The 54553-nt window shown below is 71.7% G+C and carries 54 protein-coding genes and 1 pseudogene (1 of these 55 only partly in view); 25 read left to right on the top strand and 30 right to left on the bottom strand.

Annotated features, from left to right (window positions below; genetic code table 11):
* The 3 genes from ACZ7NC_RS13765 to ACZ7NC_RS13755 form a co-directional block, all read right to left on the bottom strand.
* A protein-coding gene (locus tag ACZ7NC_RS13765; protein WP_471487861.1) for a hypothetical protein crosses the window boundary here: on the bottom strand, positions 1-426 show its 5' end (the start). It extends 774 nt beyond the left edge of the window; only the first 426 of its 1200 coding nucleotides appear in the window; the start codon lies at positions 424-426; the stop codon falls past the left edge of the window.
* A gap of 96 nt (positions 427-522) precedes the next feature.
* A complete protein-coding gene (locus tag ACZ7NC_RS13760) occupies positions 523-1701 on the bottom strand; it encodes an acyl-CoA dehydrogenase family protein (protein WP_471487859.1) in 1179 nt (392 codons plus the stop codon).
* 146 nt (positions 1702-1847) lie between these two features.
* Complete coding sequence (locus tag ACZ7NC_RS13755; protein WP_471487857.1) at positions 1848-2222, bottom strand: four-helix bundle copper-binding protein; 375 nt, start codon at positions 2220-2222, stop codon at positions 1848-1850.
* A 143-nt stretch (positions 2223-2365) separates the two neighbouring features.
* Here ACZ7NC_RS13755 and ACZ7NC_RS13750 point away from each other — a divergent pair, with 143 nt between their 5' ends.
* The 3 genes from ACZ7NC_RS13750 (at position 2366) to qcrB (ending at position 4826) form a co-directional block, all read left to right on the top strand.
* Positions 2366-2722: a DUF6479 family protein gene (locus ACZ7NC_RS13750; protein WP_471487855.1), complete on the top strand. Its 357-nt coding sequence runs from the start codon at positions 2366-2368 to the stop codon at positions 2720-2722.
* A gap of 104 nt (positions 2723-2826) precedes the next feature.
* The gene (locus ACZ7NC_RS13745; RefSeq protein ID WP_471487854.1) at positions 2827-3177 is read left to right on the top strand and encodes a DUF8129 domain-containing protein; all 351 of its coding nucleotides are present in this window, start codon (positions 2827-2829) and stop codon (positions 3175-3177) included.
* Between the two features lie 41 nt (positions 3178-3218).
* Complete coding sequence (gene qcrB, locus ACZ7NC_RS13740) at positions 3219-4826, top strand: cytochrome bc1 complex cytochrome b subunit (RefSeq protein WP_471487852.1); 1608 nt, start codon at positions 3219-3221, stop codon at positions 4824-4826.
* Here the strand turns inward: qcrB and ctaF are convergent.
* The 3 genes from ctaF to ACZ7NC_RS13725 all read right to left on the bottom strand — a co-directional run bounded on the left by ctaF (position 4760) and on the right by ACZ7NC_RS13725 (position 7286).
* Positions 4760-5212 carry an aa3-type cytochrome oxidase subunit IV gene (gene ctaF, locus ACZ7NC_RS13735; RefSeq protein ID WP_471487850.1) on the bottom strand — a complete coding sequence of 151 codons (453 nt, stop codon included), beginning with the start codon at positions 5210-5212 and terminating at the stop codon, positions 4760-4762. The two genes, qcrB and ctaF, sit on opposite strands and share 67 nt — an antisense overlap.
* Positions 5209-6879, bottom strand: coding sequence for an aa3-type cytochrome oxidase subunit I (ctaD, locus tag ACZ7NC_RS13730; protein WP_471487848.1), 1671 nt, complete (start codon positions 6877-6879; stop codon positions 5209-5211). The genes ctaF and ctaD overlap by 4 nt, the downstream gene beginning before the upstream one ends.
* Positions 6880-6944: 65 nt before the next feature.
* Positions 6945-7286, bottom strand: a complete 342-nt coding sequence (locus ACZ7NC_RS13725; RefSeq protein ID WP_471487846.1) for a hypothetical protein — start codon at positions 7284-7286, stop codon at positions 6945-6947.
* A gap of 121 nt (positions 7287-7407) precedes the next feature.
* Between ACZ7NC_RS13725 and ppk2 the strand changes: the two genes are divergently transcribed.
* A complete protein-coding gene (gene ppk2, locus ACZ7NC_RS13720) occupies positions 7408-8211 on the top strand; it encodes a polyphosphate kinase 2 (RefSeq protein WP_471487844.1) in 804 nt (267 codons plus the stop codon).
* A 3-nt stretch (positions 8212-8214) separates the two neighbouring features.
* Here ppk2 and ACZ7NC_RS13715 read toward each other — a convergent pair whose 3' ends face one another.
* The 4 genes from ACZ7NC_RS13715 to ACZ7NC_RS13700 all read right to left on the bottom strand — a co-directional run bounded on the left by ACZ7NC_RS13715 (position 8215) and on the right by ACZ7NC_RS13700 (position 13679).
* Positions 8215-9096 (bottom strand): universal stress protein, encoded by an 882-nt coding sequence (locus tag ACZ7NC_RS13715; RefSeq protein WP_471487843.1) that lies wholly within the window; start codon positions 9094-9096, stop codon positions 8215-8217.
* A gap of 125 nt (positions 9097-9221) precedes the next feature.
* Positions 9222-11621: a glycoside hydrolase family 65 protein gene (locus ACZ7NC_RS13710; RefSeq protein WP_471487841.1), complete on the bottom strand. Its 2400-nt coding sequence runs from the start codon at positions 11619-11621 to the stop codon at positions 9222-9224.
* Positions 11618-12436 (bottom strand): HAD family hydrolase, encoded by an 819-nt coding sequence (locus ACZ7NC_RS13705; RefSeq protein ID WP_471487839.1) that lies wholly within the window; start codon positions 12434-12436, stop codon positions 11618-11620. The genes ACZ7NC_RS13710 and ACZ7NC_RS13705 overlap by 4 nt, the downstream gene beginning before the upstream one ends.
* Positions 12437-12824: 388 nt before the next feature.
* Positions 12825-13679 carry a LysR family transcriptional regulator gene (locus tag ACZ7NC_RS13700; protein WP_471487885.1) on the bottom strand — a complete coding sequence of 285 codons (855 nt, stop codon included), beginning with the start codon at positions 13677-13679 and terminating at the stop codon, positions 12825-12827.
* Positions 13680-13762: 83 nt separating this feature from the next.
* Between ACZ7NC_RS13700 and ACZ7NC_RS13695 the strand changes: the two genes are divergently transcribed.
* From ACZ7NC_RS13695 to ACZ7NC_RS13685, 3 genes are all read left to right on the top strand, one after another.
* On the top strand, positions 13763-14680 hold the full coding sequence (locus ACZ7NC_RS13695) for an EamA family transporter (RefSeq protein WP_471487837.1): 918 nt from the start codon (positions 13763-13765) through the stop codon (positions 14678-14680).
* A gap of 422 nt (positions 14681-15102) precedes the next feature.
* On the top strand, positions 15103-15525 hold the full coding sequence (locus ACZ7NC_RS13690; protein WP_471487836.1) for a CBS domain-containing protein: 423 nt from the start codon (positions 15103-15105) through the stop codon (positions 15523-15525).
* A 35-nt stretch (positions 15526-15560) separates the two neighbouring features.
* Positions 15561-15782 (top strand): DUF6480 family protein, encoded by a 222-nt coding sequence (locus ACZ7NC_RS13685; RefSeq protein WP_471487834.1) that lies wholly within the window; start codon positions 15561-15563, stop codon positions 15780-15782.
* 89 nt (positions 15783-15871) lie between these two features.
* Here ACZ7NC_RS13685 and ACZ7NC_RS13680 read toward each other — a convergent pair whose 3' ends face one another.
* Positions 15872-17302, bottom strand: coding sequence for an FAD-dependent oxidoreductase (locus ACZ7NC_RS13680; protein WP_471487832.1), 1431 nt, complete (start codon positions 17300-17302; stop codon positions 15872-15874).
* Positions 17303-17357: 55 nt separating this feature from the next.
* Positions 17358-18578: a polysaccharide pyruvyl transferase family protein gene (locus ACZ7NC_RS13675; RefSeq protein ID WP_471487831.1), complete on the bottom strand. Its 1221-nt coding sequence runs from the start codon at positions 18576-18578 to the stop codon at positions 17358-17360.
* Between the two features lie 318 nt (positions 18579-18896).
* Here ACZ7NC_RS13675 and dhaK point away from each other — a divergent pair, with 318 nt between their 5' ends.
* Genes dhaK through ACZ7NC_RS13660 form a run of 3 tightly spaced genes read left to right on the top strand, consistent with a single transcriptional unit; the run spans position 18897 to position 20938 of the window.
* Complete coding sequence (gene dhaK / locus ACZ7NC_RS13670) at positions 18897-19889, top strand: dihydroxyacetone kinase subunit DhaK (RefSeq protein ID WP_471487829.1); 993 nt, start codon at positions 18897-18899, stop codon at positions 19887-19889.
* Between the two features lie 46 nt (positions 19890-19935).
* Positions 19936-20535, top strand: a complete 600-nt coding sequence (dhaL, locus tag ACZ7NC_RS13665) for a dihydroxyacetone kinase subunit DhaL (RefSeq protein ID WP_471487828.1) — start codon at positions 19936-19938, stop codon at positions 20533-20535.
* Positions 20528-20938: a PTS-dependent dihydroxyacetone kinase phosphotransferase subunit DhaM gene (locus ACZ7NC_RS13660; RefSeq protein WP_471487827.1), complete on the top strand. Its 411-nt coding sequence runs from the start codon at positions 20528-20530 to the stop codon at positions 20936-20938. The genes dhaL and ACZ7NC_RS13660 overlap by 8 nt, the downstream gene beginning before the upstream one ends.
* Positions 20939-21004: 66 nt before the next feature.
* Here the strand turns inward: ACZ7NC_RS13660 and ACZ7NC_RS13655 are convergent, their stop codons facing one another.
* On the bottom strand, positions 21005-22207 hold the full coding sequence (locus tag ACZ7NC_RS13655; protein WP_471487825.1) for an erythromycin esterase family protein: 1203 nt from the start codon (positions 22205-22207) through the stop codon (positions 21005-21007).
* 58 nt (positions 22208-22265) lie between these two features.
* Here ACZ7NC_RS13655 and ACZ7NC_RS13650 point away from each other — a divergent pair, with 58 nt between their 5' ends.
* Positions 22266-23030 (top strand): TioE family transcriptional regulator, encoded by a 765-nt coding sequence (locus ACZ7NC_RS13650; RefSeq protein ID WP_471487823.1) that lies wholly within the window; start codon positions 22266-22268, stop codon positions 23028-23030.
* A 343-nt stretch (positions 23031-23373) separates the two neighbouring features.
* On the opposite strand, the gene ACZ7NC_RS13645 is transcribed toward ACZ7NC_RS13650, so the two are convergent.
* Positions 23374-24069: a glycoside hydrolase family 75 protein gene (locus tag ACZ7NC_RS13645; protein ID WP_471487821.1), complete on the bottom strand. Its 696-nt coding sequence runs from the start codon at positions 24067-24069 to the stop codon at positions 23374-23376.
* 445 nt (positions 24070-24514) lie between these two features.
* Between ACZ7NC_RS13645 and ACZ7NC_RS13640 the strand changes: the two genes are divergently transcribed.
* On the top strand, positions 24515-25504 hold the full coding sequence (locus ACZ7NC_RS13640; protein WP_471487819.1) for a fibronectin type III domain-containing protein: 990 nt from the start codon (positions 24515-24517) through the stop codon (positions 25502-25504).
* A 168-nt stretch (positions 25505-25672) separates the two neighbouring features.
* Positions 25673-26209, top strand: a complete 537-nt coding sequence (locus tag ACZ7NC_RS13635; protein ID WP_471487817.1) for a hypothetical protein — start codon at positions 25673-25675, stop codon at positions 26207-26209.
* A 44-nt stretch (positions 26210-26253) separates the two neighbouring features.
* Here ACZ7NC_RS13635 and ACZ7NC_RS13630 read toward each other — a convergent pair whose 3' ends face one another.
* Together ACZ7NC_RS13630 and ACZ7NC_RS13625 are read right to left on the bottom strand one after the other, a co-directional pair.
* Complete coding sequence (locus tag ACZ7NC_RS13630; protein ID WP_471487815.1) at positions 26254-26805, bottom strand: PadR family transcriptional regulator; 552 nt, start codon at positions 26803-26805, stop codon at positions 26254-26256.
* Between the two features lie 31 nt (positions 26806-26836).
* Positions 26837-28852: an FAD-dependent oxidoreductase gene (locus ACZ7NC_RS13625; RefSeq protein WP_471487813.1), complete on the bottom strand. Its 2016-nt coding sequence runs from the start codon at positions 28850-28852 to the stop codon at positions 26837-26839.
* A gap of 193 nt (positions 28853-29045) precedes the next feature.
* Here ACZ7NC_RS13625 and ACZ7NC_RS13620 point away from each other — a divergent pair, with 193 nt between their 5' ends.
* Complete coding sequence (locus tag ACZ7NC_RS13620) at positions 29046-30203, top strand: M20 family metallopeptidase (RefSeq protein WP_471487811.1); 1158 nt, start codon at positions 29046-29048, stop codon at positions 30201-30203.
* Positions 30204-30248: 45 nt separating this feature from the next.
* On the opposite strand, the gene ACZ7NC_RS13615 is transcribed toward ACZ7NC_RS13620, so the two are convergent.
* Both ACZ7NC_RS13615 and ACZ7NC_RS13610 read right to left on the bottom strand, forming a co-directional pair.
* Complete coding sequence (locus ACZ7NC_RS13615; protein ID WP_471487809.1) at positions 30249-30626, bottom strand: hypothetical protein; 378 nt, start codon at positions 30624-30626, stop codon at positions 30249-30251.
* 121 nt (positions 30627-30747) lie between these two features.
* Positions 30748-31620: a hypothetical protein gene (locus ACZ7NC_RS13610; RefSeq protein WP_471487807.1), complete on the bottom strand. Its 873-nt coding sequence runs from the start codon at positions 31618-31620 to the stop codon at positions 30748-30750.
* A gap of 270 nt (positions 31621-31890) precedes the next feature.
* Here ACZ7NC_RS13610 and ACZ7NC_RS13605 point away from each other — a divergent pair, with 270 nt between their 5' ends.
* Entirely contained in the window at positions 31891-33969 is a 2079-nt protein-coding gene (locus ACZ7NC_RS13605; RefSeq protein ID WP_471487805.1) for a SpoIIE family protein phosphatase, read from the top strand.
* A 249-nt stretch (positions 33970-34218) separates the two neighbouring features.
* Here ACZ7NC_RS13605 and ACZ7NC_RS13600 read toward each other — a convergent pair whose 3' ends face one another.
* On the bottom strand, positions 34219-35040 hold the full coding sequence (locus tag ACZ7NC_RS13600) for a putative protein N(5)-glutamine methyltransferase (protein ID WP_471487803.1): 822 nt from the start codon (positions 35038-35040) through the stop codon (positions 34219-34221).
* Positions 35041-35385: 345 nt separating this feature from the next.
* Here ACZ7NC_RS13600 and ACZ7NC_RS13595 point away from each other — a divergent pair, with 345 nt between their 5' ends.
* The 3 genes from ACZ7NC_RS13595 to ACZ7NC_RS13585 all read left to right on the top strand — a co-directional run bounded on the left by ACZ7NC_RS13595 (position 35386) and on the right by ACZ7NC_RS13585 (position 37420).
* Positions 35386-35991 (top strand): sulfite oxidase-like oxidoreductase, encoded by a 606-nt coding sequence (locus ACZ7NC_RS13595; protein ID WP_471487801.1) that lies wholly within the window; start codon positions 35386-35388, stop codon positions 35989-35991.
* Between the two features lies 1 nt (position 35992).
* Positions 35993-36757, top strand: a complete 765-nt coding sequence (locus tag ACZ7NC_RS13590; protein WP_471487883.1) for a ferredoxin reductase — start codon at positions 35993-35995, stop codon at positions 36755-36757.
* A gap of 78 nt (positions 36758-36835) precedes the next feature.
* On the top strand, positions 36836-37420 hold the full coding sequence (locus tag ACZ7NC_RS13585) for an Rv1733c family protein (RefSeq protein ID WP_471487799.1): 585 nt from the start codon (positions 36836-36838) through the stop codon (positions 37418-37420).
* Positions 37421-37517: 97 nt separating this feature from the next.
* Here ACZ7NC_RS13585 and ACZ7NC_RS13580 read toward each other — a convergent pair whose 3' ends face one another.
* A complete protein-coding gene (locus tag ACZ7NC_RS13580) occupies positions 37518-37670 on the bottom strand; it encodes a hypothetical protein (RefSeq protein ID WP_471487797.1) in 153 nt (50 codons plus the stop codon).
* A 102-nt stretch (positions 37671-37772) separates the two neighbouring features.
* Here ACZ7NC_RS13580 and ACZ7NC_RS13575 point away from each other — a divergent pair, with 102 nt between their 5' ends.
* From ACZ7NC_RS13575 to ACZ7NC_RS13560, 4 genes are all read left to right on the top strand, one after another.
* Positions 37773-38741 carry an acetylxylan esterase gene (locus ACZ7NC_RS13575; RefSeq protein ID WP_471487795.1) on the top strand — a complete coding sequence of 323 codons (969 nt, stop codon included), beginning with the start codon at positions 37773-37775 and terminating at the stop codon, positions 38739-38741.
* Positions 38742-38751: 10 nt separating this feature from the next.
* Positions 38752-39156, top strand: a complete 405-nt coding sequence (locus tag ACZ7NC_RS13570) for a nuclear transport factor 2 family protein (protein ID WP_471487793.1) — start codon at positions 38752-38754, stop codon at positions 39154-39156.
* Between the two features lie 130 nt (positions 39157-39286).
* Positions 39287-40453 (top strand): serine hydrolase domain-containing protein, encoded by a 1167-nt coding sequence (locus ACZ7NC_RS13565; protein ID WP_471487791.1) that lies wholly within the window; start codon positions 39287-39289, stop codon positions 40451-40453.
* Between the two features lie 130 nt (positions 40454-40583).
* Entirely contained in the window at positions 40584-41327 is a 744-nt protein-coding gene (locus ACZ7NC_RS13560) for a GntR family transcriptional regulator (protein ID WP_471487789.1), read from the top strand.
* Positions 41328-41342: 15 nt separating this feature from the next.
* On the opposite strand, the gene ACZ7NC_RS13555 is transcribed toward ACZ7NC_RS13560, so the two are convergent.
* A complete protein-coding gene (locus ACZ7NC_RS13555) occupies positions 41343-42086 on the bottom strand; it encodes a class I SAM-dependent methyltransferase (protein ID WP_471487787.1) in 744 nt (247 codons plus the stop codon).
* 5 nt (positions 42087-42091) lie between these two features.
* Positions 42092-42649: a PadR family transcriptional regulator gene (locus ACZ7NC_RS13550; protein WP_471487785.1), complete on the bottom strand. Its 558-nt coding sequence runs from the start codon at positions 42647-42649 to the stop codon at positions 42092-42094.
* A gap of 70 nt (positions 42650-42719) precedes the next feature.
* On the opposite strand from ACZ7NC_RS13550, the gene ACZ7NC_RS13545 reads away from it, so the two are divergent.
* Positions 42720-43118 carry a nuclear transport factor 2 family protein gene (locus ACZ7NC_RS13545; RefSeq protein ID WP_471487783.1) on the top strand — a complete coding sequence of 133 codons (399 nt, stop codon included), beginning with the start codon at positions 42720-42722 and terminating at the stop codon, positions 43116-43118.
* A gap of 42 nt (positions 43119-43160) precedes the next feature.
* Here ACZ7NC_RS13545 and ACZ7NC_RS13540 read toward each other — a convergent pair whose 3' ends face one another.
* The 3 genes from ACZ7NC_RS13540 to ACZ7NC_RS13530 are packed head-to-tail and all read right to left on the bottom strand — an operon-like array spanning position 43161 to position 45465.
* Positions 43161-44420, bottom strand: a complete 1260-nt coding sequence (locus ACZ7NC_RS13540) for an RNA polymerase sigma factor (protein WP_471487781.1) — start codon at positions 44418-44420, stop codon at positions 43161-43163.
* Complete coding sequence (locus tag ACZ7NC_RS13535) at positions 44417-44758, bottom strand: YciI family protein (RefSeq protein ID WP_471487779.1); 342 nt, start codon at positions 44756-44758, stop codon at positions 44417-44419. The genes ACZ7NC_RS13540 and ACZ7NC_RS13535 overlap by 4 nt, the downstream gene beginning before the upstream one ends.
* Positions 44755-45465, bottom strand: a complete 711-nt coding sequence (locus ACZ7NC_RS13530; RefSeq protein ID WP_471487778.1) for a nuclear transport factor 2 family protein — start codon at positions 45463-45465, stop codon at positions 44755-44757. The genes ACZ7NC_RS13535 and ACZ7NC_RS13530 overlap by 4 nt, the downstream gene beginning before the upstream one ends.
* 399 nt (positions 45466-45864) lie before the next feature.
* On the opposite strand from ACZ7NC_RS13530, the gene rho reads away from it, so the two are divergent.
* The gene (rho, locus tag ACZ7NC_RS13525; RefSeq protein WP_471487776.1) at positions 45865-47001 is read left to right on the top strand and encodes a transcription termination factor Rho; all 1137 of its coding nucleotides are present in this window, start codon (positions 45865-45867) and stop codon (positions 46999-47001) included.
* A gap of 92 nt (positions 47002-47093) precedes the next feature.
* Positions 47094-47975, top strand: a pseudogene (locus ACZ7NC_RS13520) (D-alanyl-D-alanine carboxypeptidase family protein); the annotation flags it as partial.
* Between the two features lie 38 nt (positions 47976-48013).
* Here the strand turns inward: ACZ7NC_RS13520 and ACZ7NC_RS13515 are convergent.
* The 5 genes from ACZ7NC_RS13515 to ACZ7NC_RS13495 all read right to left on the bottom strand — a co-directional run bounded on the left by ACZ7NC_RS13515 (position 48014) and on the right by ACZ7NC_RS13495 (position 54536).
* Positions 48014-49366, bottom strand: a complete 1353-nt coding sequence (locus ACZ7NC_RS13515) for a glycosyltransferase 87 family protein (protein ID WP_471487774.1) — start codon at positions 49364-49366, stop codon at positions 48014-48016.
* The gene (mptB, locus tag ACZ7NC_RS13510) at positions 49363-50757 is read right to left on the bottom strand and encodes a polyprenol phosphomannose-dependent alpha 1,6 mannosyltransferase MptB (protein ID WP_471487773.1); all 1395 of its coding nucleotides are present in this window, start codon (positions 50755-50757) and stop codon (positions 49363-49365) included. The genes ACZ7NC_RS13515 and mptB overlap by 4 nt, the downstream gene beginning before the upstream one ends.
* 240 nt (positions 50758-50997) lie before the next feature.
* Positions 50998-51939 carry a glutaminase gene (locus tag ACZ7NC_RS13505; protein ID WP_471487771.1) on the bottom strand — a complete coding sequence of 314 codons (942 nt, stop codon included), beginning with the start codon at positions 51937-51939 and terminating at the stop codon, positions 50998-51000.
* A 51-nt stretch (positions 51940-51990) separates the two neighbouring features.
* Positions 51991-53400, bottom strand: a complete 1410-nt coding sequence (gene aspA / locus ACZ7NC_RS13500) for an aspartate ammonia-lyase (protein WP_471487769.1) — start codon at positions 53398-53400, stop codon at positions 51991-51993.
* A gap of 119 nt (positions 53401-53519) precedes the next feature.
* The gene (locus ACZ7NC_RS13495) at positions 53520-54536 is read right to left on the bottom strand and encodes an asparaginase (RefSeq protein WP_471487767.1); all 1017 of its coding nucleotides are present in this window, start codon (positions 54534-54536) and stop codon (positions 53520-53522) included.
* Between the last annotated feature and the right edge of the window lie 17 nt (positions 54537-54553).

Here is a 54553-nt window from a genome sequence, read left to right as displayed (position 1 = left end):
CACGATTTCCGTGGCGGCCCTGCGCGGGTCGTCGCGGGCCAGGTGCTCTCTGACCACGGCCAGCATTCCGGGGAGATAGGGAGCCACCTCGGCGGGGGTCCGGAGAAACGACTTCAGCCAGAGCAGACGTGCCGTGTTCAGATGGACCTGCGCCGCCATAACATGAGAGCCGAAGGGCGCCCGGTGATGCTCTTCGAAGGTCAGGATGCGCTCCGTGCAGTGCAGTTCTTCCTCGGCCGCGGCCAGCAACGCCAGGCCGTCCGGACTGCCGGAGCTCTCCACCGCCCGTTTGCGTTCGTTGACCAGCGCCCGGAGTTTTCGGACCGTGGCGCGGGCGTCCTCGCCTTGTTCCCAGGACCGTCGCTCGCGGTACCACTCGGGGTAGCGCCCCGGAATCAAGCCTCGGATCCACTGGCCAAGTCCCATGGGCCCATGGTCCGTACCCCGGCGTTGCGCCTATGGTGATTGCCCCGAACGAGGGTGCGCCGCCGGGCGTCAGCCGTCAAAATGTGGAGATGCGCCTTACCGCCGCACCCTCGGCATCCCCAGACCGATCCACGAGATGATCTCCCGCTGGATCTCGTTGTTGCCGCCGCCGAAGGTGAAGATGACGGCCGAGCGGTAGCCGCGTTCCAGTTCGCCGTGCAGCACCGCGCCCGCCGAGCCCTCCTTCAGCGCCCCGGGCGCCGCGACGATCTCCATCAGCCACGCGTATGCGTCGCGGCGCGCCTCGGAGCCGTAGACCTTGACGGCGGACGCGTCCTGCGGGGTGAGCGTGCCCTCCTGGACGGCGCTGACCATCCGCCAGTTGAGGAGCTTGAGGGCGTCGAGCCTGGCGTGGGTCTGGGCGAGACGGCGGCGTACCCAGGGGAGGTCGATCACCCGGCGGCCGTCGGCGAGCTTGGTCTCCATGGCCCAGCGCTGGACGTCGTGCAGCGCGCGGATGGCCATGGTGCCGTGGGCGGCGAGGGTGACGCGCTCGTGGTTGAGTTGGTTGGTGATCAGGCGCCAGCCCTGGTTCTCGGCGCCGACGCGACGGGCCACGGGGACGCGGATGTTCTCGTAGTAGCTGGCCGTGGTGTCGTGCGAGGCGAGGGTGTTGATGAGGGTGCAGGTGTAGCCGGGGTCGGTGGTCGGGACGAGGAGCATGGTGATGCCCTTGTGCGGCGGGGCGCCGGGGTCGGTGCGCACGGCCAGCCACACCCAGTCGGCGGTGTCGCCGTTGGTCGTCCAGATCTTCTGGCCGTTGACCACGTAGTGGTCGCCGTCCCGTACCGCGCGCGTCTTCAGGGACGCGAGATCGGTGCCCGCCTCGGGCTCGCTGTAGCCGATCGCGAAGTCGATCTCGCCGGAGAGGATCCTCGGCAGGAAGTACGCCTTCTGCTCGTCCGTGCCGTACTGCATGATCGTCGGGCCGACGGTGTTGAGTGCCATCAGCGGCAGCGGTACGCCCGCCTGCGCGGCCTCGTCGAAGAAGATGAACTGTTCGATCGCGGTCAGGCCGCGTCCGCCGTACTCCTTGGGCCAGCCCACGCCGAGCCAGCCGTCCGCGCCGAGCCGCCGTACGGTCTTGCGGTAGTGGCGTTTCTGGGCTGCCGGGTCGGTGAAGCGGGTCTGGGTGAGGTCCGGCACCAGTTCGGCGAAGTAGTCGCGCAGTTCGCTGCGCAGCCGCTGCTGCTCGGGCGTGTATTCGAGATGCACGGCGCCTCCAGGCTCCCCAAGGGCGGTCCTGACGGCGCACACCGTAGAACGTGTTTCAGAAATTGGGAATGGCGAGGACCGGGCCGGAACCTCCGGTGACCCTGCGCCGGCCTGGCGCGGGCTCCTCGGCCGAGGCCGGAAGCGCCTCAGTCGAGGGTGCTCATGAACTCCGTGCAGGCCCGCGCGCAGTCACGGCAGGCCTGTGCGGTGTCCTCGGCGGCCGGCAGACGGTCGAACGCGTGCGCGCTCTCCAGACACACCGTCCGGGTCCACTCCAGCTGCATACGCAGCGCGGCCTCGTCCAGCTGGTTCTGCTCGGCCAGCACCCGGCAGGTCGCGTCGCACACCTCGGCGCACAGGATGCCCTTGCGTCGCAGAAGTTCCTGGTCCTCGGGCCCGTCGGGATCGACCAGGCTCGCACGCAGGGCACAGGCCCGGGCGCACTCCGTACAAGCCTGGGCGCATGTGAAGCGGTCCTCTAGGAACTGGACTGGCTGCTGCTGGGACGTTGTCTGTGTCACACCGCTCGGGTAGCCGGTCCGATTGGCCCCAAACCCGGTGCTCGCAAGGGTTCCGGCCGGCCCCCCTGCTCCGTGCGGGTGACCCGGGGGGCACGGACGGGCTGGTCGGGTTCACGCGAGATGCCAGGGGTACTCGCGGGGCCATGAACATCGCATGGACGAACATCGCCGCGGAAGGCGCGCTCGGCATCGGACTGATCGTCGCCGGTCTGGTCGTCGTGGCGCTGCTCATCGGCGCCTTCGTGGTGGGCGCCCGGATCAGGCGCCGGGAACCGGCTCCGCCGCGCCCCGAGGAGCAACCACGGCTCCCAGCGGACGGCCCGGTCCATGAGGTCCGGGAGCACCGGGAACCGGACGAGGTGCCCAGAAGCGACCGCCGGCTGACCCCGCACGAGATGCCTGCCCACGGCAACATGCCCTCCCGGCGCAGTTCGTCGCAGCAACGGCGCCGCTGGGACGAGGGCCGAAGCGGATCGTTCGGCAGCGGCGGACAGGGCTGAAGCAGGCTCGACCGCGAAACGGACCGTAAGCCGCCGTGCCGCACCGCCCGCCCCCCGCCCAGCCGCCCGAGGCTGTCGTAACCAGGCCCAGGGAAGTGAGAACCATGGCCGACCCCGCACGCAACACCCTGCCGCTGCCCGACTACGACCACCTGCCGATCGGTGGCCTGGAGAGCCGCGTACGGTCGCTGTCCACCGGTGAGGTGGAGGAACTGCTGGCCTACGAGCGGTCACACGCCGACCGGCTTCCGGTGACCGAGCTGCTGGCCGCCCGGTTGGAGCAACTCCGGGCCGGCGCCGAGCCGACGTCCGGCGATCCCGGGGCCCTGCGGCCGGAGAGCAGCGCACGTCAGACGGGCTCGCCGGTGTCCCCCGCGACCTCACCGCAGCCTTCGAGCCCGCCGCCGCACGGCACGCCCGACCAGCGGGGCAAGCCGAAGGGTGATCGCACGTGACCGTCCGTTTCCCCGGAGCGGCACGAGGGCACTCGTGATCCGTGCTGTGGAGGAAGAGAAGGGCCCGGGCCGGCGCTCGGGCCCGCCGTGCGACCGAACACACCGTCGATTACATCGATGCGCGACTGCCGCTCTCCGAGGGCGGCGGTCTGCTGCGCAAGGCATTCCCCGACCACTGGTCCTTCCTGCTGGGCGAGATCGCCCTCTACAGCTTCGTCGTCCTGCTGCTGACCGGCGTGTGGCTGACGCTGTTCTTCCACCCGTCGATGACGGAGGTCGTCTACCACGGCTGGTACACGCCGCTCGACGGGGTGCGCATGTCGTCCGCGTACGAGTCGACACTGGACATCAGCTTCGACGTGCGCGGCGGGCTGCTGGTCCGTCAACTGCACCACTGGGCGGCCCTGGTGTTCCTCGCCGCGATCGGGCTGCATCTGCTGCGGATCTTCTTCACGGGCGCCTTCCGCCGGCCGCGCGAGGTCAACTGGCTGATCGGCGTGACCCTGTTCCTGCTGGCGCTCGCCGAGGGCTTCGCCGGCTACTCGCTGCCTGACGACCTGCTGTCGGGGACCGGCCTGAGGATCGCCCAGGGCATCATGCTGTCGATCCCGGTGGTGGGCACGTACGTCAGCTTCTTCGCCTTCGGTGGCGAGTTCCCCGGCGAGGAGCTGATCCCGCGGCTGTACTCCCTGCACATCCTGCTCATCCCCGGACTGCTGCTGGCGCTGGTCGCCGTCCATCTGATCCTGGTCTTCTACCTCAAGCACACACACTGGGCGGGCCGCGGCCGCACGAACCGCAACGCGGTGGGCAAGCCCATGTTCCCTCAGTTCGCCGCGTCGTCGGGCGGCCTGTTCTTCATGGTGTTCGGAGTCCTGACCCTGTTGTCAGGCGTGGGGCAGATCAATCCCATCTGGGCGTACGGCCCCTACCGAGCGGACATCGTGTCGACGGGGTCGCAACCGGACTGGTACGTCGGCTTCCTGGAGGGTTCGCTGCGTCTGGTGCCGCCATGGGAGACGCCGGTGGCCGGGCACACGGTGATGTGGAACGTACTGCTCCCCGCGGTCGTACTGCCGGGAATCCTGTTCGCGGTGCTGTACACCTACCCGTTCGTCGAACGGTGGGTGACCGGCGACCGGGAGGAGCACCATCTGTGCGACCGGCCTCGCGACAACCCGGTACGCACGGGGCTCGGTGTCGCGGCGCTCAGCTGCTACGGGGTCCTGCTGGCGGCGGGCGGCAACGACATCATCGCCGACACCTTCGCGATCTCCGTGAACGCGCTGACCTGGGTGTTCCGGGTCGCGTTCGTCGTGCTGCCGCCGCTCGCGTTCATGGTGACCCGGCGCGTCTGTGCGGCGCTGCAGGAGGCGGACCAGGAGCGGCTGGCGGAGGGTGAGGAGACCGGCGAGGTGCGGCAGACCGTCGCGGGCGGCTACGAGGAGAGCCATGAGCCGCTCGACGAGGAGCGGCGGTACGTCCTGCGCAGCCGCGTGCCCGCGGTGACGCCGGCGCCGAGTGAGGCCGACGGGGGCGCGCCCCGGGTGCGGCGGCTGAGGGCGACGGTCAGCGCCTGGTACTACGGCGACCGGCTGGAGCCGGAGGAGGAGGAACGGGAGTCGTCCGCGGACGAGTTGGAGCGCTGAGAGTCCCGGTCCGCGTGCTGGAAGACCATGCCGAAGACCCCGTGCCCCAGCACCCCGAGGCCGAGCAGGAAGAGCCACAGGCCGTAGACGACGCCGAGCGCCGCGAGGACGGACCCGGCGGCGGTCGTGATGGGCCAGGGGCTGCGCGGCGAGAAGAAGTCCAGCGGGCCGGCGGTGTCGGCGACCTCGGCGTCCGGGCGGTCCTGTGCCCTCAGGCCCCGCCTTCGGTACTGCATGTGCAGGAAGAACGCGACGAGAGAGGCCATCAGAAAGGCGACGAGAAGGACTGCGGTGCCGGCGGGTTCCTCGGAACTCAGGCCGTAGCCGACCGCGGTGACGAGGAAGAACCCCGCCACACCGATGAAGAGACGGGCCTCGGTCTTCACTGCTCCTGCCTTTGGTCGAGGCGGGCGATATCGGGATGGTGCAGGTCGAACGCCGGGGACTCGGAGCGGATCCGGGGCAACGCCGTGAAGTTGTGGCGCGGGGGCGGGCAGGTGGTGGCCCATTCGAGGGAGCGGCCGTATCCCCACGGGTCGTTCCGGGTCACGCGCTGCCCATGGTGGGCGGTACGCCAGACGTTGTAGAGGAACGGCAGGGTGGACAGGCCCAGCAGGAACGCGCCGATGGAGCTGATGGTGTTCAGCAGCGTGAAGCCGTCCCCGGCCAGGTAGTCGGCGTAGCGGCGGGGCATGCCCTGTTCGCCCAGCCAGTGCTGGACCAGGAACGTGGTCTGGAAGCCGATGAAGAGCGTCCAGAAGTGGATCTTACCGAGGTGTTCGTCGAGCAGCTTGCCGGTGAGTTTGGGCCACCAGAAGTAGAAGCCGCCGAACATCGCGAAGACGACCGTGCCGAACAGGACGTAGTGCAGATGGGCGACGATGAAGTACGAGTCGGTGAGGTGGAAGTCCAGCGGCGGGGAGGCGATGATCACGCCGCTCATACCGCCCAGCAGGAACGTCACCAGGAAGCCGCACGCCCACAGCATCGGCGTCTCGAACGACAGGGAGCCTCTGATCATCGTGCCGATCCAGTTGAAGAACTTCACCCCGGTCGGCACCGCGATGAGGAACGACATCAGGGAGAAGAACGGAAGCAACACGGCCCCGGTCGCGAACATATGGTGGGCCCACACCACCGCTGACAACATGGTGATGGCGATGGTGGCACCGATGAGGCTGAGGTAGCCGAAGATCGGTTTGCGGCTGAAGACCGGGATGATCTCGGAGACGATGCCGAAGAACGGCAGCGCGACGATGTACACCTCCGGATGCCCGAAGAACCAGAACAGGTGCTGCCACAGCAGCGCCCCGCCGCTCGCCGCGTCGTAGATGTGCGCCCCGAACCTGCGGTCGGCCTCCAGGGCGAACAGGGCGGCGGTGAGCACGGGGAACGCGGGCAGGATCAGGATCGACGTGAACAGCACGTTCCAGGTGAAGATCGGCATCCGGAACATGGTCATGCCCGGGGCGCGCAGGCACAGGATCGTGGTGATGAAGTTGACCGCGCCGAGGGTGGTGGACACACCGGTCACCACCAGGCCCATGGCCCACAGGTCCCCGCCCGAGCCGGGGCTGCGCACCGCGCTGTTGAGGGGCGCGTAGGCGAACCAGCCGAAGCTCGCGGCCCCACCGGGCACCAGGAAGCCGGACACGACCATCAGGCCGCCGAACAGGTACAGCCAGTACGACAGGGCGTTGAGCCGCGGGAACGCCACGTCCGGTGCGCCGAGCTGCAGCGGCATGATCGCGTTGGCGAACCCGGCGAACAGCGGGGTCGCGAACAGCAGCATCATGATCGTGCCGTGCACGGTGAACAGCTGGTTGTACTGGTCGTTGCTGAACAACTGCAGCCCGGGACGGGCGAGCTCGGCCCGCATCAGCAGCGCGAGGACGCCGCCGAGGAGGAAGAAGCCGAAGGCCGTCGTCAGATAGAGGTTGCCGATCACCTTGTGGTCGGTCGTCGTCGCCCACCGCAGCAACGCCCGGCCGAGTCTCCTGCGCGGGCGGGGCGGCGCCACTCGCGTCCGCCCGGTCCTGCTGTCCACCGCCATGCGCCGCTGGGTACCCCGGTGGCAGTGGCGGCAGTCCTGGACCACGCGCCTTTCACCCGTGCGCCTCAACCGCTCTCGGCGAACCTCCGCGCGAGGTCCCGGTGATGCTCCGCCACCTGGCCCGCCTGGGCTCCGGTGACGACGGAGCCCGGCATGGTCCCCAGCCGTTCCATCTGCTCGGCGAGCCGAAGGTGCTCGGCACGGGCGTGCTCACGGCAGGCGAGGCAGGTGACGCTCTCGGGCTGCGGCGAGGTCATCGCGTACGGCACCCGCGACGAGCAGCCCGTGACGACCGTCGCGGGGAGATCGCCGGCCAGGCCGAAGGTGCCGGCCAGGAGGTTGCGTACCCGGGCGTCGTAGCGGGTCACACTCCGCTCGACGTGGATGTGCGGATCGGCGCTGTCCATGAGGTCATCCTGCCCGCCCGCCGCCCGCACGAAGGCCGGACGCCGATGTCCGGGGTGCGCCGCCGGCCGTCGGTCAGTACCGTGCAGTTCTGGTGTTCGGGTTCGGCTGTGGGGAGGCGACATGGCCGGCGACAAGGCGGAGAAGCTGCCGCGCAAGGCCTACGAGAAGGAACTGCTGCGCCTGCAGATGGAGTTGGCGAAGCTGCAGGAGTGGGTGCGGACGGAGGGCGCCCGGCTGGTCGTGATCTTCGAGGGCAGGGACGCGGCGGGCAAGGGCGGCACCATCAAGCGCGTCTCGGAGCATCTCAACCCACGGGTGGCACGGATCGCGGCCCTGCCCAAGCCCACGGAGCGCGAGCGCACACAGTGGTACTTCCAGCGGTACATCGGGCAGCTCCCGGCCGCCGGGGAGATCGTGCTGTTCGACCGCAGCTGGTACAACCGGGCCGGCGTCGAGCATGTGATGGGCTTTTGCACCATGGAGGAGTACCAGCTCTTCCTGCGGCAGTGCCCGATCTTCGAGCGGATGCTGGTGGAGTCCGGGATCCTGCTGCGCAAGTACTGGTTCTCGGTGAGCGACGAGGAGCAGCAGGAGCGTTTCCGCCGCCGGCTCGAAGACCCCCTGCGCCGCTGGAAGCTGTCCCCGATGGACCTGGAGTCGATCACCCGTTGGGAGGAGTACTCCCGGGCCAAGGACGAGATGATGGTGCACACCGACATCCCCGAGGCGCCCTGGTACGTCGTGGAGAGCGACGACAAGCGCCGGGCCCGGCTGAACATGATCGCCCATCTGCTGAGCTCCGTCCCCTATCAGGACGTGCTCCCGCCGGTCATGGACCTGCCCGAGCGGCCGGAATCCACCGGCTACCGGCGCACGCCGCGCGACCTGCGGACCTACGTACCGGATCACGCGGCCGATCTCTGAGCCTCACTCGTGACCGGGCCGGACGACGGCGACCGGGCACTGGGCGTGGTGCAGCACCGCCTGGCTGACCGAGCCCAGCAGCAACCCGGCGAACCCGCCCCGTCCGCGCGCCCCGACCACCACGAGCCCCGCGTCCGCGCTGGCCTCGATCAGGGAGTGCCGGACCCGGCCGCGCACCAGCCTGCGGTCCACCGCGACATCGGGATACCGCTCGCGCAGCCCGCCCAGCGCCTCGGCGAGCACACGCTCCTCCTCGTCCTGCAGCCGGTCCTCGTCGTACGTCACGAAGGGCGGGTCGGCGGGAGACTCGTAGGCGCGCTCGGTCCGGGTGCTCCAGGCGTGCAGCGCCACCAGGCCGACGCCGTGCAGGGAGGCGTGGGCGAAGGCGAACTCGACCGCTCCGCGGGCCGCGGGCGAGCCGTCGACGGCCAGGAGGACGGGCCCGGCGGGGTTGGGCCTGCGCCGCACCACCAGCACCGGGCAGGCGGCGTGGGCGGCGAGGTGACCGGCCGTCGAGCCGAGCAGCAGGGCGCCGAACCGGCTCAGGCCCCGGCTGCCGACCACGGCCAGGGACGCCGTGCGCGACTCGATCTCCAGGACCGTCACCGGCTCCCCGACGACGACCTCGCGGGTGATCTCGACGCCGGGACCCGCGTCGTGGGCGCGGCGCTCCGCCTTGGTGAGCGTGCCGTCGATCAGCTCGCGCGTCCCGGCGTCGCTCGGCTCCCAGGGCCGCCCGCCGGGCGGTATGTGCGCGGCCGGCCGGCCAAAAGCGTGCACCAGCCGCAGCCCCACCCCCCGCAGCCCGGCCTCGCGCGCCGCGACCTCCACGGCCGCCATGCTCGACGGCGAACCGTCCACCCCTACGACCACCGGGCCCATCATCGCGTTCCCCTTTCCGGCAGGACCCGCGAGCGCCCGCGACCTCGCCGCGGCCGCCCCGGGCACGGACCGCCGACCGCTGTCCTCCCAGCCTCCACCCGCCGGCCGCCTCACGCACCGGGCCGGGATCAGTCGGGAAGAACCAGTCGCCCCTTCTCCCCCGGCTGGAGGAAGACCTCGCGCTCCGGGAGCCGTACGTCGATCGGTGAGGCGTCGGAGGAGGGGACCTCGATCTCCAGCAGTCCCCGCTCCAGGCGCAGCCGTACGCCCCAGTGGCCCTGGTAGCGCAGCGCGAACCCGTACGTGGACAGCTCGGGCAGGGGCACCGGGTCGAGCCACAGCGCGCCGTCCCGGGTCTCCAGGCCGGTCAGTCCGCGCTGGACGAGATCGAGGGTGCCGGCCATGGCGCCGAGGTGGATGCCCTCGCCGGTGGTGCCGCCCTGTACGTCGGCGATGTCGCCCTGGAGGGCCTCCTGGACGAACTTCCACGCCTCGCTGCGCCGACACCGGGCCAGCACCCAGCCGTGCACCAGGCCGCTGAGGGTGGAGCCGTGGCTGGTGCGATGCATGTAGTAGTCGACGGTGCGCCGCCATATGTCCTCGTCGAGCCGGTAGCCCAACCTGTGGAACAGGTCCCGCAGTTCGCCCGGTGCGAAGAGGTAGCCGAGCATCAGGACGTCGGCCTGTTTGGAGGCCTGGTAGCGGTTGACGGTGTCGCCCTCCGCCTCCAGGATGCGGTCGAGCCGCCGGATGTCGCCGTACCGCTCGCGGTACCCGTTCCAGTCGAGCTCGGCGAGGTCGCCGTAGCCCGCGAACTGGCTGATGACGCCGTCGTGGAAGGGGACGTGCAGGGTGTGCGCGACGTCCTCCCACAGGGTGAGTTCGCCGCCGTCCAGGCCGGTGCGTTCGACGAGTTCGCGTCGGCGGGGCTCGGGCAGGGTGTCCAGCAGCTCCAGGGTGCGGGCGAGCACCCAGGACGCCGTGACGTTGGTGTACGCGTTGTCGTCCAGGCCCGGTGTCTGCGCGTCCGGGTACGCCTCGTGGTACTCGTCGGGGCCGACGACGCCCTTGATGCGGTAGCGGCCCAGGCTGCCGTCGTAGACGGCCTTGTCGGCCCAGAAGCGCGCGATCTGCAACAGCATCTCGGCGCCCTTGGTGTGCAGGAACTCCATGTCGCCGCTGGCCTCGCAGTACTGCCACACGTTGTAGGCGATGGCCGACCCCACATGGTGCTGGAGGTGGGAGTGGTCGGGCAGCCAACGTCCCGAGCGCGGGTTGAGATGGAGCTGCTGGGTCTCCTCACGCCCGTCGCTGCCGCTCTGCCAGGGGTACATCGCGCCCCGCCGGCCGGCCGCCGCCGCGGCGGTGCGGGCCTGTTCGAGGCGGCGGTGGCGGTGGCGGAGCAGGGCTCGGGAGACTTCGGGGAAGTGCAGGTTGAGGTAGGGCAGGACGAACAGCTCGTCCCAGAACACATGGCCGCGGTAGGCCTCGCCGTGCAGTCCCCGGGCGGGCACGCCGACGTCGAGGTCGGCGGTGTGCGGGGAGAGGGTCTGCAGGACGTGGAAGAGGTGCAGCCGCAGGATGAGGCCCGACTCGCCGGGGACGTCGAGCTCGGCGCGGCGCCACAGCTGGCCCCAGGCGGTGCCATGCGACTCGACCAGCGCCTCGAAGCCCGGGGCCCGGCCGACCCGGTCGACAGCGGCGTGCAGCGGGTCGCTGATCGCCGGGTCGTGGGAGGTGTGCAGGGCGACCGTCTTGTCCACGGTGACGGTGCGGCCGGGGGCCAGGTCGAGCGTCAACCGCTGGATGACATACGGCAGTTCGTGGCGGACCTCGGCGGGTGCGTCGGCGGTGAGCCGGGCCGCGAGGCCGATGCGGACATCGGAGGTGCGGGTGCGGCAGCGCAGCCAGACGGTGTCCGCGGCGGAGGCACCGGTCTGGATGTGGGTCAGATGGCGGCCGTCGAGCTCCCGGTAGCGCGCCACACCGGAGTTGGTGACGCCGCCGTCCAGGGCCGCCTCCACCTCCAGCGGTCCGGAGTATCCCTCGGACGTGAACTCGGTGCGCAGGGCGGCCACATGGGGGTCCGCCATGTGCACCATCCGATGCTGGCGCACCGTCAACGCCCGGCCGTCGCCGAGGTCGTAGCGTGTCCGGCGTTCCATCAGCCCTTCGCGCAGATGCAGCAACTGCCGGTGTTCGAGCACGGTCGTGGTGTCGGGGTCGATCCAGTGCCCCTCGGGGAGACGGAAGCGCAGGGGCAGCCAGTTCGGGACATTGACCATGTCCTCGTTCTCCACACGGCGGCCCGAGACATCGGAAGTGAGCCGGTTGTAGATGCCGGCCATATATGTCCCCGGATAGTGGATGTCGTCGGCGGCGCACTCGGGGAGCACGCCCCGGGTGGCGAAGTAGCCGTTGCCGAGGGTGCACAGCGACTCGCGGAGGCGTTCGTCGGCGGGCGTGTAGCCCTCGTACTCCCAGCTCCAGCCCACCGCCGCGGTCTCCGGGCTCGGCTCGTCCGTCACTTCGGCTCTCCTCCCGCGCAGAGTTCTGCGAGGTCGCGTACGACGATGTCGGCGCCGTGCCGCAGCAGGCGCGCCCCCGTGTCCGCACCGGCCGCCCGGTCCACGCCGACCACCAGGGCGAACCCGCCGCGCTGCCCGGCCTCCACGCCCGCCAGGGCGTCCTCGACGACGGCGGCCCGGTCGGCGGACACGCCCAGTCGGCTCACCGCCTCCAGGAAGAGGTCGGGCCGGGGCTTGCCCGCGAGGCCCAGCCGGGCCGCCTCGCCGCCGTCCACGAGGGCGTCGAACAGATCGAGCACCCCGGCCCGGCTCAGCAGCTCGCCGGCGTGCCGGGAGGCGGAGGCCGCCGCGCGGGGCACTCCCGCGGCGCGCAGCGCCTTCACCAGCCGTACGGTCCCCGGATAGGCGTCGACGCCACGCTCACGCAGCCGTTCGGTGAAGAGGCGTTCCTTGTCCTGGGCCACGGCCCGCACCGTCTCGGGCGTCGCCTCGATGCCACGCGCGGCGAGGAAGGCCGCGGCTCCGTCGAGACGCGACTTGCCGTCCACATGGCGCAGATAGTCGTCCCGCACGTCGAAGGGGCGGCGCTGGTCCGGGTCGTCGGGCGGGTGGGCGCGCAGGAAGTCGTCGAAGGCGACCTTCCAGGCGGCGGCGTGCACCTTGGCCGAGTCGGTGATGACTCCGTCGGTGTCGAAGACGACGGCGCGCACATCACGAAGGACGTCGGCGAGCGGGTGTGGGGACGGGGCGGTGGTGTCCCCGGACCGGCCGGGGCCGCCGGCGGCGGACCCAGCGGGGTCGAGTGGCTGACGCATGGTCACCACCGCCGCCCTCGATCGGCGGCGATCGGACGCCGCGCGGCGCGCAGCCGCGCGTCTGGGGCATCCAGGGGACGCCGGGCCGGGACAGCACCACGGAACGCGAGGCCCACGGCCTCCTCACCTCCACTCGACGGTTCTCCCGCGCCCGGCGGGATCCGCTCATGGGTACCCGTCAAGCCTGCCTTGTCACCTCGCTGCCGCCCCTGAAGTGCCGAACGGCCCTGGCGTACCCGCCGCGGGCGTGGTGTGCTGGAGGTGACGGGAAGGACCCACGCAGGCGCGGGGAAGCGGCTCGCAGCCGCGCACCGCGCAATCAGGATCCGCGAGAAGTGGATGGGGCCCTTCCCGCCCCACGTGCGGGCCCGGCGCTCCCTGACCGGCCTCAGTCCCCCCGGTAGAGCGCCGTGAGCAGTTCGATCACCGCCTGTGCGGCGGACGGTTGGTCACCACGCCACCAGGCCAGCCGTACGGCGATGGGTTCGGCGTCGCGCAGCGGCCGGTAGACGACGCCGGGACGCGGATACTGGTTGGCCGTGGCCTCGGCGGTCACGCCGACGCAGCGGCCCGTCGAGATCACCGTGAGCCAGTCGTCGACGTCGTGTGTCTCCTCGGTCGCCGGGCGCGCGTCGGGCGGCCACAGGTCGGCGGTCGTGGTGCCGGTGCGGCGGTCGACGAGGAGGGTACGTCCGCTGAGATCGCCGAGTCGGACCGAGCGGCGCCGGGCCAGCGGGTCGTCGGCGGCCACCGCGCACAGCCGCCGCTCCAGTCCCACGATGGCGGAGTCGAACCGCCGGTCGTCCACCGGCCGCCGTACGACGGACAGGTCGCAGGCCTCCTCGGCGAGCCCGGCGGTGGAGGAGTTGACGCGGACGAGCTGGAGGTCGGTCCCGGGGTGGGCGGCGGCCCAGCGGCGCTGGAAGGCCGGGGTGTGCCGGCCGAGCGCCGCCCAGGCGTAGCCCATCCGCAGCCGGGCGTGCCCCGAGGTCGCTTCCCTGACCAGCTCGTCCACCTCGCCGAGTACCCGCCGTGCGTGGGCCAGGACGCGCAGCCCGGTCCCGGTCGGGGTCACCTCGCGGGAGGTCCGTCGCAGCAGCCGGACTCCGAGGGCGCGTTCCAGCGAGGCCAGCGAGCGGGAGACGGCCGCCTGGGAGACACCGAGGGCTATGGCGGCGTCGGTGAAGGTGCCCTCGTCGACGATGGCGACGAGGCAGCGCAACTGTCTCAGCTCCACATCCATGACCGAAGCATCCATGACCGAAGCGTATAGATCGGCTCTCGCGCGCATTTTGCGCAAGGATCGACGGGACACACGATCGCCGCATGCGCACCCGCCCCGCACCCGCACCCGCGACCGCCACCGCCACCGACACCGACACCGCGCCGAACGCTCCCGAGCAGACCGGCGGACGCGGACGCCTCGCCGGCGTGGCCACGATGATCGGCAGTGGTCTGTCCAACCAGACCGGCGCGGCGATCGGCTCACTGGCCTTTCCCGTCCTCGGCCCCGTAGGTGTGGTCGCCGTGCGCCAGTACGTCGCCGCGCTGGTGCTGTTCGCCGTCGGCAGGCCGAGGCTGCGTGCGTTCACATGGCGTCAGTGGTGGCCGGTGATCCTGCTGGCCCTGGTCTTCGGCACCATGAACCTCTCCCTGTACTCGTCGATCGAGCGCGTCGGCCTGGGCCTGGCGGTCACCCTGGAGTTCCTCGGCCCGCTCACCATCGCCCTGGCGACCTCGCGCCGCCGGGTGGATGTGTGCTGCGCGGTGATCGCCGCGGCCGGCGTCGGCACGCTGATGCGCCCGCAGCCCTCGACCGACTACCTCGGGATGGCCCTGGGCCTGCTGGCGGCCGTCTGCTGGGCGTCGTACATCCTGCTCAACCGCACCGTCGGCCGACGTGTCCCCGGAGCCCAGGGCGTGGCGGTCGCGGCCGGTATCTCGGCGGTGATGTTCCTGCCGGTCGGTATCGCCGTCGCCGTACGGCACCCGCCCACGGCCGGCGCCGTCGGCTGCGCTGTCACCGCCGGTGTGCTGTCATCGGCCGTGCCGTACCTCGCGGACCTGTTCACCCTCCGCCACGTCCCGCCCCGGGCCTTCGGCCTGTTCATGAGCGTCAACCCGGTCCTCGCGGCCCTGGTCGGCTGGGCGGGCCTCGGTCAGGGCCTGGGCGGGCCGGAATGGGCGGGCATCGGCGCCATCGTCGCCGCCAACTCGCTGAGCATTCTGACCTCGCGCGGCTGACCGCCCCGGCCGTCGGATCGTCCGCGTCGGCCCCGCGGAGCCACGCCGCCTCGGGTGTGCGACGAACGTGAACCGGCCGGTCACACCCAGCGCACAGCCCCCGCCCGGCAGCCGCGCCATGAGCGCGGCAAGCTCGCCCGCCTCGGCGGAATGATGAGCGCCCGGCCCCAGCAGCAGCCCGCCGACGAGCGAGCCGACCGCGGTGAGGGGAGCCGGCCGCCAGTGCGAAGGCATACGGCAGTACGAGTGCCGAACGGGGGCGGCGCCGCGCCATCTCCTCCATGCCGCCGCTCCGACCACGTGCCGGTGGCGGACGCCGGGTAAGGAACGCCCGGCGGTGGCCACGTGGGCCCGTCGTATGCGGGTACTCGGGGCGGAACGGCGGTGAACGGCGCCGCCCCCGCTATCAAGGGATGGCTCCCATGGCTCAGCATGTCCGCGACGTCATGACAACCGACCTGGTGACAGTCGAACCACAGACCTCCGTGGCGGTCGTGGCCCGGATGATGCGTGACGAGAACATCGGGGCCGTGCTGGTTACCGACGGCGACCGGCTGCGCGGGCTGGTCAGCGATCGCGACCTGGTGGTCCGCTCGGTCGCCGCGGGCCGCGACCCGGGCCGGACGACCGTGATCGACGCGTGCAGCGACGAGCTGATCACGGTGGGGCCCGACGACGACCTGGACCGTGCGGTCGACGTGATGCGTGAGCATTCCGTGCGCCGGGTTCCGGTCGTCGACCAGGGACAACACGCGGTGGGCGTCGTCTCCCTCGGTGACCTGGCCATCGAGCGCGATCCCAGGTCGGCGCTGGGCGACATCAGCGCCGCCAAGCCCAACAAGTGACCTCCATGTCAGGGCAGTTGGAGAGGAGGTGCGTCATGACCACTCCTGACCCCGAGCCCAAACGAACCCCAGGACTCGAACCGGGCGGTCAGGTCTCGCCGGGTGAGACCCCGCCCGCCGAAGGCGGCACCTACGGAATCTCCCACCCCGAGCCACCCGAGCTGCGCAAGGGGTGGGGCGCGATGCCGCTGATCGTGATCATGGTGGTGGTGGCTCTCGTGGTGATCGGGCTGATCGCCATGGCCATGGCCCTTTGACGATCGCCCACGTCGAGACCCGGCGGACGTGACCGGACGGCCCGGTGAGCGCGGTGACCTGCTGGATGCGTACAGCACCGGGCCCCCGTTCACCGGGGGTCGAGGCGCAGGTGGGCGCCCTGGCGCAGGAGGGCGCGCTGGACGAGATGGTGCGGCACCTGGCGGGGAGTGCGGCCGAGCCGTACGGACAGTGCCGCGCAGACCCCTGCTGCCTGGCCGGTCGCCATCGCGATGGGCATGACGCGGTAGGACGAGTGCGCCACGTGCGAGCCGGAGATGCAGCGCCCGGCGACGAGCAGGCCGTCCGTGTCCCGGGGCAGCAGGCAGCGCAGGGGGATGTCGTAGAAGTGCCCGCGGGGGACGCGCTTGAGGACGGTGCCGCTGCCCCTGGGGTTGTGGATGTCGACCGGGTAGGCGCCGTGTGCGACGGCGTCCCGGAAGGAGCGCGCCGCGAGGATGTCATGGCCGGTCAGATGGTAGTCGCCGAGGATTCGGCGGGTCTCCCGTACGCCGATCTGGGCACCGCTCTGCGCGATGTACGACTTCCCGAAGCCCGGTACGCGCCCGCGCAGGAAGCGGTCGATCTGGGCCATCTGCCGGCGTGCGGCGTACTCCGCGCGGCTGAGGTCCCACACATCGGTGCCCAGTGCCCGGGTGACCCGGGTGCTGTTGACGCTGACCTCATGGGAGTGCGGGGTGCCGAAGAACAGGATGTCCTCGCGGGGCAGACGCAGTTCGCCCGCCTCGGTGGCCTCCTGGACGAGGTCCCACAGGCCGTGCACGCCCCGCCACTGGTCGGGATGGTCGCGGACGTACTCGGAGAAACGCGGCTGGAGGAAGTCGACGACGCGGAACATCAGCGTCATCGGCTGGGTGAGCCCGTCCTCCGGCCGGCCGATCTCGTACGGGGCTCCGCAGGCGGCGGCGATGTCGCCGTCCCCCGTGCCGTCGATGATCACTGAGGCGTCGATCACCACGGGACCCGACTTCGTCTCGAAGACCACCCGCCAGCCGCCGTCGGAGGGCAGCGCGGTGGAGGCGAAGGAGTGGAAGAGCATGCGTACACCGGCCTCGTCGAGCAGGTCGAGGAGGACGAGTTTGTAGATCTCCGGGTCGAACGGCACGGTGTAGCCGGTGGCCGTGGACGGCGGGACGCAGCCGCCGCGTGCGGTGAGCCGGTCCAGCAGGAGCCACAGGAATCCGGCCACCACCGGCTCGCCCTCGCCGTGGTCGGTGGGCAGCAGGCGGCGGGCGTACCCGCCCTCGTCGAACACGGCCTGCTTCTGCTCGTTGTGGAAGGACATCAGCGGCATCACCAGGGCCACGGTGGCGTTGCCCCCGAGGAAGCCGTACCGCTCCACGAGCACGACGTCCGCGCCGGCGTCGGCCGCCGCGTAGGCCGCGGCGGTGCCGGCCGGGCCGCCGCCGACGACCAGGACGTCCGTTCGGCCCCCGTGACGGGCCGTACGAGGGGGCAGAGTGACGGTCCGGGCGGGTTCGACAGGTTCCAGGATCGGCATCGCTTCTTCCCGTCGGCTCGGTCGGGTTGCGGGCGCCGCGCGGCGACGTCCGGCGTCACGCCCCCCGGTCGCCCGGGGCCGGCGCCAGCATCAGGTCCGCGGCCCGCGCCCGGTGGGTGCCGCGCACTCCGCCGTCGATGGAGTCGAGGAGGGCGCCGCAGCGCACGCAGGTCTCCCGCGCCAGGTCCCTGAGCTCCCGGACGCGGCTGGAGAGGCCCTCCCGCCGGTGCGGGAACTCGTCCCAGAGCCGGTCCACCTCCGCGAGCAGGAGTCCTGCCTGCTCCCGTGCCACACCGACAAGGGCGGGCGCCCCGGTACGGCGGGCGAAGTCGAAGACCTTGCCCGAGTACGGCAGCGGCAGCACGGGCAGGCCGGACATCGCAGCGAAGATCACGACATGCAGACGCATGCCGACGACCAGGTCCAGGTGGCTCATGAAGCCGAGGATCTCGCCGGGGCTGTAGGAGTTGTGCAGGATGCGGCCGAGGTCCGGGTTGCTCATCCGGGACAGCACCCCGTGGGCGTGCCGGACGTCCTGGCGTTCCATCGGCACGAACACCACGTGCGCGTCCAGGCGCCGGGCGAGGAAGTCCGCGACCTCGGCGAGCAGCGCGTGGTAGTCGTCCTCGTCGAGCTTCTCCGCCGCCCGGCCGGGTTCGCGCACGGACATCCCGACCAGCCGGGCGTCCAGGGGCAGGCTCTCGTGCCGCATCATCCGCTCGGTGAACGGTTCCGGCGCCAGCAGCAGCGCCGGGTCGGCGGTGACGGTGAGCTCGCGCTCGACTCCCGCCTCCTCCAGGACCAGGCGGGACTCCTCGTCACGTACCACGACGTCGGTCATCAGCGGCAGCACGGTACGCACCGCCTCCCGGTCGTCCGTCTCGCGCAGCGGGCCCGCGCCGACCGCGTGGGCGAAGGTGGGCACGCCGCGCTCGTGTGCCGCCTTCACCAGCCGCAGATAGCGGCGCGCCTCACCGTCGTAGAGGATCCCGCCGCCGCCCAGCACCAGCAGATCAAGTCCGGCCAGTGCGTCGAGGACGGGTTTCTTCGGGACGCCCTCCCAGTCGATCACCTCGTCGGCCTCCGGCTGGTGGCCACGGGTGTGGTCGGCGTTCCGGCTGAAGACGACGAGCCGGGCCGCCGGCCGATGGGCGCGCAGGCAGCTCAGCACGCACCTCAGAATCGCTTCGTCGCCGATGTTGCGTCCGCCGTACGAACCGAGCAGGCCGATCCGCAGTTCCGGTGAGCCGGACGACGGGGGCTGGTTGATCGTCATCGGGGACTCCCGTTCGACGGAGGCGGGCGGGACGCACGACGCGGTTCCCCGACGACTCCTCCGCCGGGGACCGCGGGCTGGGATCGCCCGTAAGGCCAGTATGGGTCCTCGAGCACCGCCCGGCGTTTCGCCGCCGCGCACGTGACCCACGCGCGATCAGCATTGATACTTCCGAGAGCACGCGTGCACGACGCCGAGCAGCACGTCAGTCAGCGCCTGACGGGCCGTCAGCAAGGATCGACGAGGGGTTTCATTCCCATCTGACCTGCGCAAACAAGGGTCAAGGGCTAACCTGCTAGTGTCCCCAGGAGGTATCCCATGAAGATGCTGATCAACGTTGCGGAGACCGTGGTCACCGACGCGCTGCGCGGGATGGCTGCCGCCCATCCCGACCTGGTCGTCGATGTGGAGAACCGGGTGGTCGTACGGCGGGACGCGCCCGTGGCGGGCAAGGTCGCCCTGATCTCCGGTGGCGGGTCCGGGCACGAGCCGCTGCACGGCGGTTTCGTGGGCCCCGGAATGCTGTCGGCCGCCTGCCCGGGCGAGGTGTTCACGTCGCCGGTGCCCGACCAGATGGTGCGGGCCGCCGCCGCGGTGGACAGCGGGGCGGGCGTGCTGTTCATCGTGAAGAACTACACCGGTGACGTCCTGAACTTCGACATGGCCGCCGAGCTCGCCGAGGACGAGGGCATCCGGGTCGCGAAGGTACTCGTCAACGACGACGTGGCGGTGATCGACAGTCTCTACACGGCAGGGCGGCGCGGCACCGGCGCGACGCTGTTCGTGGAGAAGATCGCCGGCGCCGCGGCGGAGGAGGGGCAGTCGCTGGAGCGGGTGGAGGCGATCGGGCGTCAGGTCAACGAGAACTCGCGCACCTTCGGCGTCGCCCTCAGCGCCTGCACCACGCCCGCCAAGGGCAGCCCGACCTTCGATCTGCCGCCCGGCGAGCTGGAGTTGGGCATCGGCATCCACGGCGAGCCCGGCCGGGAGCGGCGGGCGATGATGACGTCGGGCGAGATCGCCGACTTCTCGGTGGGCGCGATTCTGGAGGACATGACCCCGCGCAATCCTGTCCTCGTCCTGGTCAACGGCATGGGCGGGACACCGCTGTTGGAGCTGTACGGCTTCAACGCCGAGGTCCAGCGGGTGCTCGCCGAGCGCGGTGTCGCCGTCGCCCACACCCTCGTCGGCAACTACGTCACCTCGCTCGACATGGCCGGCGCCTCGGTCACCCTGTGCCAGGTCGACGAGGAACTGCTGCGGCTGTGGAACGCGCCGGTGAAGACGCCGGGGCTGCGGTGGGGCATGTGATCCGGAGCCGGACGACCGCAACGCACCTGCCACGCAAGGAGATCCAGTGCTCGACGCCGATTTCTTCCGCCGTTGGATGACGGCCACCGCCGCCTCCGTCGACCGTGAGGCGGAACGGCTCACCGCTCTCGACTCGCCCATCGGGGACGCCGATCACGGCAGCAACCTCCAGCGCGGGTTCACCGCCGTCACGACGGTGTTGGAGAAGGAGGCCCCGCAGACGCCCGGCGCGATCCTGACGCTCGCCGGGCGGCAGCTCATCTCGACGGTGGGCGGGGCGTCCGGCCCGCTGTACGGGACGCTGCTGCGCCGGACCGGGAAGGCACTCGGCGACGCCGGTGAGGTCAGCGAGGACGAGTTCGCCCAGGCGCTGCGGGCCGGGGTGGACGCGGTCATGACGCTCGGTGGCGCGGCGCCGGGAGACAAGACCATGATCGACGCGCTGGTGCCGGCCATGGACGCGCTCGGCGACGGTTTCGTCGCGGCACGGGCCGCCGCCGAGGAGGGCGCGCTGGCGACGACTCCGTTGCAGGCCCGAAAGGGGCGGGCGAGTTATCTCGGGGAGCGCAGTATCGGGCACCAGGACCCCGGTGCCACGTCCTCGGCGCTGCTGATCGCGGGGCTGGCGGAGGCGAACGGTGAGTGACGACAGGAAGGTCGGCATCGTGCTGGTCTCGCACAGCGCGCAGGTGGCCGCGTCGGTGGCCGAGCTGGCGCGAGGGCTCGCGGGCGGCGGTGCGGAGGTACCGGTGGCCCCGGCGGGCGGCACCGAGGGCGGCGAGCTCGGCACCAGTGCCGAACTGATCGCCGCGGCGGCCGCGTCCGTGGACCGTGGGGCCGGGGTCGCCGTCCTCACCGACCTCGGCAGCGCGGTCCTCACCGTGAAGGCCCTGCTCGCCGAGGGCGACGAACTCCCGGACGACACACGCCTCGTGGACGCCCCGTTCGTCGAGGGCGCGGTGGCCGCGGTCGTCACGGCGGCGGCGGGAGCCGACCTCGCGGCGGTGGAGGCGGCGGCCGCGGAGGCGTACACGTATCGGAAGGTGTGAGGGGGCCTGTGGCTTCGGCGCGCCTCAAGTGCCGGGGCCCGGCGGCGGCTTGACGCGGGCCGGGCGCTACCCCTGCGTGACGTCCTTGACGAATACGATGCTGTCGCTGTCTCCCAAGTGCGCGGGGTCGAACGAGGCATAGCCGAACCACGGGGAAACGCGGGGCGCGGGCCGCGTGTCCCCGAGGGCGGTGGCCAGTTGGCGGGCGTCGATGACACACCGGTCCTCCGGGAGTGCGTACAGCAGGCCTTCGAGGGTGTCCGGCGGCGGGGTGTCCACTCCCCGGTGCCGGATCGTGCCGAGGGCGGTGGCCACGAAGGCGTACTCCTCGCCGAGTCGAGCGCTCACCAGCGCGCCGGCGCTCCACCACTCCACCCGCCCCTGCCACATCTGCATCGAGCTCTTCTCCCGCTGGAGATGGGAGTTCTGGGCGTGGACGAGCGCCGGGCCCCGTTCGGCGAGGGCGAGGAGGTTGTGGGCCATCATCGAATCCCGCAGCGCGCACAGCCGCGTCATGCGGGCCGCGGAGGTGTCGGCCATCCAGTAGTGGTAGCGCAGCAGACCGGTCGCGGTGCGCCCGTACAGGCGCGCCCGGTCCCAGTCGTCCCGGGAGGTCGTCGTGATCAGGTGCGGTGTCTGCGCGTCGAGCAGCGCCGTCAGATCGTCGGCGAGCAGCCGTAGCCGGCGGGCCTCGGCCGACTGTCCCACGGACTGGGCGGGGTCCATCATCGCGGCGGGGTTGGTCCACCGTTCGTCGGTGCCGAGCAGGCGGTCGAGCGTCTCTCCGGTGCAGGGGAGCAGGTCCGCGTCCACCCGGCTCGAGAGGTAGCCGTGGAGCGCGGTGAGGGCCCGGCGGGGGCTCGCGGCGGCGGTGATCTCCAGCGGGCCGTCGAAACCGGCGAAGCGGAGCTGCTCGGACGCGGGCCGGCCGGCGTTGTGGGCGCGCATCCAGCGCACGAGCTCGCGGTTGCCCGCGTGGGCGCCCCAGCCGTGGCTGAACCCCTGCCCCATGACCTCGTCGAGAGTGCCCGCGCCCGAGGTGACGTAGGCGTCGACCACCAGGCCCATGAGGCAGTCGCTCTCGATCGCGATCGTCCGGTAGCCCTCCTGCTCGACGAGCTCTCGGAACAGCTCGTTGCGCAGTTCGAGCAGCGTGTCCTCGCCGTGGGTGGGCTCGCCCAGGGCCAGCAGCCGGGGCCTGGCCGGGAGCAGCCTCATGACGGCGGCAGCCTCGACGGCATGGGCGGTGTCCTTGATGTCAGTCGCCATGCCTTCAACGGTATCGTTGAACCTTCGATTGAAACTTTGCCGCGATATCGTCCGCAACATGGGGCGAAACCTTCAAAGAGGAGACCTTCAAAGCGGAGAGCGGCTCAGGCCGGTCGATCTGGCGCGCGGGCACGGTCTGTCCACTCAGGCGATCCGGAACTACGAGGAGGCCGGCATCCTTCCGGCAGCCGGTCGCACACCCCACGGCTACCGCGCCTACACCTCGCTGCACGCGGTGGCCCTGCGCGCGTTTCTCGCCCTGGTGCCCGGCCATGGCCACCAGACGGCGACATCGATCATGCGGGCCGTGAACCAGGGCTCGGTCGATGAGGCGTTCCGGCTCATCGACGAGAGCCATGCCGAACTCCTCGACGACCGGCGAACCCTTCAGGCCGTGGAGAGGGCCCTGCGCGACCTGGAGACCGGCGCAAGGCCCGAGCCCGGCGCGGGGCCCGAGCCGGCCTCGGCGTCCGGGCCCGGCGACACGTTCATCGGGCCGCTGGCGGACAGGCTCGGAATCCGGCCCGCGACGCTCCGCAAATGGGAGCGGGCCGGACTGGTGCGCCCGCGCCGTGACCCGCTGACCGGCTACCGGGTCTACGACGAGGCTGATGTACGGGACGCCCGGCTGGCCCATCAACTCAGGCGGGGCGGCTATCTGTTGGAGCAGATCGCCCCGCTGATCGCCCAGGTGCGGTCGGCCGGCGGGCTGGAGCCGCTGGAGGCCGCGCTGCGCGACTGGCGGGGTCGGCTTTCCTCGCGTGGGCGGGCGATGCTGACGGGGGCCGCGGAGTTGGAGGCGTACCTCCGTGAGCGCGGATGAGGCTTCGCCGAGCCGACAGCCCTACCGAGGGCGTCGCCCCGCACGCCCCTCCTGGGCAACGCCCTTCCCCACGACCGCCAGTGCCGAGCGCAGTGTCGCCGCCAGTTCGTGCGGTGTCCCGGTCGGGGTGGGTGTCGGCGGTGTGCCACGCGTAGTGCTCGACCGCCGCGCGCAGGGCCATCGGCAGGCCGGCCCAGCCCGGGGAGCAGGCCGCTGCCCTCTTGTTCCTCGCCGCGGACGCCGCGAGCAACATCAACGGCGCGATCCTGGCCGTCGACGACGACTGGTCGGCGGTCTGACGGGCCCTCAAGCACCCTGTGCGAGCAGCCTCGGACCAACCGCCTCACTCACCGCCGACGAACTTCCTCGCCAGCCGATCCCCGGCCGCTTCCGCGGCCGCGGGGTCCTCGATCGGTGTCACCCGCGAGTCCTTGAAGACGATGTAGGTGACGCCGGAGGCCGTGCCGCCGCTGCGCGGATCGGGCGGGATGCCGAGGGCCTCGGCGGTGGCGTACGACGCCTCGCCGATGATGTCGCGCGGCCCGACGTCGCCGACGACCGCGTAGCGCACCCGGTCCCCGTACACGACGGCCGCGACCGAGCCGCCACGGATGCCGTGGGCACGGTAGTCCCAGATGCCGCTCGGGGTGGGCACGACGATGTACGGAAGATGTTCGGCACTCAACTGGCGGCCGTCGGACTGCTGGAAGGCCGTCGCGTCGGAGAAGTACGGATCGGTACGGCTGTTGCAGCGGTCGGTGGCCTGACCGTCGCAGTCGATGTCCATGTCGGCCTTCCAGAACACGACATCGTCCGTCCCGCACACCGGGATCGTCGCGGACGCACCGCTGTCGCTGCGGTAGCGCCCCTGGGAGACGGCGGTGCACCCGCTCACCTTTGACAGGAGCTCAGCGGCGCTGACGTCGGCCTCACGGCGTACCTCGGGTCCGTCCGGGTCGGCGGGCGGATCGGGGGGCGGTGTGGTCGGGGCGAGCAGGGCGGCGCCTGCGGCGGCCAGCGTCAGTGACTGGAAACGCACGACAAGGAACCTCTCGCCGGGGACACTGACGGACACTCATCGGGTACTGACGAACACCCAGCCCAATCTGCTGGTGTTTCGATCATGCTGCCACCACAGAGGTCCGTACGGCGCACATCCCGACCGACACGACATCGGTCCCCGGGCTCAAGCCAGGGGCCGGGGGTCTGAGCCCGCACCGGGCCCGACCCCCCGGCCACCCGCGTCCGGCGCCGGATCAGCGACGACAGCGGCCCCGCGCCGGGCGGCACGAACTGCCCATCCCTCAAGGAGAGTTCGGCCGCGAGGAGCTTCAGCATACGTAATCCTCCGCGCGGGTCACCAACGAGCGAGAAGTCTCCGACGGCCCGCAGGCCACCGGCGAACACCCTCTTGATGTGAGCGCGTCACCCGGGTCATATTGGTCCGGACCATTGCCGCGAGGCCGGCCCCGGGAGGCACAGTCGTGCGACGCGTTCCCGTACTCATGTCCGCCGTCGTCTGTGCGGCACTCGCGCTGTTTCTCTCCGCCTGCGCATGGGGCGCGGCGGACGGGGACGGCGGCGGCCGGCCGCCCGGGGCGCCGACGGGTGTCACCGCCGCCGCGGGCAGCGCTAGCAACGTGCACGTCATGTGGAACGCGGTCCCGGCCGAGGGCGGCATCCAGGTCTACGAGGTGTATCGGGGACCCACGAAGGTCAAGGAAGTGCCGGGCTCCGCGCACATGGTGGATGTCACCATGCTCAAGCCCGCGACCACGTATGCGTTCACCGTGCGGGCCCGTGACACGGACGGGCGTCTCGGCCCGCCGAGCAAGCAGGTCCGGGCGACGACGCCCAGGGCCGTGGCCGCCGACCGGTCCGCCCCGACACGGCCGGGGAAGGCGGACGGCCGGGCGGTCGGCAGCCGGGCGGTTCAGCTGTCGTGGTCACGGGCGACGGACGACCGGGACGTGGAGTCGTACGACATCTATCAGGGCGACACAAAGATCCACAGTGTGGGCGGGAACCAGACGGCGACCGTGGTCACCGGGCTCAGGCCGGGCACCCGCTACTCGTTCACCGTCCGGGCCCGGGACGCGGCCGACAACCTCTCCCCGGCCACGGCGGCCGTCCGCGTCACCACGCCCGGCACCGACGACGGGCGAGGCACCGCGCCGACCGGCTTCCGGGCCACGACCCATCGCGCGGACGGGGCGTACCACCTCGACCTGAGCTGGGTGCCGCCGCGCACCGACGGCGTCGTCACGGAGTATCAGGTCCAACTCGACGGCCGTGCGGCGACCTCGCTGGTGTACGGCGGAAGCGCACCCCGGGACAAGGCCACGTACAGCTTCTACCTGGGCCCGGAGAGCGGAGTGAGCCACCGGGTGCGGATCCGGGGGCGGCTGCCGGACGGCACCTGGGGCGGCTTCTCGGCGGAGCGGACGGTGACGACCGGCCGCGAGCAGGGCTGACAACCGGTCAGCAGTCACCCGGACGCAGCAGCGCGTCACCTGTCCGGGGCACGCCCGCGTGCGGGCCGTCCCCCGGGCGCGTTGGCTTCCCCTGAGGCAGCACGGGCGTTCCCGACCCTCGGCGGCGCAACCGACGTACCGCCGACCGTGCCGCCGGAGGGAATCCACATGCGCAACTCATCGCTCTTCCTCCGCTCGGGCCTGACCGTGGCAGCCGCCTCCGCACTTCCCCTCTTCGCGGCCGCCCAGACCGCCGCCGTCTCGGGGATCTCCGTGAGCACCACCGGGTCCACGGTCTCCGTCACGACCAGCGCGTGCACCAACGTCAACGGCAGTTGGGGCAACGCCTCGCTGCTCAACAGCCGACAGGCGAACTTCGCCCAGGGCCGCCAGGTCTCCCTGTCGGGGACGGCCGCGCTTCAGTCGGCCGCCTGGGCCAACGTGAGTCCCGGCACGTACACCGTCATCGTCGTGTGCTCCAACGGCACGACGGCGGGCACCCAGTCGGTCGTCGTCGCGGGCGCCACCCCCACCCGCACGATCTCCGCCACGGCCTCGCCGTCACGCGGCGTCATGGGCGGCGTGGGCGGTTCCTCCACGGACTTCGGCACCCTGACGCTGGTGGGCGGCGGTGTGCTGGTGGGTACGGCTGTCGCGGGCACGGTCTGGTACCTGCGCCACAAGTCGAAGCCGTACCGGCTCTGAGGTCGGTGCACCAGCGGCCGTCGCCGTCGGGCACGGCCCCCGGCTCACGCCGTCTCGTGCCCCGGCAGCTCCGCGAACTCGTCCAGCGCGCGCGTGAGCCACTGGATCCAGAAGGTCTCCAGATCCAGGCCCGCGCGCAGCACCAGGTGCCGCAGCCGGTCCTGCGAGCTGTCCTTGCCGGGCGGGAAGTCGCGCTTCTCGATCTCCTCGTACTCGGTCAACTGCCGTCGGTGCAGTTCGAGATGGCGGCGCAGATCCGCCTCGATGCCCTCGGTCCCCACGACCGCCGCGGCACGCATCCGCAACAGCAGCGTGTCGCGATGCGGCCGGGGGTCCTGGGACGCGCCGGTCCAGCGGGCCAGTTCGGCGCGGCCCGCGGGCAGGACCTCGTAGCTCTTCTTCTGCCCACGGGCCGGCTGCTCCGACGGCAGGGTCCGGATGAACCCCTCGGCCTCCAGTTTTCCCAGCTCGCGATAGATCTGCTGATGCGTCGCCGACCAGAAGTACCCGATCGACTTGTCGAAGCGGCGGGTCAGCTCCAGCCCCGAGGACGGCTTTTCGAGCAGGGCGGTGAGGATCGCGTGCGGGAGTGACATGGGGTCATCGTAGAGACGCGCTCGCGCGCCCCTACATGCTCGCTGCCAGCTCGGTGCCCTGCTTGATGGCCCGCTTGGCGTCCAGTTCGGCGGCCACGTCGGCGCCACCGATGAGGTGCGGGGTGCGACCGGCGGCCAGCAGCGCCTCGTACAGGTCGCGCCGCGGCTCCTGTCCGGTGCACAGCACGATGGTGTCGACGGGGAGGACCGTGCTCTCCTCGCCGACCGTGACGTGCAGTCCGGCGTCGTCGATACGGTCGTAACGCACGCCCGGGACCATGGTGACGCCCCGGTGCTTGAGCTCGGTGCGGTGGATCCAGCCGGTGGTCTTGCCGAGTCCCGCGCCGACCTTGCTGGTCTTGCGCTGGAGCAGATGGACGGTGCGCGGCGGGGCGGGCCGCTCGGGGGCGGCGAGGCCGCCGGGGCCCGTGTAGTCCATGTCGACGCCCCACTGGCGGAAGTACGTCGCCGGGTCCTCGCTCGCCTTGTCGCCGCCGTCGGTGAGGAACTCGGCGACGTCGAAGCCGATGCCGCCCGCGCCGAGGACGGCGACGCGCTCACCGACGGGGGCGCCGTCGCGCAGGACGTCGAGGTAACCCACGACGCTCGGGTGGTCGATGCCGGGGATGTCCGGAGTACGCGGGGTGACGCCGGTGGCGATCACCACCTCGTCGTAGCCGGCGAGGTCCTCGGCGGCCACCCAGGTGTTCAGGCGTACGTCGACCCCCTGCCAGTGGAGCTGGTGGCGGAAGTAGCGCAGCGTCTCGTCGAACTCCTGCTTGCCGGGGACCTTGCGGGCGACGTTCAGCTGGCCGCCGACCTCGCTCGCGGCGTCGAACAGGGTGACCTCGTGGCCGCGTTCGGCCGCGCTCACGGCACAGGCGAGGCCGGCCGGTCCGGCGCCGACGACCGCGACACGCTTGCGCAGCCGGGTCGGGGACAGCGTCAGCTCGGTCTCGTGGCAGGCGCGCGGGTTGACCAGGCAGGACGTGATCTTGCCGCTGAAGGTGTGGTCGAGACAGGCCTGGTTGCAGCCGATGCAGGTGTTGATCGCCTCCGGCTTTCCGGCGGCGGCCTTGGCGACGAAGTCGGGGTCGGCGAGCATCGGGCGGGCCATCGACACCATGTCCGCGCAGCCGTCGGCCAGCAACTCCTCGGCCAGCTCGGGGGTGTTGATGCGGTTGGTGGTGACGAGCGGGACGGACACCTCGCCCATCAGCCGCTTGGTGACCCAGGTGTAGGCGCCGCGCGGCACCGAGGTGGCGATGGTCGGGATGCGCGCCTCGTGCCAGCCGATACCGGTGTTGATGATCGTCGCGCCGGCGGCCTCGACGGCCTTGGCGAGCGTGATCACCTCGTCGAGGGTGGAGCCGCCGGGGACGAGGTCCAGCATGGACAGCCGGTAGACGATGATGAAGTCGTCGCCGACGGCCTCGCGCACCCGCCGGACGATCTCGACCGGGAAGCGCATGCGGTTCTCGTACGAGCCGCCCCAGCGGTCGGTGCGGTGGTTGGTCTGCGTGGCGATGAACTCGTTGATCAGGTAGCCCTCGGAGCCCATGATCTCCACGCCGTCGTACCCGGCCTGCCGGGCCAGGCGGGCGGCGCGCGCGTAGTCGTCGATGGTCCGCTCGACGTCGGCGTCGGTCAGCTCGCGCGGCGGGAAGGGGCTGATCGGCGCCTGGAGCGGGCTCGGGGCGACGAGGTCCTGGTGGTAGGCGTACCGGCCGAAGTGCAGGATCTGCATCGCGATCCGGCCGCCCTCGCGGTGCACGGCCTCGGTGATGACCCGGTGCTGCTCGGCCTCCGCCTCGGTGGTGAGCTTCGCGCCGCCCTCGTAGGGCCGCCCCTCGTCGTTGGGCGCGATACCGCCGGTGACGATCAGGCCCACTCCCCCGCGCGCCCGCTCCGCGTAGAAGGCCGCCATGCGCTCGAAGCCGCGCTCGGCCTCCTCAAGACCGACGTGCATGGAGCCCATGAGGACGCGGTTGGGCAGCGTGGTGAAGCCCAGGTCCAGCGGGCTCAGCAGGTGCGGGTATCGGCTCATCGGGCCCCTCCGTGCGGTGTCGTGCCTGACGTAGTTGTAGAGGACCGCGGAGCCTTTATGCAACTAGTTGCACAACCGAGGAGAGGTGACACCGGCCACTGCCACCGGTCGCCACCGCCACCGGTCGCCGTCGCCACCTGCCGCCATCGCCACCGACCGCCTCGGCACCACCGCCTTCGGGCACAGTGACCCCATGACCGCACACGCCGACGTGATCGACCTCGCCCAGCGGCTGATCCGCCGCCCCAGCCGCGCCGGGATCGACGACTACGGGCCCGTCCTCGGCGTCCTGGAAGAGTGGCTCGCCGGGCGCGAGCTGCCGTATCGCCGCCTCTACGGCGACAAGGGCGCCGTCGGCCTGCTGATCGAGGTCGCGGGCGGCCGGCCCGGCCCCTGGTGGGCCCTGGACGCCTGCGTCGACACCGCGCCCTACGGAGACGAGGCCGCGTGGTCGTTCCCTCCGGACTGCGGCGAGGTCGTCGACGGCTGGCTGCGCGGCAGAGGCGCGGCGGACTCCAAGCTCGCGGCGGCGATGTTCTGCGCCATCGCCGCCGAACTGCACGGCCGGGCCGGCGACCTGTCCGGCGGCCTCGCGGTACTCCTCGACGCCGACGAGCACACCGGGGCCTTCGGCGGCGCCCGCGCCTATCTGGCCGATGCGGAGGCGGTCCGCCCTGCCGGAGTGCTGATCGGCTACCCGGGGCTCGACGAGGTCGTGGTCGGCGGGCGCGGCCTGTGGCGGGCCACGATCGCGGTGCACGCGGCCTCGGGCCACTCGGCGTCCCGCCGTGCGGCGCCGGGTGCGGTCTCCCGCGCGGCGCGTCTCGTACGGCTCCTGGAGGAGTCCGAACTCCCGGGCGTCGAAGGCGAGTTCCCCCTGCCGCCGAAGCTGACGGTGACCTCCTGCCACGGCGGCCAGGGCTACTCGGTCGTACCCGACCTGTGCGAGCTGGGCGTCGACATCCGCACCACCCCCGGCTTCGACGCCCGCGACGCCGAGCAGCTGGTCCGCGCGGCGGCGGGCGAGCTGGACGCACGGGTACCCGCGCCGCGCCCGACCGCGGTCACCCCGGTGGCCTCCTGGCCGCCGTATCGACTCGCCGAGCACCGGCAGCCCGCGGCGGCGTTGCTGGAGGCCGCGTCCGAAGCAGGACTCGCCGTCCGGCCGAAGACCGCCGGCCCGTCGAACATCGGCAATCTGCTCGCGGGCGAGGGCATCCCGGCCACGGCGGGCTTCGGGGTGCGCTACGCGGGTCTGCACGGCGTGGACGAGCGGGCCTGTCTGGAGGACCTGCCCGCCGTCCACGCCGTCTACCGGCGCGCCGTACTCGGCCTGCTGGGTTCGTCGTGACCGAGCTCGCCCTTGCCGAACTCGGCCGTCAGAGACCGTGAGCCGTCACAGGCCGGGACGGCTCTTCAGCACCACGTGCAGCTCCCGCTCCTGGTCACCCGAGGCCGAGGTGAGGTCGTGCACCGTGAACAGGGAGTCCAGCGTCGTGCGGAGCCGTTCGATGGCCCAGTAGCCGCCCTGCGCGTCGGCCTCGACGGACGACGAGAGCCGGGCGGGCGGCGGACACTCGTGCGTGTCCGTCACCTCGAAGGTGCCGAGCCACACCATCGGGCGTGTCTCATGGAGCTGCTGCGGCACGTCGTCGGGACCCCGGTCGGACTCGAAGCACGTGCACAGCGTGTCGAACACGATCCGGGCGTCCTCCTTGCTGCATCCGCTGATCTCGACGGACACGGGCTCCTCGTGCAGTCGTTCACGATCCATCGTGATCGCTCCTCTCGTGGCCACACCGCGGTGCCACGGGTAGCCCGCGGAACCGGACCCCAACCCAAGAAAAGCACCACGCGCGCCGGAGCACTACCGGCGGAGCCGTCCCGCCCGCGCCTCAGCCGCGGGTGAAGCGGTACGTCTTGCTGTCGGTCAGCACGCAGAAGCCCGGCGAGATGACGATCACCCTGAGGGTGCCGGTACGGCGGTCGTAGTCGATGCCCTCCGACTCGAAGTCGCCCGAGCAAGAACTGCGCAGCGGGAGCTGGCGCAGCGCCGTGACATGGCCGGTCACGTCGGAGGAGCCGGGCTCGGCGGACAGGTCGATCCGGAGCAGCGGCTTGGTCATGCCGAAGAGGGTGCCCGCGGGGTCGTCGGAGGCGCACAGCAGGGTCGTGGCGCTGAGGAAGTCGCAGCCCTGCACATCGCGTACGGCGTGGTCCAGCCGGATGCTGGAGGTCCACGGGAGGTTCGCCGAGGGCGATGTGCCGGCGTTGACGCCGGGGGTGGGGTGGACGAGCAGGCGGGTCATGGTGCCCCACTCGCCGGAGACCATCCACTGGCCGCCGGGCGTGATGGCGACGAAGGAGTTGTTCAGCGCCTCGCCGGAGCCCAGCGTGTGGACGTACTCGGACCAGGACCCGTTCGGCGCCTGCACCCGGAACATCTTCGCGGTGCCCGAGTCCGCCTGGTACGGCTCGATGTAATAGCCGTTGTACGAGGCGTCGGGGTCGCCCACATGGTTCCAGCCGCGGCTGGAGACCGAGACGGGGATGGTGCCGATGCCGGTGTAGCGGTTGGGGCTGTTCGCCGGGACCTCCACCGAGGTCAGGCCCTGGCTCTCGGTGAGCGGGTCGGCGCGGTCGGAGCCGACCTCCGTCCAGGTGTCGGCGGCCTGGGCGGGCGCCGCGGTGGACAGCACCGCGGCGGAGGCCAGGGTTACGAGGCCGGTGAGAACGGCATGACAACGTTGCCAGGCACGCAGGGCCATGGGGTGACTCCTTGGGGGGTGGGGGTGCGCGTCGGCGGACAGTCTGGCGGGGCGATGTGGTCATGTACAGACCAAGCAGACGAACGGCTGCTGTCTGATCGGCCACAGTCCCGTGCCCCGGTGCCGGCTTCGTCGGACGTCCTCCGCTGTGTTGAGGGATGGTGGAGGTGAACGACCGAGGGGTCCCGGAGACGGTTGAACGCGGTAGAACAAGGGGAGTCGGCACGGGGGAGCGGCGTGCCGCGACAATGGGCGAAGGCGGTGCGTGGGATGTCTCCAGCCGAATCTCCCGGCGCCGAGGGCGGCGAGCCGGTGCGCGGGCCGGTGGGTCCGAGCGGCCTGCTCGACGTGCTCGCCGTGGCCTCGGTGGTGCTGGACACCGAGGGTCGCATCGTGCTGTGGAGCCCCCAGGCCGAGAAGTTGTTCGGCTACTCGGCGCAGGAGGCGCTGGGCGAGTACGCCGCCCGGATCATGGTTCACGAGCAGCACGTCGACCTGGTGGTCAAGCTGTTCGCCGACGTCATGGAGACCGGTGAGGGCTGGGCCGGGGCGTTCCCGATCCGGCGCAAGGACGGCGCCACGCGCCTGGTGGAGTTCCGCAACATGCGGCTGCTGGACGACCAGGGCGATGTCTACGCGCTGGGTCTGTGCGCCGACCAGACGACCGTGCGCCAGGTGGAGCGGGACGTGGCGCTGTCCACGCGCACGATCGCGCAGGCCCCGATCGGTCTCGCCGTCCTCGACACCGAACTGCGCTACGTCTCGGTCAACCCGGCGCTGGCGCAGCTCAACGGCATCTCCGCCGAGGACCACATCGGCCACACACCGCGCGAGCTGCTGCCCGATGTCGACGCCGACGGCGTCGAGGCGGCCCTGCTGGAGGTGCTGCGGACCGGTCGTCCGTTCGTCAACCAGCACATCGTGGGCCGCACCCAGGCCGATCCCGACCGGGAGCACCACTGGTCCGTCTCGCTCTACCGGCTGGAGGACACCACGGGGACGGTGCTCGGCGTGGCCGGGATGGCCGTGGACATCACCGAGCAGCATCAGGCCGCCCTGGAGGCCGAGACGGCACGACGGCGCCTGGCCCTGATCGCCGACGCCTCCGCGCGGATCGGCACCACACTGGAGCTGGACCGCACCGCGCGCGAACTGGCCGACGTCGCCGTGCCGGAACTCGCCGACGTCGCCGCCGTCGACCTGCTGGAAGCGGTGGTGGAGGGCAGACGCAGCACCCTCGGCCCCGCCGAGCCGGCGGTGATCCGCGCCCTGGCCGTCCAGGCCGAGCATGCCACCGAGGCCCTCGACGCCGCCGATCCGCCGGGCGAGGTCGCCCGCTACGGCTCGGACCGCCTCGTCACCGAGTGTGTGCGCACCGCGAGCCCGGTCATGGTCCCCCACGTCGAGGAGAAGGACCTGCCGCGGATCGCCCGCTCCCCCGAGGCGGCGGTGCAGCTGGGGCGCGCGGGTGTGCACTCCTATCTGGCAGTGCCGCTGATCGCGCGCGGCGAGGTGCTCGGCGCGCTCGACCTCAAGCGCACCCGCAATCCGCTGCCGTTCAGCGAGGACGACCTGCTGCTCGCCCGGGAACTGGCCGCCCGAGCGGCCGTGCAGATCGACAACGCCCGCTGGTACCAGAACGCCCGGGACACCGCCCTGACGCTCCAGCGCAGCCTGCTGCCCAGCCACCCCGCGGTGACCGGCGGCCTGGAGGTGGCCTCCCGCTACCAGCCGGCGGGCGCGAGCGCCGAGGTCGGCGGCGACTGGTTCGACGTGATCCCGCTGGAGGGCGGCAAGACCGCGCTCGTCGTCGGCGATGTGATGGGCAGCGGCATCGACGCCGCCACGACCATGGGCCGGCTGCGCACGGCCACCCACACGCTGGCCTCGCTCGACCTCGAACCGACCCTGCTCCTGGAACACCTCGACAAGATCACCGAGGGCCTCGACCACTCCATCGCCACCTGCGTCTACGCCGTCCACGACCCTCAGCTGCGTCAGTGCCGGATCGCCAACGCGGGCCATCTGCCCCCTGTCCGCGTCCGCCACGGCCGCGACCCGGAACTCCTCGAACTGCCCACGGGAGCGCCGCTGGGCGTGGGCGGTGTCGCCTTCTCCACGACGACCGTGGATCTCGGGCCGGGCGACCAGCTGGTCTTCTACACCGACGGACTCGTCGAGACCCGTCAACACCCGCTGGACGAGCGCCTCGACGCGCTCCTGGAGCTCCTCGACGACCCCGACCGCGACCTGGAGGAGTGCTGCGACCTGCTGCTGCGCACCCTGCACAGGCCCGACAACTCCGACGATGTGGCGCTGCTCATCGCACGTGTGCTGCCCCTGAGTTGACGGCGGCGGCGCCGTCCACGCGAGGGTGGTCCGCGCCCGGACGGTGACGGCGGCGGCCACGGTGGCCGCGCTGGCCCTCGGCGGAACGGTCGCCTGCGCCGCGACCTCGTCGGACTCGGGCAACGGCCCCTCACCGTCGGCCTCCCGGTCGGCGGCGCCGGCCCGGCATGTGGTCCGGCCTCCTCGGAGGCGGCGTGCACGGCGAGTCGACCGTCAAGGACCCCGACACGGACGAGTGGGTCGTACTGATCAGGGCTGCTTGAGACCGATCACGACATTCGCGTACAGCTCCTCCGACACGACCAGACGCGCCGACAGTCCGCTGCTGGTGAAGGACTCCAGGGCCGTCGGCGCCTGGCGTTCACTCGTCTCGATCAGCAGACAGCCGCCGGGCGCCAGCCAGCGGGACGCCTCGGCGGCGACCCGGCGCAGCACGTCCAGGCCGTCCGGGCCGCCGTCGAGGGCGACGCGCGGCTCATGGTCGCGCGCCTCCGCGGGCAGCAGGCCGACCTCGTCGGTGGGTACGTACGGCACGTTCGCCGCGAGGACGCCGACCCGGCCGCGCAGTCCGGCGGGCAGCGCCTGGAACAGGTCGCCGGTGTGCACCTGACCGCCGTAGGGGGCAACATTGCGGCGGGCGCAGCGCACGGCCACCGGGTCGATGTCGGCGGCGTGCAGCTCGATCGGGCCGCGCGGGCCGAGTGCGGCGGCCAGGGCCGCGCCGACCGCGCCCGAGCCGCAGCACAGGTCGACGAGCACGGACGCCTCGGGTGCGAGGGCGAGGGCCTGCTCGACCAGGAACTCGGTACGGCGGCGGGGCACGAAGACGCCGGGTTCGACGGCTATGCGCAGCCCGCGGAACTCGGCCCAGCCGACGACGAGTTCGAGGGGCAGACCCGCTACGCGCCGGTCCACCATGGCGGCGAGCTCGTCCGGGGTGCGGGCGGCGGCCAGGATGAGCCGGGCCTCGTCCTCGGCGAAGACACAGCCGGCGGCACGAAGCGCGGCCACGATGCCGTCACGCGGGAGCGGCGGACGGGATGCGGGCGAGGAAGGAGACAGAGGGGGCATGGAAGCCGAGAGCCTTTCGGAAGCCGAAGGATGCTCTCGCGGTCGCCTACCGGCGGTGATCCGCGCCGACCCGAGGGGAGAGCACCCGACCTGACACAGCGGTAATGGGTCTCACCTCCCTGACTGTCCACGCCGGGACTGCCCCGGCCGGACGGCAACACTACCCCAACGATCACGACCGCTCCCAGGCATATACGAAGGCGGCCGAGGCACTCTCGCCGAGTCGTCGCTCCCCCGGCCCGCGAGCGGGTGACGGCACCGGAGCACGTACGGTTGTACGAAGAACGTACCGATCACGCTCGAACCGCGGGCCGTCGCTCACGACGGCCTGGAGGCGCCACCCCTATGAACATCACCCGAGGCTTCACCGGACGCCCACGCGTCCGGAATGCCGCGCTGCCGCCCGGCCAGTACGACGCCGGCGACGACTGGCCCGTGCTGTCCGCCGAGGTCACGCCCGAGCTGACGCCCGCCGAGTGGTCCTTCCGCGTCGACGGCCTGGTCGAGGAGCCGCGCGGCTGGAGCTGGGAGGAGGCGCACGAGCTGCCCAGGTCGGTGTATGAGGGCGACATCCACTGCGTGACCGGCTGGTCGAAGTTCGGTGTGCGGTTCGCCGGTGTGTCGCTGGACGCCTTCCTCAATATGGTCCGGCCCCATGTGTCCGCCACACATGCCGTCGCCTATGCGCACACCGGCTACACCACCAACCTGCCGCTCGCCGACCTGACCGGTGGACGCGCCTGGATCGCCTGGGAGTACGACGGGCAGCCGCTCGCGCCGGAGCACGGTGGCCCGGCGCGGCTGCTGGTGCCGCACCTGTACTTCTGGAAGAGCGCCAAGTGGATCGCGGGTCTGCGCATCGTCGACCAGGACGAGCCGGGGTTCTGGGAGCGGAACGGCTACCACGCCCGCGGCAACCCGTGGGAGGAGCAGCGGTACTCCGGTGACTGAGGTGACTGAGACATTCACGCCATTCACGCCGCCGACGCGTTTCGCCGTTCCCGGGCGGATCGCCGTCAGCGAGCAGGCCGCCACGATGTGGCAGACGGCCACGATCACCGAGATCCGCCGGGAGACCCCGCGGGCCGCCACCTTCCGGCTCGCGGTGCCCGCCTGGGCGGGTCATCTGCCGGGCCAGCACCTGGCACTGCGGCTGACGGCCGAGGACGGCTATGTGGCCCAGCGCCACTACTCGATCGCTTCCGCGCCGGACGACTCCGGGCACATCGAACTCACCCTGGACCATGTGGACGGCGGTGAGGTCTCCGGCTGGTTCCACACGGTGGCGAAGCCCGGTGACTCGGTCGAGGTGCGCGGCCCGCTCAGCGGCTTCTTCGCCTGGCCCGGGGACCGGCCCGCGCTGCTGGTCGGCGCCGGCTCCGGTGTCGTACCGCTGATGTCGATGGTGCGCCACCACCGGGCGCGGGGCCTGGATGTGCCGCTGCGGCTGCTGGTGTCGGCGCGCAGCCCCGAGGGGCTGATCTACGCACGGGAGTTCGGCGCGGAGACGACGCCGGTGTTCACGCGGAGTGCGCCCGACGGTGTGCCCGTGGGACGTATAGCCGCGGCACATATGGCGCCACTCCTGGCCGAGCAGCCGCCCGGTGGGTGGGAGGCCTATGTGTGCGGCTCCAATGGGTTCGCCGAGCATGCTTCACGGTTGCTCGTGGCAGCGGGTCAGCCAGTGGACCGGATCCGGATCGAACGCTTCGGCTGACGGCTCTTCGGGGCGCGGGAGGCGTATCCGTCCGGGATTGTCAGGAACGATGTCCGGTGTGCGGGGTACCTGGACGTCATGCGAAGCCGGGTGCGTGGCTGGCGCCGGCGGCCGAGTCCGCTGCGGCGCCGGTCGGATGTCGTGGAGGCGTGGACGCTACTGGCCGTGGCCGTCCTGCTGGTCGTGCTGGCGCCGCTGGTCGGAGTGCTCGCGGCCTGGTGGGCTCATGACGACGCCAGGGCCACGGTCAAGGCGCAGCGCGACGAGCGCCGCCAGGTACGGGCCGAGGTCGTCGGCCGGACCTCGAACGCGGTTCCCATGGCACAGGGCGGGCGGCAGCCGTCCGCCAACGTCACCGTCCGTTGGACAGACCCGGCGAACGGAGCGCGCACGGCCACGGCCCATGTTCCGGTGGGCACCCGGCCCGGCGAGACGGTCGACGTCTGGCTGGACTCCCGGGGCCGGACCGTGGCCCCACCGCCGGACGGCACGGCTGTCTGGCAGCAGACCGTCACCATCGGCGTCTGTGTGACGGTCGGCACGGCCGCCCTGATCCTCCTCGGTCACACCGTCGTACGGCATACCGCGATGAGTCGCCGTCTGGCCGAATGGGAGGAGGAATGGGCGCACACGGAGCCGCAGTGGACGGGCCGTCGGGCATGACCAGCGACATGTCGTAGGTCTGCCTCCCCGCACGCGCCGGGTCTGCCCCTCGTGCACACCTTCCGTCCGGCCGCGGAGACCGGGGTGCGGGCCCGGGTTAGCTCCCGGCGCTGCCGGCGGCGGTCACCCGACCACCGGTGACGGCCGGCCAGCCGCCAGGGATCTCCCACTCGCCGTCCACGACGGGCAGTTCGGCGTCCCTGACCAGTAGATCCGCCGTCCCGACCGGGTGATCGACGGCAGACGTCATGGCGCCATCGTAGGCGCTTGACCGGCAAGGATCTGGCGAGTCCTCCGATCATCCACGTACGGTGTGATCATCCGCGGTCACTCTTTGAAAAGGCGGTCCTCCATGGCCCTGTTCGACCTTCCGCTCGACGAACTGCGCGAGTACCGCAGCGAGTCCGTCGAGCCCGAGGACTTCGACTCGTTCTGGTCCAAGACTCTCGAGGAAGCGCGCGAGCACGACCTGGACGCACGTTTCGAGCCGGTCGACACAGGGCTGTCCACGGTCGAGGTGTACGACGTGACGTTCGCCGGGTTCGGCGGTCACCCGGTGAAGGGCTGGCTGCGGCTGCCGGCCGGGGCCACGGAGCCACTGCCGCTGGTCGTGGAGTTCCTCGGCTACGGCGGTGGGCGCGGCCTGCCGCACGAGAACCTGCTGTGGGCCTCCACGGGCCGGGCTCACTTCATGATGGACACGCGCGGCCAGGGCAGCGCGTGGGGCGCCGGTGGCGGCACGCCGGATCCGGTGGGGGCCGCGCCGGCGTACCCCGGCTTCATGACCCGGGGCATCGACGCACCCGAGAACTACTACTACCGCCGGGTGTTCACGGACGCCGTCCGTGCCGTCGAGGCCGCCCGCTCGCACCCCCTGACCGACGCCTCGCGCACGGTAGCGCTGGGCGGGAGCCAGGGCGGCGGCATCACGATCGCGGTCGGCGGCCTGGTCCCCGACCTCACGGCGATCGCGCCGGACGTGCCGTTCCTGCTCGACTACCCGCGCGCCGTCACCCTCACCGACCATCACCCGTACCGCGAGATCGGCCTCTACCTCAAGACCCACCGCGGCCGCGCCGAGGACGTCCTGCGCACCCTGTCCTACTTCGACGGCGTCCACTTCGCGGCCCGCGGCCGGGCGCCCGCCCTCTTCTCGGCGGCCCTGGAGGACCAGACCTGCCCGCCGTCCACCGTGTTCGCCGCCTTCAACGCCTGGGCGCACGGCGAGAAGGCCATCGAGGTGTACGACTTCAACGACCACGAGGGCGGCGGCCCCTTCCACGAGGCGGCCAAGCTGGACTGGCTGCGCTCACACGCCTGAGCGGGCCAGCATGGAGACGCGAGAGGCAGCGTTGCGGTTCGTCCGGGTCTGGCGGCGGGCCTGGGCCACGCACGACGTGGACGCGCTGCTCGAGCTCTACGCCGAGGACTGTGTCCACCGCTCGATGCCGTTCCGAAAGCCGCATCGGGGGCGTGCCGAGCTGGCCGCGTATCTGCGCTGGTCGTTCGCCGAGGAGCGGGTGACGGATGTGCGGTTCTCGGCGCCGGTGGTCGGCCAGGACGGCGTGGCCGTGGCCGAGTTCCGGGTCCTCAGCGAGGAGGACGGCGCGCCGGTCACACTCGCCGGGTGTGTCCTGGCGCGTTTCGACGCCGCGGGGCTGGCCGTGGCGACGCGCGACTACTGGCACACCGTCGAGGGTCACCGGGAGCCGGAAGGCGCACTGTTCCTCGTGTGAGTTCGGCGTGTTGGGCACCTTCCTTCCAGTCCGACCAGTCGGTACGTTCAGGGAGCCCGGGCCGCGGGACCGCGGTCCGGGCTCCCGGTGGACGACGGGTTCCCGGTGGAGGACGAGGGGTGGGTGGCTCATGGCGGAGCGCGAGGCACAGGTGCACGGGCACTGCGATCCGCGGTTCGCCGCGGTGCGGACCGCGTTCGAGGCGAACTTCCGGGAGCGCGGGGAACTGGGCGCCGCGGTCGCCGTCACGGTCGACGGCACGACGGTGGTGGACCTGTGGGGCGGATGGGCCGACGCCGCGCACAGCCGCCCCTGGGAGCACGACACGCTGGTCAACGTGTGGTCGACGTCCAAGGGGCCGACGGCGCTGTGCGCACACATCCTCGCCGACCGGGGCCTGTTGGACCTCGACGCGCCGGTGGCCGCCTATTGGCCGGAGTTCGCCGCGGCCGGCAAGGAGCAGATCCTCGTACGGCATCTGCTGTCGCACCGCGCGGGCCTGTCCGGTCTGCGGGAGCCGCACTCGCTCCAGCAGCTCTGCGACTGGGACTTGACGACCCAGCGGCTCGCGGCGATGGAGCCGTGGTGGGCACCGGGGACGCATTCCGGGTATCACGCGTTGACGTTCGGCTTCCTGGTGGGGGAGGTCGTACGGCGGGTGTCGGGGCTGCTCCCCGGGGCCTTCCTGGAGCGGGAGGTGACCGGGCCGCTCGGGATCGACTTCGCCATCGGGTTGCCCGAGAAGGACTCCGGTCGGGTGGCCGACCTGGTGCAGCCGCCGGTCGAGCGGACCAGTGAACAGGCGGCGATCTTCAGCCAGTTGGCTCCCGCCGCCCTGGCCGCGCTGACCAACCCGGCCGCGGGAGCCGCTCAGGGCAACTCGCCCGAGTGGCGGGCCGCCGAGATCCCCGCCGCGAACGGACACGGCACCGCGCGTGCGGTGGCCGCCCTGTACGGGATCTTCGCCGGACGGGGATCGTACGCCGGCCATCGCGTGCTGTCCCCCGAGGCTGCCGAGCGGGTGCGCGAGGGACAGGGCAGTTGCCGCGATCTGGTGCTCGGCGCCGGATTCGAGAAGGACACCGAGGTCGGCCTCGGCCTGTGGCTGAGCGGGGCGAACGGCTCGTACGGGCCCAACCCGCGGGCTTTCGGACACGACGGCCTCGGCGGCTCGTGCGGGCTCGCCGACCCGGAGGCCGGGGTGTCGCTGGGCTATGCGATGAACCGGATGGGGCCTCATATCGCCGATGACCCGCGGAAGATGGCATTGGTCGACGCCCTCTACAGCGCCCTGTGACGCCCGGCCGGCGCGGGTCGTTTCGGCCGAAGTGAGGGGCCGCCCTTCCCTGGTGGTGTAGACCAATGCTTGGATCTGGTGACGCAAGGAGCCCGCACGGCTACGACACGTCACCAACAGGAGGCGCGGCATGGCCCGCACCACCCCGCACGACCGCCCGCTCACCGAAGCGCAGCCGCTGTACTGGAGGATCGCCACCCAGCTGCTCGACGAACTGCGCGACGGGACCGTACCGCCCGGTGAACGACTGCCGGGGGAACGGCAGTTGGCGGAGCACTTCGAGGTCAGCAGGGAGACCGTACGACAGGCCCTGGAGGTGCTGCGCCGCAGCGGCCTGGTCGCCACCGACCGGCGGGGCAGCCATGCCACCCTGCCCGGTCTGCCGGTCGAGACCACGGCGTCGCTCACCTTCCCGGTCGGCGCCCGGACCGCGGGGCCGGGCGCCGTGGACCGGGCCACGGTCGCCTGGGAGACACCGCCTCCGGAGCACGCCGAGGCCCTGGGGCTCGCCCCGCACCGGCCCACCCTGGTGCACCGCTACGAGTCCGCGGACGCCGACGGACGCGGCCGGCGTACGGCCGTGACGTCCTTCTCCGCGGTGGCGCTCGCCGAGGTGGCGGAACTGGGCCGCTATCGCGAGCGCACCGACTTCTCCGGCTCCGCCCAACTGCGCCGCGCCTACGACTGGATGCGCAAGGCGGGCCTCTCGCTCCACCATCGGGACGCCATCACCCGCTTCCCGGGAGCGTCCGCGGTGCGGGTCACTCGTTGGGTCCACGACCAGCACGCCCGCCCGCTGGAGATCACGGACCTCGTCGTGGACGCCCAGCAGGACGCCCTGGTCTACGAGTTCACGCTGCCGGCCGCGGGGTGAGCACGCACGGGCGCGCTACCGGTCCGGCCGTCGCGCCACGACCATCCGCACCCGCGGGCTTCCGTCCCGCCGCCGGCCGAACTCGGGCAGGGCCTGGAGGTCCACCTGGAATCCGGCGCGAGCCAGTTCGCTTCGCACCTCCCCGAGCCGGAAGGCCCGGTAGTACATGACGAACCGCGGCCGCCACACGGCGTTGCGTACGCGCATCACCGCGTCGAAGCCCAGCAGCATCCAGTAGCCGAGGGACGCGGGTCGGGGCGGGGCGACGACGGGGAAGGCGAAGCATCCGCCGGGCCGCAGGACGGAGTGGACCTGGGCGAACAGTCCCGGCAGCTCACGGGGCAGGAAGTGCCCGAACGCCCCGAAGCTCACCACGAGGTCGAAGGCGGGGCCGAAGGGCAGGGCACGGGCGTCCGCGCGCACCCAGTCGACGCGCGGATTCCCGGCCTTCGGCTCCCCCGTCCGCACCCGCCGCCGGGCGACTTCGAGCATGCCGGCGCTGAAGTCCACGCCGGTGACGCTGCGCCGGCACACGTCGGCCAGCACCTCCACACCGGCGCCCGTCCCGCAGCACAGGTCGAGCCCGTCGTCGTACGGGCCGGTCCGGGAGAGCGCGGATGTGACGGCGGTCAGCACCGACTCCGGTGTGCGGAACGGCGTGTGGTCGAACTTCGGGGCGAGCAGGTCGTATCCGCGCTCGACGGACGACAGTGCCTGGACGGCGAGTTCGCGCAGCGAGGGTCCGTCGGGGCTGAACATCCGCGTCACCCCTGAGCGACGCGCTGCTCGAGGACCGCGAGGACCCGCTCGCACCAGCGCAGGATCTCCTCCTCGAAGGAGATTCCGGCGAGCAGCGTCAGATACGGCCCGACGCGGTCGGACTCGCGCAGGTACTCCCCCTCGGTCCGTCCGTCGAGCATGCGCTCACGGAGGCGTTCGTAGCGGCCGAGCTTGCCGCGCGCCCAGGTCATGCGCTCCTCGACCATCGCGCGGGTGGCCTCGGGATCCTCCATGGCCTGGAGCTTGATCAGGAGTTCGTCGCGAATCGCGGTGGGCCGGCGGGGCGGCTCGGCGGCGAAGGCGCGCAGGTCCTCCCGGCCGGCCTCGGTAAGGGTGAACATCCGCTTGTTGGGCCGCCGTTCCTGCTGTACGAACCTTGCCTCGACCAGGCCGCCCTGTGCGAGGCGTTCCAGCTCCCGGTACAGCTGCTGCGGGGTCGCGGGCCAGAAGTTGGCGAACGAGATGTCGAAGACCTTGGACAGCTCGTATCCCGAGGCCTCGCCTTCCAGGAGGGCGGCCAGGACGGCGTACTTGAGGGACATGTGGACACGTTAACAGCAAGTGATTATTCTCATCGGCACCTACTCAACTAATTGACTATGAGGTGATCCGATGCGCGCGTTCCGTGAGGCGGTCGAGGCGGGCGACGCCGAGGCGATCGAGGCCCTGCTGGCGGAGGACGTCGTCTTCACCAGCCCGGTCGTGTTCAAGCCGTACACCGGCAAGGCGATCACGGCGGCGATCCTGCGCGGTGTTGTGCGGGTCTTCGAGGACTTCCGCTATGTGCGCGAGATCAACGACCCGGGCGGCCGCGATCACGCGCTGGTCTTCACCGCGCGGGTGGGCGACCGGGAGCTCACCGGCTGCGACTTCCTCCGGGTGAACGAGGACGGGCTGATCGACGACTTCATGGTCATGGTCCGTCCGCTGTCCGGCGCGCAGGCGCTGGCCGAGGCGATGGGGGCGCAGTTCGACCGGATCGCGAAGGAGGCCGAAGCCCGGTCGGTGTGACGGCTCGGGCCGCCGCGAGCACGGCACACGCCAGCCGATCCCCTACGCGGATCGGCACTCGGTGAGCCGCCTTTCGAGGAACCTCCGTTCCGCGTCGTTCTCCACCAGTTCCAGCGCCCGCCGGTAGGCGTCGGCCGCCTCGTCCGTACGACCGCTGCGGCGCAGCAGATCGGCTCGGGTGGCGGGCAGCAGGTGGTACCCGGCCAGTTCCCCCTCCTCCTCCAACCGCGCGACCAGGGCGAGGCCCGCCTCCGTGCCCTCGGCCATCCCTACGGCGACCGCGCGGTTGAGGCGGACCACGGCGGAGGGCACGAAGCGGCTCAACTCGCCGTACAGGGCGGCGATATCGGCCCAGTCGGTGTCCTCGGCGCCGGGCGCGTTGGTGTGGCAGGCGGCGATGGCGGCCTGGATCTGGTACGGCCCGGCGCGGCCACGCCGCAGCGCGGTCTCCAGCAGGGCGGTGCCCTCGTCGGCCTTCGCGCGGTCCCAGGCCGTTCGGTCCTGGTCCTCCAGGGTCACCAGTTCGCCGGCCGCGTCGACCCGTGTGTCCCGGCGGGCGTCGTGGAGCAGCAACAGCGCGAGCAGGCCGAGCACTTCGGGCTCGTCGGGCATGAGGCGGGCGAGGACACGGGCCAGGCGGATCGCCTCGGCGCAGAGGTTCGTCCGCACGAGATCGGCGCCGGCGGTGGCCGCGTACCCCTCGTTGAACAGGAGGTAGATCACGCCGAGCACACCGGTGGTGCGCTCGGGCAGGAGATGGGCGGGCGGCACCCGGTAAGGGATCCCGGCGTTACGGATCTTCCGCTTGGCGCGCACCAGGCGCTGCGCCATGGTCGCCTCGGGGACGAGGAAGGCGCGGGCGATCTCCGGCGTGGTCAGACCGGCCAGAGTGCGCAGCGTCAGGGCGACCCGGGCCTCGATGGGCAGCGCGGGATGGCAGCAGGTGAAGATCAGCCGCAGCCGGTCGTCCTGCACACCACTGTCGTCACCGCCGCCTTCGGGCTCGTACGACGGCTGGTCGCGGGCCAGCACCGCCACCTCCCTGAGTTTCGGCGCCCCCACCGCCTCCCGGCGCAGTACGTCCAGGGCGCGGTTGCGGGCGGTCGTGGTCAGCCAGGCGCCGGGGCGGCGCGGAACTCCGTCGCGCCGCCACCGGTCGAGGGCCTGGGCGAAGGCGTCCTGGGCGCACTCCTCGGCGAGGTCCCAGTCGCCGGTCACCCGGATCAGGGTGGCGACGACCTGGCCCCATTCCTCCCGGAAGGCCGCGGCGACGGCCTCCTCGACGTCGTTCGTGGCGCTCACTCCCAGACCGGCCGCACTTCCACCGAGCCGCCGGCGAGGGCCGCGGGATGCCTGGACGCCAGCGAGATGGCCTCGTCCAGGTCGGCGACCTCGATGATGTCGATGCCGGCGACGTACTCCTTGGACTCCACGAAGGGCCCGTCGCTGAGCAGCACTTCGTCACCCTGGACGCGCACGGTGGTGGCGTCGCTGTGCGGCCGCAGGCGGGCGCCGCCCTTGACGATGTCGCGGCTGCGGACCTCGTCGATGTACGCGGTGAAGCGCGGGTCCTCGGCGATCTCCCCGGGGCTGAGTTCCTCGCCTGCGACGGAGGTGCAGATGAAAAGGACGTACCTCATGACCGCTCCTCGGTGAGAGAGACGTGCTCGTGCGCGATCAGCCGGCGCAGACCGACGTCGCGGTAGCCGGTGGTGACGTACATCGTGTCGTCGATGGGGGTGCCGTCCGTGCGGGTGGCGCGCAGCCGGACGAGGGCGTGACCGAAGGCGACGCTCTCGTCGACGTGGACGTGCAGCTCCAGCACCTCGCGGATGACGGGACCGGTGACGCCGGCGAACCACTCCTCCATCGACTTGCGCAGGGCGTCCGCCCCCTGGTGGTCCCGGCCCCTGCCGTACGCCACCACGTCCGGGGCGTAGCAGGCCGCCATGCGGTCGACGTCCCGCTCCCGCGCCGCCCGGGTCAGCTCGGCGTCGAGGCTGCGGATCTGTGTCTCGGCGTCCTCGTCCTCCCAGAACGGCCGCACCTCCATGGCCCCGATGGTGGCCACGGGATGCCGCGCGGCCGCCTCGATCGCCTCCTCGATGTCGTCGCACTCCAGAATGTCGAACCCGGCGACGTACTCCTTCGTCTCCGCGAACGGGCCGTCGCCGCGCAGCACCTCGCCGTCGCGTACCCGCACGGTGACGGCCTGGCCGGGAAGCGCCAGGCGATGGCCGTGCAGGCGTACGCGGCGGTCGCCGAGGTCTTCCACCCAGGGCTCGACGGGGGTCATGCCCGAGGCGTCGGCGGTGTCGTCGCCGCAGACGAGCAGCATGTACTTCATGGATCCTCCCGGTCCTCATGAGCTTCCTACACCCCACCGACGAACGGGACCGGTTCGAATCGACACCCGAGTGAGTGGACGTACGAAACAGTGGACGCACGGAATAGGAGAAGTCCTGGGTGCGTTCCCCCCCATACGGACTGCTCGCCACGCGCTGAATGACCGTGGTACCGTCGTGTCAGCACTTGTGTACGCCCAGTCGTGGGCGCCGGTGCAGTTCCCGTAGTTCGCCGGTCGATGTAACCGGCTTCTCCGCACCATCTCGTGACCAGCGGTAAGTCGCTGTCGAGGTGTTGTTTCCCGCCGCCAGAAGGCGCTCTGTCCGCCTTCCCGATGTCCGCGGCTCATCCCTTCCTTCCGCATGTCCCATGCCTTCCGTCCTTGAAAGGACCGACCACCATGACCACCACACTCGAACACCCACCTGTCCAGCAGCAGCGCCCGGCCCAGGCCGTCACCGGTGTCCTCGACATCGACGCGAGCGGGAAGGGGCACCTGCGCGCCGCGAACCTGCTGCCCACCCCCGCCGACCCTCAGGTCTCCCCCACGCTCATCCGCCGGTACGGCCTCCGCAAGGGCGACCTCGTCGACGGCGTACGCGGCGACCGGCGCACCCTCACCGAGGTCGCCCTCGTCAACGGGCGCGCGCCCGGCCAGAACCGGCGCCGCTTCGGCGAACTGACGCCGCTTCACCCGCGTGAGCGGATCCGCCTCGAACACCCGGCGTCCGGTCAGACCGGCCGGGTCGCCGACCTCATCGCCCCCGTGGGCAAGGGCCAGCGCGGTCTGATCGTGGCCCCGCCCAAGACCGGCAAGACCGTCCTCCTCCAACAGATCGCGGCCGCCGTCGCCGGCAACCATCCCGAGTGCCGGCTGATGGTGGTGCTCCTCGACGAACGCCCCGAGGAAGTCACCGACATGCGGCGCTCGGTGCGGGGCGAGGTGTACGCCTCGACCTTCGACCAAGCGCCCAAGCAGCACATCGCGCTGGCCGAGCTCGTCATCGAGCGGGCCAAGCGGCTCGTCGAGGCCGGCGAGGACGTCGTCATCCTGCTGGACTCCCTGACCCGGCTGTGCCGGGCGCACAACAACGCGGCCTCGTCCGGTGGCCGCACCCTGAGCGGCGGCGTCGACGCGGCCGCGCTGCACGGGCCGAAGCGGTTCTTCGGTGCCGCGCGCCTCGCCGAGGAGGGCGGTTCGCTCACCATCCTCGCCACGGCCCTGGTGGAGACCGGCTCCCGGGCCGACGACTACTTCTTCGAGGAGCTCAAGAGCACCGGCAACATGGAGCTGCGCCTGAGCCGGGACCTCGCCCACCGCCGCGTCTTCCCCGCCGTCGACATCAACCCGTCCGGCACCCGGCGTGAGGAACTCCTGCTGGCCCCGGCCGAGTTGACCGCCGTACGCGGACTGCGCCGGGCCCTGCAGACCCGGGACGGCCAGTCCAACCTGGAGACCCTCCTGGAACGCCTGCGCGAGACGCCCGACAACGCCACCTTCCTTCGGCGGATCCGGCCGACGCTGCCCGGCGAGTGAGACGTCACGGAGCATCGCCCGTCCGGGTGCAGGCGCGCCCCGACCGGCCCGGCCAGCGTGTTCCGAGGCGGCTGCCTTCCTACGTTGACGGTATGAAGATCGGATTTCCTTACCGGACGCTTGTGTCCACCTGTGTGCTCTGCGCGGCCGGTCTGCTGGCGCTCGCGCCCGCCACGGCGGTCGCCCGCACCGGACGCGACCCCGACACGGCCGACGAGAGCCGAGCGGCGACCCCACGGCCCGCGCTGCTGTACCGGTCCGGCACACTGGCGCGGCCACGTCCCGGAACGCCCCCGGTCCCCGAGGTCTCGGCGCTGTCGTGGCTGGTGGCCGACGCCGGCACCGGCGAGGTGCTCGCCGCGCACGAAGCGCACCGGAGACTGCCGCCCGCAAGCACCCTGAAGACACTCTTCGCGCTCACCCTGCTGCCGACCCTGCCCGCCGGTGTCCCGCACACCGTGCGCGAGGAGGAACTGGCGGGGATCGGCGCCGGCAGCAGTCTGGTCGGGGTCGCCGAGGGACGTACGTACCGGATCGCCGATCTGTGGCGCGGGGTGTTCCTCAGCTCCGGCAACGACGCCGTGCGGGTGCTGGCCTCCCTCAACGGCGGCTGGCGCGCCACGGCCGCCCGGATGCAGGCCAAGGCGCGTGCGCTGGGCGCCCTCGACACACGGGTGGTGTCGCCGGACGGCTACGACACGCCCGGCCAGGTGTCTTCGGCGTACGACCTGGCGGTGTTCGGCCGGGCGGGGCTGCGCAACGCGGAGTTCGCACGGTTCTGCGGGACGGCCGAGGCGATGTTCCCGGGCGGGGGCGGCTGGAAGTACCCGATCCGCAACACCAACCGGCTGCTGACCGGCGCCGACGGTGTGACCCGGTACCCGGGGGCGATCGGCATCAAGAACGGCTACACCAGCGAGGCGGGCAACACGCTGGTCGCCGCCGCCCGCCGGGGTGGTCGCACGCTCGTCGTGACGGTGCTCAATCCCCGGGCGGGCGGCGGGGGCACTGTCTACGAGGAGGCCGGCGAACTGCTCGACTGGGGATTCGGCGCGGCCGGCCGGGTCGAACCGGTGGGGTCGCTCGACGGCTTGCGGGCCAGACCCAGTCCGGGGCCCGAGACGGTGCCCGTCGTGGCGGCGGTGGCGCCCGAGGGCGGGGCGGGCTGGGCCGAGGCCTGCGCTGTCGCGGGCGCCGCCGGCGTGGGGGCCGGTGCCGTGTCGCTCGTGACCCGCGGCAGGGTGGAGCGGTCGGCGCCGAGTTGACCGACCGGCAGCCACAGCAGCAGACCGAGGGCGATCCAGGCGTAGGTGTTGCTGCCGAGGAAGCCGTCGACGCCGGACGCGTCGTCGAACCACAGCCACACCACGCTGGTGCACAGCACCGCGTACAGGACGGCCGCGACCCGCCGGTGCCCGTCGCGGACCAGGACGGCGAAGGACGGCAGCAGCCACACCAGGTGGTGGACCCAGGTGATCGGGCTGACAAGGCAGGCGGTGAGCCCGGTCAGCGCGAACGCCGCCGTCCAGTCGCCCGCCACAACCGCCCGGCGGGTGCGGGCCACCCAGACGCCCAGGACCAGCAGCACCACCACCGCCCAGACCGCGCGGCTCGACACGTCCAGCCGGGCCAGGATGCCTTGCAGCGACTGGTTGGAGACATAGTCGAGACGGCCCACCCGGGTGGTGTCCCACATCGCGTGCGTCCAGTAGAAGCGGGACGCCCCCGGCGCCGCCCACGCCGCCAGCGCCGTCGCCGCCGTGGCGACGGCCGTCGCCACGGCGGCGGCCCGCCAGCGCCGGGCCACCAGCAGCAGACCGATGAACGCGGCCGGCGTCAGCTTGATCGCCGCCGCCAGGCCGATGCCCACGCCCGCCCAGCGCTCCCGGCCGGTCGACAGCAACCAGCAGTCGAGGAGCACCAGGGCCAGCAGCAGGATGTTCACCTGCCCGAAGCTGAAGGTGTCCCGCAGCGGTTCGAACAGGGCAAGCGCGCAGACGGCCAGCGCACAGCCGTACCAGCCGTAGCGCCGCCAGGCCCGCCCGGTCAGCACGCGCAGCACGAAGGCCAGCGCCGCCAGGTTGAGCAGCAGCGCCAGCGCGATGGCGACATGCAGGTCCACCAGCGCCATGGGCAGCATGACGACGGCGGCGAACGGCGGGTAGGTGAAGCCGTATGTGGTGCCGGGCACCCGGTAGTCGTAGAGACGGCCGTCGTGGTGCATCCAGCTGTCGACGGTGCCGTAGTAGACGCGCAGGTCGAACCAGTCGCGCAGCAACGGCACGGTGGCGGTGAAGACGGTTACGGCCACGACGAGCACGAGAGCGAGCGCGAGCCGGCCGCGGTCGGTGCTGGGCAGTCTCATGCGGTGCGCTCCAACGCCGGGGCCTGCGCGGCCATATGTGCCTGCCACAGGACGATCACGGCGAGCACGCCGCCGGAGACCGCCAGCACCAGCTGGCCGACATCCGCGGAGCCGCCGCTGGGCAGTACCGTGAGCGCGAGCACTCCCGTGAGAGCCGCCACGCGGTGCCGTACGGAGGTGCTGGGCGCCGCCGCGGCGATGAGGAACAGCCCCCACAGCGCGTACCAGGGGCGGATCGCCGGTCCGAAGGCGGCCACGGCCGCCAGGCTCAGGCCGAGCGCGTACACCGGGCGCGGACGCCAGCGCCACCATATGAGGAGCACCAGGACCCCGGTCAGCACCAGGCCGAAGGCGTGCCACACCGGGACGGCCAGCGGCGCCAGATCGCTGCCGGCCTGCTCCAGCAACGAACCGGTGGCCCGACCGAGCAGGCTGGTGAGTGCCCAGTTCTGCGCGGAGACCGGGGTGTCCAGGGCGCCTATCCAGCCGTATCCCGTGCCCGCCACGGCCGTGGCGGCGACCGTGGCGGCGGCGGACGCGGCGGCCGTGGTCAGGACGGCCTTCACCGGGTGGTGGCCGGAGCGCATCTGGAGCAGTACGACGGCGACGAGGCCCAGCGCGGCGGGCGCCTTGACCAGCGCGGCCAGCGTGACGAGCACGGCCCCCAGGATGGGCCACCGGCCGAGCGCCGCGACCAGTCCGGCGCCCAGCAGGCCCAGCATGATGGCGTCGTTGTGGGCGCCCGCGACCAGGTGCAGCAGCACGAGCGGGTTCAGGGCACCCAGCCACAGCGCGGCCGACGGGTCGGCTCCGCTGTGCCGGGCCAGTCGCGGCAGCGCGGCCGCCATCAGCCCCACGCCGAGCAGCGCTATCAGGCGCATGCCGAGGAGCCCTGCGGGCAGTTCGCCGCGGGTCGCGCCGGACAGCACGGAGGCGACGCCGAGGAACACCGGGCCGTAGGGGGCCGCCGTGTGCCGCCACAGCGGGGCGACCTCGTCCGCGAGCGGGCCGCCGAGGTGGGAGGGGCCGTACGCGTACACGTCGATATGCGCGTCGACCATGGCCCCTTGGGCCAGATAGCTGTAGACGTCCCGGCTGAACAGCGGCGGCGCGATCAGCAGCGGCGTGGCCCACACGGCCAGTACCAGCAGCAGGGCGCGCGGGGTCGGCGGGTCGGCGCTGCGCACGAGCCGGCCGAGCAGCAGCCACGCCGCTATCAGCAGGACGACGCCGAAGTACACGCCGACCAGGCCGAGGGCCGCGTGGACCGAGCTCGGGGCCAGGAGTTCCCGGACCGGCAGCGCGCCGGACGTCTCACCGCCCAGGGCGAGAAAGGCGGTACCGGCCAGACCGAGTATCTGGCAGCGGCGGAGATCGACGGGGAAAGCCATGGCCAACACTCGCTCAGCGTGTCAACGCGGGGTGGCCGTCAGTTGACGGCGTTCTCTCCGGGGGGAAGCCGGGATGTGTCCGGCCGGTGATCGATTGTGGCCATGTGTTGAAGACTGCGACGCGTCTGCCTGGTGCGGTGGCTTGCCGACTGCGGGAGCGTTGTGGCTGGTCGCGCCCACGCGGCGGAGCCGCATATCGATACGGCCCCGCGCCCCTGAGGGGACACTGCAGCGCCCCCTCTAGAACACTGACAGGCCGGTCAAGGTTGTGAACCTGTCCAGAGCCGCCACTCCTGCCACCGAATTGCCTCGTTCGTCCAGGCCCGGGCTCCACACACACAGCGTGCACCGGCCCGGCACCACCGCGATGATTCCGCCACCCACGCCGCTCTTGCCGGGCAGGCCGACGCGGTAGGCGAAGTCGCCTGCCGCATCGTAGGTGCCGCAGGTCAGCATGACGGCGTTGATCTGTTTGGCCTGGCTTCGAGTGAGCAGGCGGGTGCCGTCGGCTCGGACGCCGTGGCGGGCCAGGAAAGAGGTGGCCAGGGCCAGGTCTCCGCAGGAGGCCTTGATGGAGCACTGACGGAAGTACTGGTCGAGCAGGGCCGGTACGGGGTTGTCGATGTTGCCGTACGACGCCATGAAGTGGGCGAGGGCGGCGTTGCGGTCGCCGTGCGCCGATTCGGAGGCCGCGACGTCCTTGTCGAAGTCCAGGGTCGGGTTGCCGCTCTCGGCACGCAGGAAGGCGAGGAGTTCACCGGCCGCGTCGCCGGTACGGGTCTGGAGCCGGTCGGTGACGACCAGGGCGCCGGCGTTGATGAACGGGTTGCGCGGGATGCCGTTCTCGTACTCCAGCTGGATCAGGGAGTTGAAGGGGTTGCCGGAGGGCTCGCGGCCCACGTACTCCCAGAGTTCGTCGCCCTCACGGGTCAGGTCGAGGGCGAGGGTGAAGACCTTGGTGAGGGACTGCGTGGAGAACGGCTCGCGCCAGTCCCCCACGCCGTACACCGTGCCGTCGAGTTCCGCGACGGCCATGCCGAAGCTGCGCGGGTCGCAGGCCGCGAGCGCCGGGATGTAGTCGGCGGGCCGGCCGCGGCCGGGGGTCCGCTCGATCTCCTCCGCGATGCGTTCCAGGATCGGCTGGAAGGTCAGTGACGACGTCGACGCTGCCATGATCACCATTGTGCCTCCCGGCCGGTCCCGGCGCCCATCCGCGGTATGTGTCCGTACTCGTCAGACGAGAGCCTGGCCGTTGCCTGCGACGACCTCGGGCCGCAGCAGGTCGGCGAGGGTCTCGGCGGGCAACAGGCCCTTCTCCAGGACGAGTTCGGCCACGCCCCGGCCGCTGACGAGGGCCTCCTTGGCGATGTCGGTGGCGGCCGTGTACCCGATGTACGGGTTGAGGGCGGTGACCAGGCCGATGGAGTTCTCCACGGTCCGGCGCAGTGCCTCGGTGTTGGCGGTGATGCCGTTCACGCAGCGCTCGGCGAGGGTCAGGCAAGCGGCCCGCAGGTGTGTGATGGACTCCGACAGGGAGTGCAGGATGATCGGCTCGAAGGCGTTGAGCTGGAGCTGTCCGGCCTCGGCGGCCATGGTGATGGCGACGTCGTTGCCGATCACCTCGAAGGCGACCTGGTTGACGACCTCGGGGATCACCGGGTTGACCTTGCCGGGCATGATCGACGAACCCGCCTGCACCGGCGGCAGGTTGATCTCGCCGAGACCCGCACGCGGCCCGGACGACAGCAGGCGCAGGTCGTTGCAGCTCTTGGACAGCTTGACGGCGATGCGCTTGAGCACGCCGGACATCTGGACGAACGCGCCGCAGTCCTGGGTGGCCTCGACCAGGTTGGCGGCGGTGACCAGCGGCAGCCCGGTGATCTCGGCCAGGTGGCGGCGGGCCGACTCGGCGTATCCGGCGGGGGCGTTGAGGCCGGTGCCGATGGCCGTGGCGCCCAGGTTGATCTCGTGGATCAGCTCGACCGCCTCGGCGAGCCGGGACCGGTCCTCGTCGATCATCACGGCGTACGCGGAGAACTCCTGACCCAGCGTCATCGGCACCGCGTCCTGCAACTGCGTGCGGCCCATCTTGAGCACGTCACGGAACTCGACGGCCTTGCCGGCGAACGCGTCCTGCAGCACGGCCATCGCCTTGAGCAGCCCCCGTACCGCGAACACCGTCGCGATCTTGACGGCGGTCGGATAGACGTCGTTCGTCGACTGGCCGAGATTGACGTCCTCGTTGGGGTGCAGGTACTGGTACTGGCCCTTCTGGTGGCCCAGCAGCTCCAACGCCCGGTTGGCGACGACCTCGTTGGCGTTCATGTTCGTCGAGGTGCCGGCACCGCCCTGGATGACGTCGACGACGAACTGCTCGTGCAGCTTGCCGTCGCGGATCTCTCGGCAGGCGGCGACGATGGCGTCGGCCTTCTTCGGGTCCAGCAGGCCGAGTTCCTCATTGGCGAGGGCGGCGGCCTCCTTGACGGCGGCGAGGGCGTCGATGAGGTGCGGGTAGGCGGAGATGGGCGTACCGGTAATGGCGAAGTTCTCGGTGGCGCGCAGGGTGTGGACACCCCAGTAGGCATCGGCGGGGACGTCACGGTCGCCGAGGAGGTCGTGCTCGCTGCGGGTGGCGGCGGTCATGAGGGAACGGTTCCTCTTTCAAAGGGGTTGATGGTTGGCGCCCCTGAAAGGGGCGCGGGGAACTGCGCGACAAGCCACAACGGGCCCGCAGTCGCCGAACGATATGTCGGCCCGGAGCACTAGGCGCAGGCCGGAACCACTACCGGCTCAAGGGATCGAACGGGCCGCACACACCCGACCTCCCGGCCGCCGCCAAGAAGCGCTTCACCCCGGAACTCGGTGAGCAGCTCCGGATCGACCCCGGCGAAGGCAAGCGCCGCCGCACCAACCGGCACACGTGCCCGATTCGCCCCATCAGCGATCTTCACAGCGACAGCCCGCCCATCCGGCAGGGCGGCGACCTGCACGCCCTCGAAGCCGTCCTTGGCGAGCAGCCCCGGCACGGCCCGCATCAGCGCGGCCACATCCCGCCCGGAGCCAGAGGCCATCTCCGCATGCTCCCGCATCGCGTCGGCGATCCGAGCCTCGGGCGTGCCCGGCGCCGCGGAGGTGATACGAGCCGCCGCACGGGCCAGGCCGTGCAGCGAGACGGAGAACAGCGGCGCACCGCACCCGTCGACGGTCACGCGCGCGATCCGCTGCCCGGTGAGGTCCTCGACAATCTCGGCGATGGCCTGCTGGAGCGGGTGTGCGGGGTCCAGGTAGTCGTCCAGGGACCAGCCGTTGAGCCGGCAGGTGTACAGCATCGCCGCGTGCTTGCCGGAGCAGTTCTGGGCGAGCCGGGAGGGCGCGCGGCCCTCCCGGACCCAGGTGTCCCGGACGACCTGGTCGTACGGCATGTCCGGGACGTTGCGCAGATGGTCCTCGGTGAGCCCGGCGAGTTCGAGGATGCGCCGGGTGCCGGCGAGGTGGCGTTCCTCGCCGGAGTGGCTCGCCGCGGTGAGCGAGAGCAGCTCGCCGTCGAGCGGGAGCCCGGCCCGGACCATGGCGACGGCCTGGACGGGCTTGAGCGCGGAGCGCGGATAGAAGGCGGCCTCGATGTCACCGAGCTGGAACCGGACCTCGCCGTCGTCACCGAGGACGACGACGGAGCCGTAGTGGATGCCTTCGATCATTCCGCCGCGTATGAGGTGGGCGACGGGGGCGTGGAGGGGTTCGCGGACAAGGGGTGCGTCCGCTATGGAGCTGCTGTACATCACTGCCTGGCTGTCGT

This window comes from Streptomyces sp. NPDC111802 (assembly GCF_055634335.1).
This window is presented reverse-complemented; position numbering and strand designations above follow the sequence as displayed.

Bases quoted from the DNA above. Each gene is read 5' to 3' on its own strand.
- ACZ7NC_RS13750 (WP_471487855.1), top strand. From the start codon at position 2,366: ATGAACATCGCATGGACGAACATCGCCGCGGAAGGCGCGCTCGGCATC.
- ACZ7NC_RS13745 (WP_471487854.1), top strand. From the start codon at position 2,827: ATGGCCGACCCCGCACGCAACACCCTGCCGCTGCCCGACTACGACCAC.
- ctaD (WP_471487848.1), bottom strand. From the start codon at position 6,879: ATGGCGGTGGACAGCAGGACCGGGCGGACGCGAGTGGCGCCGCCCCGC.
- ACZ7NC_RS13725 (WP_471487846.1), bottom strand. From the start codon at position 7,286: ATGGACAGCGCCGATCCGCACATCCACGTCGAGCGGAGTGTGACCCGC.
- ppk2 (WP_471487844.1), top strand. From the start codon at position 7,408: ATGGCCGGCGACAAGGCGGAGAAGCTGCCGCGCAAGGCCTACGAGAAG.
- ACZ7NC_RS13715 (WP_471487843.1), bottom strand. From the start codon at position 9,096: ATGATGGGCCCGGTGGTCGTAGGGGTGGACGGTTCGCCGTCGAGCATG.
- ACZ7NC_RS13705 (WP_471487839.1), bottom strand. From the start codon at position 12,436: ATGCGTCAGCCACTCGACCCCGCTGGGTCCGCCGCCGGCGGCCCCGGC.
- ACZ7NC_RS13700 (WP_471487885.1), bottom strand. From the start codon at position 13,679: ATGGATGTGGAGCTGAGACAGTTGCGCTGCCTCGTCGCCATCGTCGAC.
- ACZ7NC_RS13695 (WP_471487837.1), top strand. From the start codon at position 13,763: ATGCGCACCCGCCCCGCACCCGCACCCGCGACCGCCACCGCCACCGAC.
- ACZ7NC_RS13690 (WP_471487836.1), top strand. From the start codon at position 15,103: ATGGCTCAGCATGTCCGCGACGTCATGACAACCGACCTGGTGACAGTC.
- ACZ7NC_RS13685 (WP_471487834.1), top strand. From the start codon at position 15,561: ATGACCACTCCTGACCCCGAGCCCAAACGAACCCCAGGACTCGAACCG.
- ACZ7NC_RS13680 (WP_471487832.1), bottom strand. From the start codon at position 17,302: ATGCCGATCCTGGAACCTGTCGAACCCGCCCGGACCGTCACTCTGCCC.
- ACZ7NC_RS13675 (WP_471487831.1), bottom strand. From the start codon at position 18,578: ATGACGATCAACCAGCCCCCGTCGTCCGGCTCACCGGAACTGCGGATC.
- dhaK (WP_471487829.1), top strand. From the start codon at position 18,897: ATGAAGATGCTGATCAACGTTGCGGAGACCGTGGTCACCGACGCGCTG.
- ACZ7NC_RS13655 (WP_471487825.1), bottom strand. From the start codon at position 22,207: ATGGCGACTGACATCAAGGACACCGCCCATGCCGTCGAGGCTGCCGCC.
- ACZ7NC_RS13650 (WP_471487823.1), top strand. From the start codon at position 22,266: ATGGGGCGAAACCTTCAAAGAGGAGACCTTCAAAGCGGAGAGCGGCTC.
- ACZ7NC_RS13635 (WP_471487817.1), top strand. From the start codon at position 25,673: ATGCGCAACTCATCGCTCTTCCTCCGCTCGGGCCTGACCGTGGCAGCC.
- ACZ7NC_RS13630 (WP_471487815.1), bottom strand. From the start codon at position 26,805: ATGTCACTCCCGCACGCGATCCTCACCGCCCTGCTCGAAAAGCCGTCC.
- ACZ7NC_RS13625 (WP_471487813.1), bottom strand. From the start codon at position 28,852: ATGAGCCGATACCCGCACCTGCTGAGCCCGCTGGACCTGGGCTTCACC.
- ACZ7NC_RS13620 (WP_471487811.1), top strand. From the start codon at position 29,046: ATGACCGCACACGCCGACGTGATCGACCTCGCCCAGCGGCTGATCCGC.
- ACZ7NC_RS13615 (WP_471487809.1), bottom strand. From the start codon at position 30,626: ATGGATCGTGAACGACTGCACGAGGAGCCCGTGTCCGTCGAGATCAGC.
- ACZ7NC_RS13610 (WP_471487807.1), bottom strand. From the start codon at position 31,620: ATGGCCCTGCGTGCCTGGCAACGTTGTCATGCCGTTCTCACCGGCCTC.
- ACZ7NC_RS13605 (WP_471487805.1), top strand. From the start codon at position 31,891: ATGTCTCCAGCCGAATCTCCCGGCGCCGAGGGCGGCGAGCCGGTGCGC.
- ACZ7NC_RS13600 (WP_471487803.1), bottom strand. From the start codon at position 35,040: ATGCCCCCTCTGTCTCCTTCCTCGCCCGCATCCCGTCCGCCGCTCCCG.
- ACZ7NC_RS13595 (WP_471487801.1), top strand. From the start codon at position 35,386: ATGAACATCACCCGAGGCTTCACCGGACGCCCACGCGTCCGGAATGCC.
- ACZ7NC_RS13585 (WP_471487799.1), top strand. From the start codon at position 36,836: ATGCGAAGCCGGGTGCGTGGCTGGCGCCGGCGGCCGAGTCCGCTGCGG.
- ACZ7NC_RS13580 (WP_471487797.1), bottom strand. From the start codon at position 37,670: ATGACGTCTGCCGTCGATCACCCGGTCGGGACGGCGGATCTACTGGTC.
- ACZ7NC_RS13575 (WP_471487795.1), top strand. From the start codon at position 37,773: ATGGCCCTGTTCGACCTTCCGCTCGACGAACTGCGCGAGTACCGCAGC.
- ACZ7NC_RS13570 (WP_471487793.1), top strand. From the start codon at position 38,752: ATGGAGACGCGAGAGGCAGCGTTGCGGTTCGTCCGGGTCTGGCGGCGG.
- ACZ7NC_RS13565 (WP_471487791.1), top strand. From the start codon at position 39,287: ATGGCGGAGCGCGAGGCACAGGTGCACGGGCACTGCGATCCGCGGTTC.
- ACZ7NC_RS13560 (WP_471487789.1), top strand. From the start codon at position 40,584: ATGGCCCGCACCACCCCGCACGACCGCCCGCTCACCGAAGCGCAGCCG.
- ACZ7NC_RS13555 (WP_471487787.1), bottom strand. From the start codon at position 42,086: ATGTTCAGCCCCGACGGACCCTCGCTGCGCGAACTCGCCGTCCAGGCA.
- ACZ7NC_RS13550 (WP_471487785.1), bottom strand. From the start codon at position 42,649: ATGTCCCTCAAGTACGCCGTCCTGGCCGCCCTCCTGGAAGGCGAGGCC.
- ACZ7NC_RS13545 (WP_471487783.1), top strand. From the start codon at position 42,720: ATGCGCGCGTTCCGTGAGGCGGTCGAGGCGGGCGACGCCGAGGCGATC.
- ACZ7NC_RS13535 (WP_471487779.1), bottom strand. From the start codon at position 44,758: ATGAGGTACGTCCTTTTCATCTGCACCTCCGTCGCAGGCGAGGAACTC.
- ACZ7NC_RS13530 (WP_471487778.1), bottom strand. From the start codon at position 45,465: ATGAAGTACATGCTGCTCGTCTGCGGCGACGACACCGCCGACGCCTCG.
- rho (WP_471487776.1), top strand. From the start codon at position 45,865: ATGACCACCACACTCGAACACCCACCTGTCCAGCAGCAGCGCCCGGCC.
- ACZ7NC_RS13515 (WP_471487774.1), bottom strand. From the start codon at position 49,366: ATGAGACTGCCCAGCACCGACCGCGGCCGGCTCGCGCTCGCTCTCGTG.
- mptB (WP_471487773.1), bottom strand. From the start codon at position 50,757: ATGGCTTTCCCCGTCGATCTCCGCCGCTGCCAGATACTCGGTCTGGCC.
- ACZ7NC_RS13505 (WP_471487771.1), bottom strand. From the start codon at position 51,939: ATGGTGATCATGGCAGCGTCGACGTCGTCACTGACCTTCCAGCCGATC.
- aspA (WP_471487769.1), bottom strand. From the start codon at position 53,400: ATGACCGCCGCCACCCGCAGCGAGCACGACCTCCTCGGCGACCGTGAC.
- ACZ7NC_RS13495 (WP_471487767.1), bottom strand. From the start codon at position 54,536: ATGTACAGCAGCTCCATAGCGGACGCACCCCTTGTCCGCGAACCCCTC.